The organism is Flavobacterium sp. (assembly GCF_031422135.1).
Lineage (GTDB): Bacteria > Bacteroidota > Bacteroidia > Flavobacteriales > Flavobacteriaceae > Flavobacterium.
Window position 1 is genome coordinate 1 of sequence record NZ_JANOQD010000010.1, and the last position, 57,671, is coordinate 57,671.

Sequence of the window (57,671 nt, forward strand, 5' to 3'; positions counted from 1 at the left end):
ATTACTCGTTTTCCAAAAATAGTAGAGATAAGCAACGACATAATAATTGCCAAAGCAGATCTAAATGTGATATATTGAAAAACTCCAGTTCCAGGGACGTCGAGTGTTTTGTCTAAATATTCGAATAAGTAGTATAACATATTGATTTACGATTTACGATTTATGATTTACGATTTTATTCCTAATTCTTAAATCCTGATTCCTAATTATTTATTTAACTGTTCTAAAATTTCTTTTACCATTTGCATATCGTCAAAATCGTGACGCACACCATTTATTTCTTGATAGGTTTCGTGTCCTTTTCCTGCAATGAGAATAATATCATTTGGTTGAGCCAATTGACAAGCCGTTTTTATGGCTTGCTTTCTATCGGTAATCGATATGTATTTTTTGAAATTTACAGGCGTGATTCCCACTTCCATTTCGGCAATAATCGTTTCTGGATTTTCAGTTCTTGGGTTGTCTGATGTTAAAATGGCTTTGTTGCTCATTTCAGAAGCAATATTGGCCATAATTGGTCTTTTAGTTTTGTCTCGATCGCCACCACAACCAACAATCGTTATTAATTGTTCGTTTTTTGTACGAATGTCATTTATCGTACTCAATACATTTTCTAAAGCATCGGGCGTGTGCGCATAATCGACAATTGCCGTGATATTTTGTTGTGAAACTATAAACTGAAAACGACCTGAAACACTTTCTAATTCAGATAATAATCTTAAAACTTCTAATTTTTCAAGTCCTAATTCGATAGCAACTCCGTAAATTGCTAATAAATTATAGGCGTTGAAAGTGCCTATTAATCGAACCCAAACTTCTTGTTCGTTTATTTTTAATAATAATCCGCTTAATTGATTTTCAATAATTATAGCTTTATAATCGGCATACGTTTTTAAAGCATACGATAATTTTCTAGCTTTCGTATTTTGCATCATCACCGTTCCATTTTTATCATCGATATTGGAAAGTGCAAACGCAGTTTTAGGTAAATTATCGAAAAATAACTTTTTCACATCGCGATATTCTGCAAATGTGGGATGATAATCTAAATGATCGTGAGACAAATTGGTAAAAACACCACCAACGAATTGTAATCCTTCGGTGCGTTTTTGATGAATGCCGTGCGAACTTACTTCCATAAAACAATATTCGCAACCCGCTTCGACCATTTCATTCAAAAAATAATTGATTGTTAGCGAGTCTGGTGTGGTGTGCGTTGCTTTGTGTTCAACTTCATCAACCATAATTTTTACAGTAGAAAGCAATCCTACTTTAAATCCTGCTTTTTTGAAAAGTTGGTATAATAATGAGGCAATTGTTGTTTTCCCGTTGGTACCTGTCACACCAACCAATTGTAGTTTTTGTGACGGATTATCGTAAAAATTAGTTGCTAAATACGCTAACGCGACATTTGTATCTTTTACTTTCACGTAAGTGATTTGCGACAATAAATCAGTTGGTAATTCATCGCAAATAATTACTGATGCACCAAGCGAAATTGCTTTATCGATAAACTCGTGACCGTTTGAAACCGAACCGCGAATAGCCACAAAAGTATCGTTTGATTCTATTTTTCGAGAATCAAAATGAATATTATTCACTTCAACATCGGTTGAACCGTGAACGACTTCGAGTGCTACTTTATATAAAATTTCTTTTAAAATCATTATGACAATTCTAAAATTATAGTGTTATTTTTTAATAAGGGTTGCCCAGGTAAAATAGATTGTTTTTTAACTTTTCCAATTCCGATAGCTTTTACTTTCATTCCTAAATTTTCTAATAAAGCAACGGCATCCATTCCTGACATTCCTTTTAAATTTGGGATTGAGTTGTGTTTTTTATTTACATTATCATTGTAAGTGATATAATTCTTATCTTGTTTTGGATTGGCTTTCTTCAAATTTTTAACTTGATTGGTTGAAGGCACATCGGTAAAAACTTTTTGAGCAATTCGTTTGAAAACTGGTCCAGCTACATCCGCTCCGTAATAATTATTTTTTGATGTATTGGGTTTATGAACCACCACAATACAAGAATATTTAGGATTCTCGGCGGGAAAATATCCTGCAAAAGACGAAGCATAATACATACTACCATCGGTTTTATGATAATCTACTTTAGCCGTTCCTGTTTTGCCAGCCATCGAAAAATCTTTAGAATACAATTTTGACCCTGTTCCTTTTTTAACGACATTTTGAAGCACAGCTTGCACTTTTTTCAGGGTTTCGTCAGAACATATTTTAGGATTTATAACTTGCTTGTCAAATTTTTTAATGGTTTTATTCCATTCTTTTACTTCTTGAACGAATAATGGTTTAACCATTTCGCCATTGTTTGCAATCGCATTATATAATGTTAGTGTTTGCAAAGGCGTTACTGAAACTCCATAGCCAAAAGCCATCCAAGGCAATGAAATAGCACTCCAACTCTTATCTGATGGTTGCGGAATAAATGGCCTTCCTTCTCCTTTGAATGGTAATCCGAGTGGTTTATTTAAACCAAGATTTACAATTCTATCCGTAAACTGTTTTGGATTATTTCTATAATTTTCGCTCACTGCTTGCGCCATAACCGTGTTTGAAGAAACTTCAAAACCTCTTGCCAAAGAGATTTTTCCGTAACCGCCTTCGTGTGAATCGTTTACTTTTCGACCACGATAGATTACTACGCCACCATTAGTATTATAAACTTTGCTAGTATCAATTTTTTTGTCATCAAGAAGTGCAATTAAATCTATCAATTTGAAAGTAGAACCCGGCTCGTGCGACTCTGCAACTGCATAATTTATGGTTTCATAATATGAACCATCTTGGGCTCTACCTAAGTTTGAAATGGCTTTTACATGACCTGTTTTGGTTTCCATAACAACCACACAACCATGATCGGCTTCATACAATTCTAATTGTTTTAGTAAGGCGTGGTGTGCTATATCTTGTACATAAACATCAATAGTAGAAACCACATCATAACCATCGCGAGGCTCTACTTCATTGTTGTCCCGAATGGGTTTCCATTGTCCTTTAGAGATTTTTTGCTTGAGAACTTTGCCGTCTTTTCCGTTTAGATAATCTCCATATGCCCCTTCGATGCCAACTTGAACTGGATTGCCACCCGAATCAAAACGCTCATAGCCAATAGTTCTTTCGGCAATTTTTCCGATAGGATGTTCCCGAACGGTTTTTTGTTCGGTTATCATTCCTCCTTTGTTAGCACCCAGATTGAATAACGGGAAATTTTTTAAGGTCATATATTGGGTAAAACTCAAATCGCGAGCAACTAATAAATATCTATTTTTGTTGGCTCTAGCTTTGCGGAAATCATTTAAAACTGAAAAAGCAGATTTGTTTAACAAAACGGCTATCGAATCCGACAAACCTTGAATGTTTTCGTCAAAATTTTCTTTATTTGGTGCTACAGCATCAAAACGAATGGTATATTCTGGAATTGATGTAGCAAGCAAACTTCCATCGGAAGAATAAACATTGCCTCGATTGGCTGGAATTACGAAATTTTTAACGGAGCGTTCTTTGGCCAACTTACGATAATAATTACCCTCAACCCACTGAATATTAGTAAGTTTTACGCCTATTGCCACTACCATAATAAATATGAATAAGGCAACGAGATAAATTCGTTTTAAAATATTTCTATTTTCTATTGCCATAATTTTTCCCAAGTGTTTTTTTCTCGAGCTACTTTTATTTTCTTTGGTGGAACCGAGGAAGGAAAAATTCCTTTTTCAACCATTTTATTGGCCACAGTCGATTCCATTTTTATTTTCATTAATTCGGAACGCCTGTCCACAAATTCCGATCTCAATTCTTTTACTTCGTTTGTTAATTCAGCTATTTGAAATATTTTTTTTTCATAACTATGCGTATTTGCAATCATCATAATCGCCAAACCAATAAGAAAGACAATAAATCGCCAGTTTTTTACTGCGTCTTCATTGACTAGGAATTTTGCTTTTAATATGTTGTATATTCCGTATTTCATTTGTTTTTTAGGTTCAAAGTTGCAAAGGTTCAAAGTTGCTGAGCTTTTATTTTTTCTCTGCAATTCTAAGTTTTGCGCTTCTTGCCCGGTTGTTTATTTTTATTTCTTCATTGGAAGGAATTATCATTTTCCCGATTAATTTGAAAGGCACTTCAAAATTTCCAAAGAAATCTTTTTCAGGCTCTCCTTCAAACAACCCGTTTTTCATAAACCGTTTTACCAATCTGTCTTCAAGCGAATGATATGAAATAACACTCAATCTTCCTTCTGGGTTCAAAACCTCTAATGATTCAGATAAGAATTCTTTCAAAACTTCCATTTCTTGATTGACTTCAATACGAATGGCTTGGTATATTTGGGCTAAAATTTTATGCGCTTTATTATTCGGTAGAAACCGTGCCAAAACATTTTTTAGTTGTTCTGTATTTCTAATTTCTTCTTTTTCTCTTTCTTCAATAATGGTTCTTGCCAGCGCTGGCGCATTGCTTAATTCTCCGTAATCATAAAAAATACGACGAAGATTAGCATCGTCATATTCGTTGACAATTTTGAAAGCCGTTAGTTCATTTTTTTTACTCATTCGCATATCCAATTCGGCATCAAAACGAGTCGAAAAACCACGTTCTGGCACATCAAATTGATGAGACGAAACACCTAAATCTGCAAGAATTCCATCTACTTTTTTAACCCCATTAAAACGTAAGAACCTTTTTATAAATCTAAAATTTTCTTGAATGAGTGTAAATCTTTCGTCAGGTAATGCGTTATCCCAAGCATCTTCATCTTGATCGAAGGCATATAATTTGCCGTTTTCATTCAAACGAGACAATATTTCTTTAGAATGACCGCCACCGCCAAAAGTTACATCAACATAAATTCCGTCAGGTTTAATATTCAAACCATCGACAGTTTCTTTAAGCAAAACCGGATTATGATATTCCATTTCCATTGTCGTCGTCATTTACATTTCCCATTACTTCTTCTGCCAAATCAGCAAAATCTCCGACAGAATCATCAATTGCTTTTTCGTATAAGTCTTTATCCCAAATCTCAATAATATTTATTGCCGATGACAATACAATGTCTTTTGAAACTGAAGCGAAAATTGCTAAATCTTTTGGCACCAGAATCCTTCCAGTTGCATCAATTTCTATCACACGAACGCCAGCTGTAAAACGACGAATAAAATCGTTGTTCTTTTTAACAAAACGATTGAGCTTGTTTATTTTTTGCATCATCAAATTCCATTCTTGCATTGGATACAACTCTAAACATTGCTGAAAAACAGAACGCTTGAGCACAAAACCTTCTTGCAAAGATTCGCTCAATTGCTTCTTCAAAGGATTAGGCAATAGCAACCTTCCTTTAGAATCAACCTTACATTCGTATGTACCTACAATGGTATTCAATGAGTTATGAATTTAGATGATAAAGAGCAAATATAAAAAAGTTTTTACCACAATTTACCACTTAATACCACTTTGTTGATAAGTTTTCATTTTTTTGATTGAAAAAATTGAAACAATCAACAAACAAGAGGCGGATTTTAGTTTCCTAAGCTTATTAACATTTTTGAAATTTTAATCCTATATTTGCACTATATCTAAGACAAAACGAATACTTGTGAATAATTTAATTAAAGAAGGTAAATACGAATATTTTGAAGCTGGTGAAGGAATTCCAATTATTATTTTGCACGGATTAATGGGCGGATTAAGTAATTTTGATGGTGTTGCCAATTATTTTCCTGCAAAAGGATATAAAATTGTGATTCCACAATTGCCACTTTACACACAAAATATATTAAAAACCAATGTAAAAGCTTTTGCCGTTTATGTGAAGAATTTTATGGATTTCAAAGGATTTGAAAGAGCCATTTTGGTTGGAAATTCTCTAGGAGGACATATCGCATTGTATTTCACAAAAATGTATCCAGAAAGAGTCTCGGGACTTGTAATCACAGGTAGTTCTGGACTTTATGAAAGTGCAATGGGAGACAGTTATCCAAAACGTGGTGACTATGAATACATTAAAAAGAAAGCCGAAGATGTATTTCACAATCCAGCCATTGCTACCAAAGAAATTATTGATGAAGTTTATGCAACTGTAAACGACCGAATCAAATTGATAAAAACCCTGACTATTGCCAAAAGTGCCATTCGCCATAATATGGCAAAAGACTTGCCTAAAATGCACGTTCCTACTGGAATTATTTGGGGAAGAAACGACAAAGTTACACCACCAAATGTTGCAGAAGAATTCCATAAATTGTTACCAAATTCCACTTTATATTGGATAGAAGAATGCGGTCACGCTGCTATGATGGAACATCCTGAGGAGTTTAATAAAATTCTAGAGGAATGGTTGACGAATAAAGCAGAGCATTAACAGTGTTCAGTGTTCAGTGTTCAGTGTTCAGTGTTCAGTGTTCAGTGTTCAGTGTTCAGTGTTCAGTGTTCAGTGTTCAAAATTATAAAAAAGATTTATACCACTATTTTTAGTGTAAAATATATTAAATGAAAATTAATACCGCAGAATTTATTATAAGCAATTCAGATGTGAGTAAATGCCCACTAGAGCGTTTGCCAGAATATGCCTTTATTGGAAGGTCAAACGTTGGGAAATCATCGTTGATTAATATGTTGACTAATCATAAAAGTTTAGCTAAGACTTCTGGACGACCTGGGAAAACACAATTAATTAATCATTTTAAAATTAACAATAACTGGTTTCTAGTAGATTTACCTGGCTATGGTTATGCTAGAGTTTCTAAAAAAACCAAAGAGGTTTTCCAACAATTTATAACCGATTATTTCGAAAAAAGAGAACAACTTGTTTGTGCCTTTGTATTGATAGATATTCGTCATGAAGCACAAGAAATAGACCTTGAATTTATTACGTATTTAGGCGAAATTGAATTGCCATTTTGCATTATCTTTACCAAAGCTGATAAAATTAGCAAAGGAAAAGTAGCACAGCATATTGCAGGGTATCGTACTGCTTTACTAAAAAACAACTGGGAAGAAATGCCTCAACACTTTGTAACTTCAGCCACAGAAGGCACTGGAAAAGATAAAGTTTTAGAATATATTGCTGGAGTGAATGAAGAAATTTTTAAATCCAATGATTCGTTTATTTAAAACACATAAAATCGGTCAATGACCGATTTTTTTATTTAGTAAGTTCTAGTTTTTCAGCAAAATAATCGCAAAAATCTTTCATAGTATCTGTCATTTTTTCATCGTTTGTAGCGCGATAAAAAGTATCTGCCATAGAGACTAATGTTTGATGAAAAAACAATTTCATTTCATCAACAGGCATATCTTTAGTCCAAAGATCGATACGCATGGTTTCTTGAATATTACTGTCCCAAACTGAAAGCATAATGGCTTTTGTTTCTTGGGCTTCTACTCCACCATCTTGGGCTGACCAATTTATTTTTTCTGGCACTCTATTGGCGTCAAGATCTACTATGAATTTTATTTCTGATGTCATTATGTTTTTATTATATCGTTTGTAATTTAGAAAATTCGTAATTTAAAATTATTTTTTAGGCTTGTATTTTGATTTTTGAAATATCTCTTTGGCATCCATCAGCACCATTTTTTGTAATGTAGCTTCAGTATTGTTTTTCATAAATGATTTTACAATTTGCCAACCCATCCAAGATCCCATTCTTCCGGGAGATTCATTGTCTGAAGTTAAACCGAACTTTGTAAATGGTGCTGGTTGTATGAATCGTTGTGCTAATTTCGGATCTGTTTCGTACAGTAGTTTTTCTTCAATGAAAAATCGCCAAACATCAGCCTGGTTTGTAATTGCCCATTGCAATTGTTCTTTTGTATACCCAATTTTGTCTTCGTCTGAATATTCAGGAAGCAAAGCATCTTTCAAATAGAGTTGTTTACCTGCATAAATCATTAACGAAAGTAAATCTTTTTCTGTAGGTGGTTTTATTTTTCGAACAGAAAATTCTTGAACAATATCTGGTAAAATTTGCGAGGATTCGAAAGACAACTTTTGATATTCTGGGAATTCATAAAATTTATGATTTTTTCCTAAATATAATTCCAATGACACTATGATTAAACTGTCTGCGTAAATCGCTTTGTAGTCGGGATCCATATCATATATTAAGGTCACTACTTTTGGCGTTTTCGTTTGTGGGTAATAATATTTGATATGACTAAAAAGGTCTTCGATTTCTGAGGTTTGTTTGTCAAAATTTTTGTATTTTTTTTGAACTTCGGTGTACAATTCTCTCCATAATGGATTACTCATTTTATTTGTCCAAACAGAATCAGGAACATTTTGCGGAAAAAAGCTTGGGTATTGCTGTTTTAAATTTGACAAATCTTGGATCGGTGTTTCAAAAAAAGCTTGGTCGAAACGATCCACTTTGATATCGACAGGAATTTCCTGAATAGCTTCTTTTACTTTGTTTTTTTCAGAACAAGAAATTAAAAGAATTGTTGAAAATAGAATAAAAATATACTGTTTCATAAACTGTTCTTTTTTTTAGCCCTGATGGCAGTGGAAATCCTTTTGTTTTTTTCTTTAAAAAACAAAAGATTGTAACGAACAGCAGGATTAGCTTCAAAATAATTATTAGTTTTGCAAATATACATTTGGTTTTTAAAATAGTAGGAACAATGCAAAAAAATAGTTCAATTAATTGTGAGAAAGTAAACGAGCATATTGTAAACTGGTTAAAAAACTATGCTCAAACCGCTGGGGTTAAAGGTTTTGTAGTTGGTATCTCTGGAGGAATTGATTCTGCATTGACCTCAACTCTTTGTGCTCAAACAGGATTTACGACTTTGTGTGTGGAAATGCCTATTCATCAAGCTGCCAGTCACGTGAGTCGGGCGCAGGAACACATTGAACAACTTAAAACCCGATTTGAAAATGTTAGTGCCACTAGAGTTGACTTGACACCTGTTTTTGAAAGTTTTAAAAGCGAAATTCCATTAACAAATGATGAAGGAAAATATCAAATTTCTCTAGCCAATTCTCGTGCTCGATTGCGAATGACTACCTTGTATTATCTTGCTGGAATTCATGGCCTTTTGGTAGCTGGAACAGGAAATAAAGTAGAGGATTTTGGGGTTGGTTTTTATACTAAATACGGGGATGGTGGTGTGGACTTGAGCCCAATTGCCGACTTGATGAAAAGTGACGTAAAAGCCCTTGCAGAGTATGTAAAAGTTCCCAACTCTATTTTGACAGCAAAACCTACCGATGGGCTTTTTGGTGATGATCGAAGTGATGAAGACCAACTGGGAGCGAGTTATGAAGAGCTCGAATTTGCAATGAAATCAATTGAGAATGGTAAATCAGAAAATGACTTTTCGGGTCGTGAAAAAGAAGTTTTCATACTATACAAAAGATTAAACAAAACAAATCAACATAAAATGAATTCAATACCAGTTTGCTTCATTCCTAAAGAATTTATGTAATAATATTGGCTTTTATAACCTTTATCCGATTTTAATTTGTAAATTTGTAGGTATTTTGTTTAACGTTTAATAATTTGGTTATGGTAAAAATAGGACTAGCAGACAATCATCCAGTGGTACACTATGGGATAAAATCGTATTTTAAAGAACATTCAGATATTTCACTTACTGGAATAGTGGATAATTTTGATATGACTGAGGAAATGTTAAAACGTAAAGATATTGATGTATTGCTTTTAGATCTTGAACTTGAAGGCTTAACAAGTATTAATCTTGTTAAATCATTATTGAAATCATATCCAAAAACAAAAATTATACTTTTTTCTAATTTGAATGAGCAAATTTATGCTCCAAACGCTATAAAAGCTGGTGTTTCATCATTTGTTCACAAATCTGAAAAATTAGAAAATTTAGCTTCTACAATATTAAAAGTAAATCGTGGCGCGATAATATTTAGCGATGCTGTGAAGAAAAATATAGCTTTGATTGCAAGACAACCAAAATCGGAAAGATTGTATAGAAAATTATCTTCTCGTGAAATTGAAGTATTGCGTTACTTGTCTAACGGTAAGAAAAATAAAGAAATTGCTGAGATATTGACCTTAAACGAAAAAACGATTAGTACTTACAAATTAAGACTTCTTGCTAAATTAAATGTCACCAACCTTGTTGATCTAGTAAACAAAGCCAAAACACTGGAAATAGTTTAGCTATAACGCGACATTACTCGCCCTAGTTTACTGGAAAAATTGTTGACTAATTTAGAATAATCAATAGCCATTGCTAAATTTTCGGAATTGTCAGAGTCAATTTCGGAAGAAAGACTAGATTTGATTTCTTCAATAATTTTATTTACTAAAAACCATCTTAAAGTCAATATTGTTTCTGAAACGTATTGAGTTATTGTTTGGTTTTTTTGTTTTACATAGATTTGTTTTGCTTCCCAATTGTGCAAAGCAACTTTTTCATCGTCCATCAAAATTGTGGTTACTTCTTGTGATAGTTCTGGAGACAAACGCATTAAGTATTGTTCAATTTCAAAATTCTCATTTTCGTTGAAATAATTTATCAAGTCTGTATAAATGTTTTTAAATATTGGAGTTGCCAATTCAACCTCATCTTCTTGAAGACTTAAATAGATGCGTTGATACACTTTGTATTTGTTCATCTCTTTCACCTCTTGCAACTCACCATCATCATTAGCTTTAAGTAGAATATCCTCAAAATCTTCTTCTACATTTCCATAAAGCAAGAGAATTTCAATGATTTTAAGTTCTAACTCATACAACACGTCAACTTTCGCCTTGACAGAAATATTTTCGTTTTTATGAACTTCAAAAACTTGATTTTTTTGATCTTGTTTTTGCTTTTTCCCAATTTCTTGGATGTCTTTTTGAACTAATTGTGCTAATGTATTGAATAAAACTTCTTCTGAAATATCCATGATGCGGGAACATTCTTGGATGTAGATTTCTCTTTTAATTCTGTCTGGAATTTTAGAAATACTATTTACCATATCTCGAATTAATTCCGCTTTTTTGATGGGATCATTCTTAGCATCTTTCATCAATAACGAAGCTTTGAACTGAATGAAATCCATAGCGTTTTCATCTAGATACTTTAGCAATTCGTCTAAAGGTGTTTTTTTAGCAAAACTATCTGGATCGTCACCATCTGGGAAAGTACATACTTTAACATTCATTCCTTCTTCTAGTATCAAATCAATTCCTCGAATAGACGCACGAAGTCCAGCGGCATCACCATCAAAGAGTACAGTAATATTTTTAGTCAGCCTGTTTATTAATCGTATTTGATCTGGAGTTAGTGCCGTTCCAGAAGACGAAACTACGTTTTCGATTCCTGCTTGATGCATCTGGATTACATCAGTATATCCTTCGCAAAGGAAACAATTATCAAGCTTTGCTATGGATTGTTTTGCGTGATAAATTCCGTATAAAACTTTGCTCTTATGATAAATTTCGCTTTCGGGCGAATTAAGATATTTAGCAGCTTTTTTATCATTAGTCAAAATACGCCCTCCAAAACCCAAAACACGCCCTGACATACTCTGTATAGGAAACATTACACGCCCTTTGAAGCGATCAAAATGCCTACCGTCTTCCCTAAGAATAGTTAATCCAACTTTTTCTATATACTCTAATTTATAACCTTGACCCAAGGCTTCTTTTGTGTAAGCATCCCAAGTTTCAGGGGAGTATCCTAATCCGAATTTTTTGATGGTGTCGTTTGTAAAACCTCTTTCTTTGAAGTAAGAAAGCCCTATTGACTTCCCTTCGTCAGTATTGTTCATAGTGTTTTGAAAAAACTTTGAAGCAAATTCAGAGACTAGGTACATACTTTCTTTCTCGCCAGCTTGTTCTTTCTCTTCTTGAGATTGTTCTGTTTCTTCAATCTCAATATTATACTTTTTGGCTAAATATCGTATGGCTTCTGGATACGAAAAATGTTCGTGTTCCATAATAAAAGCTATCGCATTGCCTCCTTTCCCTGAACTAAAATCTTTCCAGATTTGTTTTACTGGCGAAACCATAAACGATGGAGAGCGCTCGTCAGAGAACGGACTCAAACCTTTGTAATTGCTTCCTGCTCGCTTGAGTTGTACGAAATCGCCTATTACTTCCTCAACTCGAGCAGTTTCATATACGGTGTCTATGGTGGCTTTTGAAATCAATGTTTTAAAAATTGTAATGGTTCAAATATACAACCTTAATTTTGTATTATTAAAATGAAAAAAAGCGCTTTTAAAAGCGCTTTTGATAAATTTGAATGATTAAATTTATTTCAATCTGAAATCAGGATTTTTTTTGATGTCATTATTAATGAATAAATTCTTGACTCCTATTTGGGTTTGGGTAATTTTGTTTTTTGGTACCATATACCAATCTTTAATAACACTTAACATTTGATTGATTTCAAAATTAATTTTTGATGTTTCCTCAGAAAATAGACTTGGACAATTGTCAATTTTAGAGTTTACAATTTTTATCTTTTTGAAATTATCATCGTGAAAAAAATAATTATTAAGTGATACAAAACTAGAAAATCCAGTTACAACACACTTGTTAATTTCTAACTCCGCTTCTTCATTTAAAAATACAGCTTCTTTTACCAAACCCATATTATTGTCTTCATTATTAACCATTGTGACGTTATTAAGCTTTACTAAAGTTTTTTTCTTTGTTCCGTCAAAATCATCTCTTTTTTCAAATGTTTCTATTTCAAAACATCTGGAGCGCAATACATCTGAAGTATAAGGATAACGAATAGCAATACTGTTGTTGATTGTACATTGAGTACCTGAAGTCAAATCAAAATCATCGTCTTTAGCAAGTACAGAAATTATATTGTTCAACAATAGATTTCCTCCATAAATTTGAAAAGAATCATCAAGAGAATTTGATACAATTATATTTTCTAGAACTGTTTTGCCCCCAACTCCTGCCAAAGAAATACCATTTGAAGAATATCCTGTAATGTCTTTTTTACCTCCGAATTCGACTCTAACAAATTTTAGGGTTCCTGAACTATCGTTATCGTTTTTACCTCCATACATATTGTATTTTGGGTTTATATCAAATTGAAAACAAGCCATACTGCCGGGTGTATTAATTGGAGCGTCACCAAGTATTATTAATCCACCCCAATCACCCGCTTTCCGGTCTGATGGCAATTTGTTTGAGGTAAAAACTATGGGGTCAGAATCTGTTCCTATGGCATTAATTTTTGAGCCTTTGGTTATAATTAAAGCTCCTAAGGTTTCCGAATCTCCTCTAATTACTGTTCCAGGCTCTATTGTTAATATCGCCTTATCAACTATTCGTACTGTACCCGCCAACATATATACATACTTTTTGTATAATGTTGTGTTGATTGAAATATTTCCTGATAAGATTTTAGTTTGTTGATTATATTCTGTGCTTTTTGGCTTAAAATTTGTCCAACCTTCAAACCAATTAGCACTCCCAATAATACCTTGTACTTCCTGAGCAGATATGAAATTACAGATAAAAAACAGCAAAAATAAATTTATATTTTTCATTGAATATTTTTTTACAAAATTGATAAAATATATTCAATAGATAAAAAACAACTAAACAAAAATATTTATAATCGATTATAATCAATTATAATCGATTAAATGCAATTTATCTGTGATTTCTGAGTATATTAAAACAAATCAAAAAATTTACTGTTTTCTATATTTAGAATAAGAAACACGTTGAGTATAGTTCAAATTAAATAGTATTTATTAATATGAAGTTTACTTTGCGGAATAAATAAGTTTATTCCGCAAAGAATTTTAATGATAGTCCAATTATTTTATTCTAAAATCGGGTTTCTTTTTTAAATCTGGATTTTTAAACAAATTAATCATTTCAACATTAGAAACCTTTAATAAATTAGCATTATTTAAAAACCAGTCATTTACTTGGTCATTTTTTTGTAATGTTTCATTTGTAAATGCAACGGCACAATTATTAATCGTTGAATTATAAACTTTAATGTTTTTGAAATTATTGTTTTCTTGGTATTTATTATCCAAAGCTATGAAACTAGAGAATCCACTTACAATACAATTTTCCATTTCTAAGAAAGAATCATATTTTAATGATATAGCCTCTTTTATAAGTCCTAAAGAAGCACTTTCTTCACTATTAAGTAATGTTATGTTTTTTAGTTTTAAAAGTGTTTTCTTTTTAGTAACATCAACATTTTCTATTTTATCATACGAATCAATTTCAAAACATCTGGAACGGGTATTGTCCGAATTAAAAGGATTACGAATGGCTATACTATTGTTTACTATGGCTTGAGTGCCGAATGAGTAGTCAAAATCATCATCAAAAGCACGATAGGATATTACGTTACTCAAATTATTATTACCACCTATTACCTCAAAAGAATCATCACTAGCAAAACTTACTTGTATGTATTCCAGTTTTGTTTGGTTTCCAACACCTGCAAGAGTCAATCCATTCAATGCAATTTTAGAATCAATCTTTTTTCCAGCAAATTCTATTCTTACATATTTTAAAATTCCTGAGTCACTATTTTCATTTTTTCCTCCAAAGCCATTAAACAATGGGTTTTGATCGTAAAAACAAGATGCCATTCCCCCATGCATGTTTATAGGAGCTTCGCCAAGCAAAACAATTCCGCCCCAATCTCCAGGTTTCCGTTCTGATGTAGATCTATTTGAAGTAAATACTATGGGATTCGTTTCAGTTCCTTCAGCAATAATTTTAGAACCTTTTACAACCATTAGCATACTATTTGTCTCAAAATCTCCACGTATTACAGTTCCTGGTTCTATTGTTAATACTGCATTTTTACATACATAAACTGTTCCAACAAGCAAGTAAACGTTGTTTCTATACAGGGTTGTATTGACGTTTATTTCACCATTAATAATTTTGGTAGATTCCTTATATTCAACAGCTTTTGGCCTAAAATTAGTCCAATTATTGAACCAGTTTGAATCACCTATTATTCCTTGATTATTTTGAGCATTCGAAATACAAAATGCAAATAAAATTAAGATTTGGGTTTTCATAATTTACTTTTATAATTTAGGCAAAAGTAGTCTTTCATAATTACTACACAAATATTACGATTAAAATTATTTAGAGAAGATTATTCTAAATAAAAAGGCGATACATCAATGAAGCACTTTCCAAATTTAATAACTCAATAATTAATTAAAATCCCAACGAAGTCCTAGTGAGATATTGTTTTGATTGGTCACATTATTTTCAAACAAGGTGTTTAAATCGTATTTCAAATACAAACTAGTTTCGCTATACCCAATATAGGTACTTAATCCATAAACAAAATCACTGACATTATAATTCCCTTTAGATTTTGTTTCTACTGAATTACCAATTGCATCGTTGTATTTGGTAATTTGTTTCGTTTTAACATTAACTCCTGCAAAACCTCCTAATCCAAGACGAAAGCCTTTGTGAGAATTGAATATTTTTTCGTCATTTGCAATTTTAGTCTTAGAGAAATCAAGTTCAAAATGCACTGGAACTACAATGTTTACATTTCTAAATCGAGAATCTTTGAGATTAATAGCAGAGGTAGTCAAACTAGTAACATTTCCTACTGTTTGAAAATATCTGTTATCAGTCGCTCTTAAATTATTGTACATTACAGAAACTCCATATTTCATATGTGCTACATTATTGTTTTTTGCTAATCTGGTGTTGTAAGTAATTCCCCATTCGTAAAAATGTGAGCCCAAATACCTGAAATCTGAATTTGAAATTTTATCATCTGTAACTAAATTATTAATTCCTGTTGCAAATACAAATTGCGAAGTGGTTCTTTTTTCAGATTTGGTTTTACCTACAGAATCATTTTTATGAGTGTCATCTCCATAATAAATAGAGATATGTTTTCTTCGGTCTTTGTGTTTTTCTTCTGTATTGGCGAGCTTCCCTTCCACTTTCTGTTTGACCAATTCCGTTAGTTTGGCTTCTTCAAGAGCAATTTTGGTTTCAATAGCAATGGCACATTGTGTTGCCAATTCTAATTTTTTAGCATCAGCATCTTGATTAGAAATGGTTTTTTTATCAAGCTGAATATTAACTTCCTCAATTTGTACCTTTAAGGTTTCTTTTTCTTGTCTTGTGATTTTTTCGATAGTATTAGCAATTGTTCTTGCTTTGCTTTCAAATGTGTCTTGTGCGTAAATTTTGCTCACAAAAGAGCATAATACTAGGGCTAAGTAAATAATAAAATTTCTCATAATTTTTGATTTTAAATGTTGATTGATGATTGCTACTCCTGATTTCTACTTGCTAGAGATAGCCTAGCGTTGTCGTAGTTTTTGTTAATTGATTTAATTACTTTTTCTCTAAATGTAAGTTCAATTTCGCCGTCGACTTGCGAAAGTAACGCTTTGGGGTCTATTTTTAGCTTTGGTTTGGCTTGCTTTTCGGAAGTACCTAAAATATTCTCAACTGATACTATTGCGGTAGTCGAATTGATTTTAATTTCTATTTTTTCTTCTATTTTCAGATGACCTTCTTGTGCAATAAGCGGTGTATTTTCATTTTCTATCTTTACAAACTCTTGTATTCTTTCTTTTCTACTTTTTTCAATTCTTGTCTCTTTTGATTGTTGCGCTAGGACATTTACTTCTGTCTTATGGACTAATCCAACAGCTTTCTGGGTGGTTTTTTCCTGTTTTGGAAAAACTTCTGATTTTGATTCTACTTTTTCTACATCAATAGTTGTTTCAACTACTTTATTATTTAAGTTTATATCCGTTGCTGAATTTTCTTGGTTGTAAAAAAACAATCCTACCATAGTAAATCCTATAAAACTTGCGGCTATATAAAGCCATTTAAAATTTCTAGTTGATTTCTTTTCATCAGTAACAGAGAGAATTGCGTCAAGCCTATCCCAAGCTTGAGCAGAAGGCTGAATCTCTCTCAAATTCAGTTTTTCTTTTATCTGTTTTTCTAATTTATTCTGTTCCATTATCGTAATTTTTTAACTTGGCAATCTGGGTTTGCAACATTTTGCGTGCGTGAGACAATTGCGATTTTGATGTTCCTTCATTAATTCCTAACATTTGTGCTATTTCTTGATGTTTGAATCCCTCTATTGCATAAAGATTGAAAACCATTTTGTAGCCATCAGGCAAATTATCTATCAAAAACTGAATGTCTTCTATAGAGAATTGACTTTCGATATTGTTGAAACTTTCTTCAAAATAGGTTTCATCTTCAATAAATCGTACTTTTTTCTGGACTCTGATATAAGATATACATTCGTTTACCATAATCCGTCGTATCCAACCTTCAAAACTGCCTTTGCTTTCAAAATTTTTAAGATGAACAAATACTTTCATAAAAGCGGTAATCATAATATCTTCGGCTATCTGTAAATCTTTTATGTATTGTCGGCAAACACTTAACATTTTCCCAGAAAATTTAGAATATATCTTTTGTTGTGCGTAACGGTTATTATCTACCGCAGGCTGGATAAGTTCTTTTTCTTCTTGATGTAAGTTGATTACTTTCATATTCAGTTTCAATGGCAGAATTCAATTTTTAACATTTTTGAAATTCAATCGGACTTCTATTTACATAGACGAGAATAGTTATGAAATAGTTGCATGGTTATTAAAAGTATTTGATATTTCTAGCAAAAATGGTACTTCGTGAGCAAAAAAAATTATTTTTTTCTTTCAATTACATAGTTAACCATAAGAATTAACGATTCTTTGTAGGCAGAATTGGGGAAATCTTCAATTAACAAAAGTGCTTCTTGCTGAAATTGCAACATTTTGTTTTCGGCGTAAGCCAAGCCATTTTGATTTTTTACAAAAGCGATAACTTCCTTGACACGTTTTTTGTCTTTGTTGTGGTTTTTGACAGAATTAATAATCCAATCTTTGTCTTTTTTGGTGCAATTATTCAAAACGTGAATCAGAGGCAGTGTCATTTTTTGCTCTTTGATGTCTATTCCAGTTGGCTTGCCTATTGCTTCGTCTGAATAGTCAAACAAATCGTCTTTGATTTGGAAAGCCATTCCGATGAGTTCTCCAAATTTTCGCATTTTTTCAATTTGATCCAAATCGTTTGGATTTACAGAACAAGTTCCTAAAGCACAACAAGCGGCAATCAAAGTAGCTGTTTTTTGACGTATTATCTCGTAATAAATTTCTTCAGTAATGTCTAGTCTTCTTGCTTTTTCAATTTGAAGCAATTCCCCTTCGCTCATTTCTCGAACAGCAACAGATATAATTTTCAGTAAATCGAAATCGCCATTATCAATAGAAAGCAACAGTCCTTTTGAGAGTAGATAATCGCCTACTAGCACTGCAATTTTATTTTTCCAAAGCGCATTGATGGAGAAAAAACCGCGACGCCGATTGCTATCATCCACCACATCATCGTGCACTAAAGTTGCGGTATGAATAAGCTCAATTACCAGTGCTCCTCGATACGTTCGTTCCAAGACTTCGCCTTTAGAAACCATTTTTGCAATCAAGAAAACAAACATAGGTCGCATTTGTTTTCCTTTTCTGTTAACTATGTAGTAAGTAATTCTGTTAAGCAAAGCCACTTTGGAAGTCATTGATTGGTAGAACTTTTTTTCAAAAAGTTCCATTTCTTCAAGAATGGGTTTTTTTATTTGAGAAGTAATGTCCATTGGCTATACAAATATAATACTATTGAGTTGAATTAAAAAAAATTCACTTTTTTTAACTTTAGATTAAACCTTTTTGTTTTACTAATGTCTTATATAAAAACCCTTTAAATTTATATTTATGAAAACTAATTTTTTTATGCTAGCATTTGCTTTTTCAGTGGTACTGATTAGCTGTTCGAAAGATGATAATGACAATAATGCTACCGCATTTACATCTGAAGAAACGATTACTAATTCTAAAATTGATATGGAAAATGATGATTTGTCAAAAATTGTCGACGAACAACTAACAGTTCAAGATGGAATTGGTGCAAGAGTTGCCATTCCTAGTACATCTTTTTTACCAGTTGGCTGTGCCACTGTTGTAAGAAATCCTACAAGTGGTTTTCCTTCTGTTGGAGGAATAATTACTAAAACCATAACATTTGATACTGCTGGATGTACTATGCCTAACGGAAATATTTTAAAAGGGAAGATCATCATTTCTATTCCTTATCAACCTAATGCCACATCACATATTATTACATGTACCTTCGAAAATTTTTATCACAATCAAAGAAAAGTCGAAGGAACTAAGATTTTCACAAGAACAATGACTGTAGAAACTCCAAATTCGCCAAGTCATCCAATTTTATCAATGGAAATGAATCTTACAATTACTTTAGCAGACGGAAGAATATTGACTAGAAATGGAACCAGAACTACTGAAATTATTGCAGGTTATGATACTTCTGAATGGAACGATAATGTATATAGTGTAACAGGAAGCTGGCAGACTAGCTACCCAAACCTAAGTATAAAAACGACTACTATAACAAGTCCAATTATTTTAAAATTTAGCTGTATTGCTGATAATAAAAGTATTTTTTCTCAAGGTGTAATTACTTTTTCAAGAAATAACAGAATTGCTTCATTAAATTATGGTGATGGTAGTTGTGATAATTTAGCTACATTTAGCATAAATGGCAACTCTTATGAAATTATTTTGGGTAATTAATTATTAATTTTTTTTAATTTGAAAAGCGTCTTGAATACTCAAGACGCTTTTTTATTTAAAGGAATTTAAACTGCCATAGTATCATACAATTTTTTCCTTTTGCCTTTTAAAGTGGTTGATTTATAAAAAGTAGGCACCCAATCTTTAGAATCTGTAAACAAATGCAATGGATTTTTATTATTTGTTTGGGTCATTTTTTTTGCGATTTGACGTACATAATAATGGTTAAAAACCCTAACGAATTCTGTCAGATACATATCGGCTAGATCTTTATTTCCTTTTATAATTAGAGTGTTTTCGTCATTATTAGAAATACTATTGTCGCTAAAATTTGCTGAACCAATAATAACGATAGGATTTTCACTCATTGGATCAATCAACATAATTTTGTTATGAATAAAATTAGTACCGCTTTTAAACAGACTTCCCGCACTTGTTTCTTTTAACCAATCGAATAATGGTTCTTTAAAATAACCTCCATATACGATAACATTATCAAAATCTGTATTTAAAAGTGTGGTGTTTTTATCTTGTTTATCAATCAGTATATATTTCAATTGATCTGTTTGTCTTACAACTGCTTCTTTTATTAATTTATTGAATGAAAAGGGAAACATACCACAAATTAATGAATTGGAGTTATTTAGAAAATCTGAATACGTTTTAAGAATGTCTTTGCTTTTTCTAGGACTAAAAAAAACGGATGTTCCATTTGGTATTTCTTCCGATTTTAATTCTTTTTGAATTTCAGAAGTTTTATTTTTAATAATAGCCTGCTCAGGATCAGAATGAAGGCATTTCCAGTATTCAAAATATTTTTGAGCAATGTTTTCGTTTTTTATAATATGACCCGTATTGCATTGTCCAAAAATTCCTTTTTCGGTAATGTTAGTAGAACCTGTCCAAACCGCAATAGGTTTACTGTTTTTCAATAAAACAATAAATTTATTATGCGAAATGTTTACACCTTTACTTCTAGGAGTAATGATTGATGATGGAAGATTTGCTGTTAAAATAGCATGTTCATTTTTTTCTTTGTGACCTATTGAATCATAAACAATTTGAACATCAACATTTCTCTGCTCAAATGCTTTTTTGAAAGCTTCAAGTACTGGCGGATATTCAAATTCGTAAAGTGCTGCACGCAATTGATAGTTACTGTCTGTTGCAGATTCCACAAACCCAATTAAAGCTTCAAAAAGACCTCTGGACAACCATTGAAGTGCTTTCTGTTGTTCGTCAGGATTCATTTCACTTGGTTTTTTGTTTTTAAATTTGCTAGCATACGCATTGCTTCCAGCTACACCTCTATTAAAGTAGACTTCGTGTTCAACCAACTTGTTAGTTGGAGTATTTACTGTAATAGCACAACTTTTTCCATATTTAAGAAGTTTCGGTTTGCCAAAAACGGGGATAATTGTATAGATGTATTGATGTTTTTCTTTTACAGTAAAATCTTCCCATAAAAAAGATTGTATCGGTTGCTCGAATGTGGTGAACAATTGCCCATTCCCAATGTTAGATCCAGTTTCTTCAAAATACTTAAATCCTTTAAGAAAATATTTTTCACGCTCTGTTTTGTCTTCTCTTTCGATAGCAAAACCAAGTAATCCTTTTGTTTTATTAACATCCATATCAAACGACAACAGGCAGCAAGTTGTGCCGCATATTGCCGTTACCGTTAGGTCGTTTTGTGTGTTTCTAAATCTCATAACTATAGTTTTAAGATTAAAAATTAACTCTAGTTGATAATCTTGATGCTCCAGCGGAATTAGGATGAATCTCATCTCTCCAATATTGTGAACCATTTAGCAATCCTCGAAAATCGATAATTTGAGTTTGAAATTGATATCTTCTTTGAATAAATATTGCTTTTATACAGTTTAATAAATAATGAAATTTATCTAGAAGTCTGATTATAATATAGCATCTTAAAATTTCATCGTTTATATGTAATCGATCAAATACTGGTTTTATCCAAGGTCCGAGTGGCAAACTTACATTGACCAACGATGGTCTTACACCTAATTTATACAACGGATAATCGTAGGTATGCATATAAAATTTAGTATTTGGCGTTGAGTTTGAATTGACAATACTTCCAAATCCTAAATAATTTGTTGCTATTGTATTGAAAATTCGGTTTAAATTGGTTGTGTTGAAAAGTGCACTTTCAAATGCGCTAGTATTTAAATATCTTTTATATAAAATGCATTTTCTAAACAATTCATCTCCAGAAGCTGTGTTTCGCAAATCGTTTAGTTTAGATTGATCTGTGAAAAAGCTAGTACTAAAGCTAGTAATTCCAGGATTTAGTATTGCTCCAAGTTGTGGAAAAACATCATTACCTCCACCACTAAAATATATTCTATCGATTCTATAGTTACTGATGTATTGAACAAAGTTTGCTTTATCATTAAACATATCGCTAGTGGTTTCTCCAAATTTTGCCAAGTGCAAACTATTTAGATTCAAGCTTTGGTTTCTATCCGAAATGGTGTCGTACAAGTCTAGCACTCGAGGAATTGGATAATCAAGCCAAGAATCACCTTCAAAAATCACATTTAAAGTATTTGGGTTGTTTGCATTTCTTCTAAAAAGAAAAGCATTTGTAAAAAAAGGTTGGTGGAGCGATTCGTCTTCGCCTTCAGTAATTGATTCTGTTGTTCTTGGAGCGCAACCTGAACCTAATTTAATAATTCCAAAACAACTACCTGGGTTTCTTACGGTAGCTGGATTTAATATGGTATTGTTGTTATTTAAACGAATTCGCACTGAAGTAACGGTTCCTGCTCCTTTATTACCTCCTACAACAATTGCAAATTTTCGATTATTTTCGGTTACAATTTCTTTTACAACATCACAATGTGAAACACCGCGAACATCTTCTAAATTTCTTATGTTGTTGTTTGCATCTAGATAAAGCCTCGCCAATCCATTTAGAGTATGATTGCTCATTACTCCATTACCATTTTTTCTATTAAAACATAAAATATCGCCTACTTCTACTGCATTTGTATTATCAACCAACCAAACAGGTCTTGAAGTATCATTTTTTCTGGCATTGCTCAAAGCTTGAACCACATAAGTAATATGTCGCATACTAAATACAAAGCCGTCAGATTCCTCAACTCCAGCCGTTCTCATAGCCCAAGAAACAAAAGCCGCACTCCAAATTCCAATTGTAGGATGGCTTTGAGCTGAATGTAAAGCAGTACTTATTGGGTTAACATTTTGATATTCAGGCGGATTTGTTGTTATACCTCTTACACCTTTCCAATATTCTTCTAGATAATCTAGCATTCTAAAAGTTCTATCAGGGTTTCTATCACCTTCTAGTAGTTGTCTTCCTGTTTGTGCATCAATCCAATCTAATTCAGCTTGCCCTAAAATATAGGCAATTTGATTTCTAATTGCACACCAATCTTTAGTATTTGCTGGTCTGGGCGCGACTACTTGTTCATTTTGATTAAAATAATTTAAAGATTCGTATAAATTATTATTGGGTCTGTTTCTTCTATAATTTATAATATAATTTTCCATGATATTATTTTTTAGTTGATTATTTTGTTTGGATTTATATAACCATTTCCTGCTCTAAAAATTTCCAAATTATTATTAGGAAAAACTGCTGGATCACACGCCTTAAATAGTTTTTCTCGAATTTGTTTTATATTTAAATTTGGTTCTTTTTCAAGAATTTTAATAACTAATGAAGCTACAAAAGGTGCTGCCATACTACTTCCACTTTTTGAACACAACTTATTTGAAGCTCGAGTTTCTCTACTCGAGGAGGAACAAGATGATTTTATTTTAAATCCTGGAGCCAAAATTTCTGGTTTCATTCTGCCATCAACAGTGGGTCCAGAGCTACTGAATGGTAATATAGTTTTGTTATTATCTGTTTGATCATAAGCACCAACTACTATACTATATTTAGAATTGCAAATAGAGTTGGTGGTGTGCGTTTGATTTACTATTTGTGGTAAAAAAATCGATTGCCCGCTATCGTCTCTTTCTATATAACAATGGTATCTGCCTTTACTTACTTTTTTCCCAATGAGTTCAATGGTCCAATATTTTGAATTTAGTTTACCATTTACCAAAATATCTATTTGGTTTTTGTGCGTATTGGGTTCATTGCTTCTGTGCAAGCAAATGCCAACTTCTTGATTGTCTTTAACTATTATTTCATCTTGAAATGGAGTAGAAGACAATAATAATTTCTTATTATCATCATAAATATCCACACTCAAAATATCATCTCCTTCATACCATATTTCCATTTCGTTTGGTGTTCTGTCTTTTTTTTTGAACATCCACGGAATTTTAATTTTTCCATTGGTTTTAATGTCGCCATAAGTGTGTGCTTTTGCCTGATGGTAATTGCCTGTACTTTGTACTATTGCGGTACTATTTCTTGAAGTTAAGAGATTGTCAATAGCTTGTTCTACAAGGGTTTGTCCAGTATGTGCATCGCCGTGACCACCAAGACTCATATTAATTACCACTGGGCGATTTCCAGCTTCGTTTAAAATAAAATCTAGACCTTCGATTAGTTTTACGGAGTCTCCAAGTGATAAATTTGAACCATTAACCAGATTTGAACCCATATCAACAGCTATTATTGAGCAGTTTGGCGCGAAACTTTTGTTAGCTACACTTCCGTTTCCGCATGCAATGCCTAATACGTGGGTTCCGTGAGATCCTGTACCAAATAGATCAGATTTTCCGGGATGGTAGCCTATTTTTTTGAAAGGAAAATCATCGTCCAGTGCATCATTTAATTGATTTTGATTGATGAATTTTCCGTATCCAAACTTGTTGCCATCACTTTTTTCTGATTGAATCCAAATTTTTTCAAATCGGGTTTTTCCATTGTTTATAAAATCAGGATGTGTGAAATCGAATCCAAAATCGACTATTCCAAAAACCACTTTTGATGTTTGATTTTCGTTGATTACTGTTTTTGACTTGTATTTGTATCTTCTAACTTTTTCGTGCAAAAAATCGTCTGACGGAATAACTCTTGGCGCTTTTAAACTTTTCACTTCTGGACTGTCATAAACTTGGTTTAAAAATTTTCTTTTTATCCTACAACTTATTATATCTCCAAATTGCGAAATCACTTTGCAGTTTTTAGGATACAGTTTTGAATTTGACAACCGCATTAATAGTGAAAGTTCTTCTTCTTGGTTTCCGTAAAGTATTATTTTTAGTCGCGGATCCATTGTTTATGGTATTACAGGTTCTGGCTGTATTACTAAATTTGATAGTTTTCGTTCTAAATCAAAAATTGAACTTCTTAAAAACGAAATAGATAGTAAATTGAAAAAAGAAAAATCACCGTCATTACTTATTGCTTTAAAAAATTTATCTAAAATTCCACCGTCACTAGACATTTCAACCAGTTTTGATAAAATCTCTTGATCAACGATAGAAAGTTTATCCCTGTTTTTATCTAAATGTAACTTTTCGATTTCTTTTTTACGATCGGCTAAACTTGAAATTTCATTTTGTAATTGAAAATGTTTGATTTGCAAATCCAATTCTTTTGAAAGTTTTTGAGTTTCAACACTTCCAACTTTTAGAAAATTTTTCTGAAATTTATCATCTATAAGTTTTGATAAATTTTCAATACTATTTGCTTCTAATTGATCTGTTTTTTGATCTATTTTTTTGAGTGTTTTTAATATCTCATCCGCTTTAGTTGTGGTTATAGTTTCCATTGTGCTTTATTTTTTTGTTAATGGTTTTACCTCAGTAACAGTTGCAGGTTGTACATTACTTATTGCCTCTACTTTTCTCTCAAGTGCACCTAGTCTATCTATAACTTTTGGCAATTCAGCAATTATGGTATTAATACTATCTATTCCGGCTTTATTATCCTGAGAAGATTTCTTAATGGTTTCGATTTTTTCGGTAAGATCACCAATCGCTTTTTGACTGTCTCCTAGTTTTTTATTGAGCTTATCCAATTTTTCCAAAATAGGATCTGGTGCAGTTGTTGTTGGAGTTCCAGTCGTTGTTGGAATCGTTGGAGTTGTTGGAGTTGTTGAACCTCCTGTAGCTGTTCCAGTTGGAGCAGAATTTCTAGCAGGAATTACTTCCAATTCTTTTGCTTTATTTTCAATAAGTAAATAACTTATTATTGGATTTGCCGATATCATTCCTGCAATAAGTCCCGTTTTTTGAATTTCTTGAGGGTCTTTTATTCCATAATGTTCAGCTCTGCTGTTTGCTATAAAGTAACTCATAATTAGATTAAGTGGATTCATAGTTTCTTATATTTAATTGTTAAAAAATGAAATAATTGGGCAGCAATATTTCACTGCCCAAGTATTTTTTTATTTGTTCATCATAGTCATCATTAACACTAATGGCAGCATTTTACTACTATCATTATTGCTACCACCTTGACCCATTATTAAGACCAAAGGCAACATCATATTCATACTGTCTGATGATTTTCCTGAACCTGAATCCCCCATTGTAGTTAACATTGGCAATAATAATGACATCGTCATATCAACTTCTATTGGGTTTTTACCTTGAACAACACCAATAGTCGCTGGAACTGCGGGATTTCCACCTTCTGCAGCTTTTGCAGGATTAATTTGAAGATTTTCAACTTTCAATTTTGGCTGATTTAATAACGAACCCATCATGTTCATCATTTGCATATTTTTCAACACTTTAGTTTGATTGTCGTTCTTTTGAAGATCAATTTTTGCTAATTGTGTGTGTTTTGCATCTAATGAAACCAATGCTTTATTGGTAGCAATAGTGGTGGTTTTAAGTTCGTTTACATCTTTAGAAATGGTATCTAATGATTTTTTTAAGTCGCTTTTTGTAGCATAATCTGCTGAATTTCCACTCAAATTACCTCCAAAATTAGAACGCTGTCTAACCCCTGGACTCACAGAAGGGTTTATTCTTCTAGCAAATGGTCTTCTGTTTGATCTTGATTCATCAAAACTTTCCCCATAACTTTCTAGTAAATCTTCGTTTAATAAATCTTCATTTAATAAATCTTCGTCTAAATAACTTTCGTAATAGCTCATAACTTTAATTTTTAATTGTTAATATGTATTTAATTTTTATTGAAATAATGTTTATTGTATTTTAGTATAGCTGGTTGTACATACTTGTTGAACAGAATAAAATCGGGCACATTGTTTCCTGGTTTTCCAGTTCCAAAACATTCTGTACAATCTTTATTTTCTCCAAAACATTCAGTGCAAGCACCAATGGCTTTTGCGATGTCGTCGTTTTGTGATAATTCAAAATTTAGTTGCGCTTTTAATTCTTCTACGATGGCGAATAACTTTTGATTTATCCTTTTCATTTTTTTGATTTTCTCTTCCAATTCTAAATCAATAAAAGGAGTTTCTTCTATAGTCTCTTTTTTTTCCATCATAGGTTGCATCATCTCAAAATATTTTGCCATTTCTGGATTTTGCTCTTTCAACATTTGTATATACGCTTCCATAACTATTCGTTTTTATATTATAAACTTGCAATCGATGTTTGTACTCGATTGATTCTGCTTGGTGCATTGCTACCAACAAACTGACCATAATCGTTTACAAAATAATCTTCACTTGGTATAAAACCACCATTGTAGTATTCATACAAAATGTTTTCAGTCAAATAATTCACGTTTTCAATCAATTCAGCAAACGAGTGGCTTTCAATTGGTGCGTTTGGACTTGCAGTTCCTAAACTTTGTTGTGCTTGTCCTGCTTGAAATTGTGGATTATTGATGATACCACCCAATTGACCATACAGATTTTGAACTCTACCAATATCTTGTCTTGCTTGTGGATTCAATTGTACTGGATTGTCCTGAATGTATTGATTGATTGCTGGTAAAGCAGCTCTTCCTGCATTAGCTAAATAGCGACCTGTATTGTTAAACGTTTGTCTAAATTGCGATGGTGGATTCTGATATTGACGCTGTGGTTGTTGTGGCGGATATCTTCTTTGTGGAGCTTGTTGTTGTTGCTGTCTTTGCTGATTTTGTTGGTTATAATTTGACAAAGCGGTTGCTCCTGAGCCAGCCAAATTACTAACTAAACCTCCCAATGCACCGCCTATTTGTGGTGCTCCAAAATAGGTTCCTATTGCCGTTCCAGCAATTGGCGCTATGGCAGAAACGCCACGCAACACTCCAGAACCTATACTACTGGCAACATTTCCTAAGCTTGACCAAAATCCTTCTGCTTCGCTTTCAGACATTTGGTCTACTCTTGATAAAAGCACATTTTCTAATTCGCTTTCGCCTAAATTTGAATATTCAGGCCCTAAAACATATCTAACTGCTTCAAAGTAATCTTGTTCACTGAACGATTCCCCCTGAAAAATTTCGTGATATAAACTCATAATTTCTAGTATTAATAATTGTTTCTTACTCTGTTAAAGGTTTTTCAGATTTCACCTATCAATTTGTGCACTAATTTGATTTGGTAAAATTGAATTTTTATATAATGCTATAAAAGAGCGATTTAACCCTTTTTTTTAATGGTTTATATCCCTAAAAAAAACGTAAATTAGGGGAGAAAAAAAGGGTGTATTTCCCCTTGCAACACAAAACCATAAAAAATAAATTTGTATTAATAATAACTAAAAAGAAAAAAATGAAACGCACTTACATTATTATGACAACTACTATGTCTCTTTTTTTATTGAATTCATGTTCCGATAAAAAAAATTATGAAGCTCCAACACAATTAATTTCTACTGTACTCGCTAGCGATTTGAACGATCGATACATTAATGAAAGATCTGGGATAATTGAAGAAAGCATTCAGAGACAAGACGCTAATGCGGTTTGGTATTCCATTGAAGAATTGGAAAACTATATTTATTATGCTAAATGTGAAGCAAAAAAAACGGATAAAGAGATCAATGGAATTCGGTTTTATTTTGGAGTATATCCAAATGACACAATTAGGTATAAGGAGAAAGCTGGATTGACAACACTATTTTTATCTCCAACAATGAAACGAATTAATGTAGATAAAGTAGATAAAAGCCAAAACAAAACGAAAAGATTACAGTCACCAACACCTGAAGAGAATGTTGATGTAACTGAAGTACAACCATTAAATTATGGAGGAATTGGTCATCCACCAATAGTTGAATATCCAATAAGTCAATAAATGTTACAAAATCTAAGCCAATATATTATATACATAGCCTTATTATCAAGTATTCCTGGTGTGTTTTTTTATCATAAACTCCCTAACAATAAGGCTAAGTCTTTATTGGTTTTTATTTGGCTTGCTTTTATTATTGACTACATTGGTTTAAATTTTACGGAATGGACAGGGTTAAAAAACTATCCTATATACAATTTATACATTCTTATTAGCTTCTCCTATTATATTATTTTATTAAAGTTATTATTAACTAAGATAAAAAATCAACGAATTGGTTCTATTTCCTTACTACTATTTATTGTTTTTTACTTTATCAATTTTTTATTTGTACAAAGTGATATTATAAGTCCATTTACTAATGTCTTCGGTGTGGGTGTTATAATCATAGTAGTATTATCATGTTTATATTTATTAGAAATATTAAATTCTGAAAAAGTATTAAATTTAAGAAAGTCAATATATTTTTGGTTTACACTTGGGATTTTAGTGTTTCACGTCCCGTTTTTACCATATATGTTAGCAATTCGATTTCTTTTAATTGAAAATAATGATATAATATTTGCATTTGTATTATTTGTACTAAATTTGTTAATGCACTCTTGTTTTTTAATTGGTTTTATATGGAGCGAGAAGAGATACAATTATTAATAATTTCATTTAGTATAGTATTGTTTACACTATTACTAACAGTATTTATTTTGTTCTTTTTTTTTCTGAAAAAAAAATCCAAATTCTTAATCGATAAAATGGAAGCTGAGTTGTTTTTCCAATCGGAACTCACTAAATCAAAAATCGAAATAAAAGAACAAACCTTAACCAATGTTAGTCGAGAGTTGCATGATAATATTGGTCAAATACTTTCTGTAGCCTTAATGCAAATGAATATTATTATTGAAAGCGATGAAGAATATTCTAAAAAAAACTTAAAAAACATAAAAGAATTAGTAACGAAATCGCTAAACGAAATTAGACTGCTTTCAAAAGTAATGAACGGTGATATATTTCTAAACACTAGTTTCATATCAGCAATATCGGAAGATTTAGAAAGAATTAAAGAGCTTAAAAAAATTAAATGCAAATTAAACATAGATGGTGAAATTCAAATCATAAATAAAGAACACGAAACCATTATTTATAGAATTTTACAAGAATCCATTTCAAATATATTAAAACATTCCCATAGTGACTCCATTATAATAAACATTTTATTTACTGAAGACAATTGTAAAATAGATGTAATTGATACAGGAAAAGGATTTGATTTACTAAAAAGCATTAAAGGCTCCGGATTATCTAATATTGAAACAAGAGCCAATTTGATCGGAGCTCATTTTACCATTTATTCAGAAGAAAATAAAGGAACTGTACTAATGATAGACTATCCTATAAAAACAGAAGATTATAATCAGGATTATGGAAAAGATTAAAATAATAATTGTAGACGACCATCTGTTATTCTCACAATCCCTATCCTACCTAATAGGAACATTTAAGGAATTTGCAGTAATTGGTAGTTATAGCAATGGAAAAGAGTTTGTAAATTCATTCACATCTGCTGAATTTGAAAAACCAAATATTGTTTTGCTTGATGTAAATATGCCCATTATGGACGGAATTGAAACTATGAAATGGATTAAAGAAAACAGTCCCGAATTAAAAGTTGTGGCACTTTCTGTAAATGATGATGAAGATACCATAATGAAAATGATTACTAACGGAGCCAAAGGCTACTTACTCAAAGACACTAGTCCTACGGCTTTTAAAGATGCTCTTCTAGATGTTTATTACAAAGGAGTATACTATTCTGAAATGGTTTCAGGATTTATAATAAACAAGCTAGGAAACAATGAAAACAAAGTAATTTTAAAAGAAAGAGAAGTCGAATTTATAAAACTGGCTTGCACCGAAAAAACATACAAAGAAATCGCTGATGGTATGTGTTTAAGCCCAAAAACAATTGACGGCTATCGAGAAAATTTATTTCAAAAACTAGAATTAAAAACTAGAATAGGATTAGTTTTATATGCTATAAAACACAAAATTGTTTGTATCTAATTACATTTCCTTATTGGCCAATTGCCCACAAGCAGCATCGATATCTTTACCACGACTTCTACGTACTTTAGCCACTATATTATTTTGCCCTAGCGTTTTGATATAACTGTCAATAGCATCAGATGAGGCCTGTTGAAACTCCCCATCGTCAATAGGGTTGTATTCAATAAGATTTACTTTGCACGGTACATATTTACAAAACTTAACCAAGGCATCAATAGAAGCTTTATCGTCATTAATTCCTTTCCAAACGACATATTCGTAGGTGATTTTGCTCTTAGTTTTTGAGTACCAATATTCTAAAGCTTCACGCAATTCAGGAAGTGAAAAATTCTTCGTAAATGGCATAATTTTGTTTCGAGTTTCTTCGATTGCGGAATGCAAGGAAACGGCTAGTTTAAATTTAACTTCATCATCAGCCATTTTTTTAATCATTTTTGAAACTCCCGATGTGGAAACGGTAATTCGTTTGGGTGACATTCCTAATCCTTCCTCAGAAGTAATCATATCAATCGCTTTGATGACGTTGTTATAATTCATAAGCGGTTCGCCCATTCCCATAAAAACAATATTGGACAGCGGTCGATTGTAATACAGTTTACTTTCCCTATCAATTGCAATTACTTGGTCGTAGATTTCCCCTGGTTCTAAATTTCGCATTCGTTTTAGTCTAGCGGTGGCGCAAAAATTACAATCCAAACTACACCCTACTTGGCTAGAAACACAAGCGGTTGTTCTGGTTTCGGTTGGAATAAGTACTGATTCGACAATTAATCCGTCGTGCAATCGAACAGCATTCTTGACTGTTCCATCAGAACTACGTTGCATAGTATCGACTTTGATATGATTGATGACAAAATTTTCTTCGAGCATTGCACGAGTCGTTTTTGCAAGATTTGTCATATCATCAAAACTATGTGCTCCTTTACTCCAAAGCCATTCATACACTTGATTACCACGAAATGCTTGGTCATTATTTGAAATAAAAAAATCTCGAAGTTGCTCTTTTGATAAGGAACGTATGTCTTTTTTGTCGGTTTGCATAATGCAAATTTAAGTACATTTTTTCCAACTTATAAAAAATAAATTACTTTTACACCCACATATAATAATGAAATGAAAAACGTAATTTTAATTCTTGCTTTAATTATTACTAAAACAACTACTTATTCTCAAATTAAATTCAGTAAAGAAGTCAAATATGATAGCGTAAAAAATATCACAATTGTAAAAAAAGAAATACCAAGTTCTTGGATTAAATTCAACATTAAAAACAAATGGCTGCCAATATTCAATCTAGCTGGAGGTGATGAATCTAATCAACACTATCAAAATTTAAAAAATGAAGTCGGAACTGAATTAGAAATAGGAATCTATAATAAATATTTTAGTAGAAAATCTGAAATTTTAAATGAAGATAATTTTATTGATAATTTTGAAATACATATAAAATGGTTGAAAAATAAAAAATATGAGTTTTACAATAACAAATCTAATAACATAGATTATTTTATTTCAAACATTAAAAAAAGTGGGATTGAAAAATCGGTTTTATTTGGTTTCAAAGGAAATAAAAAATATGTAATAATTCTGTATGACAAAAATGCAGATTTTATAGAACGTGAAAAAATGATATTAGATTTATTTAACTCCATTCAATCCTAATTATGCACTTCCTATCCCAAGATTTAGAAGACTACATCGAGCAACATTCAGAAAACGAACCCGAATTATTAGCGCAATTAAACAAGGAAACATATCAGAAAATCTTGTTGCCTAGAATGTTGAGCGGTCAATTTCAAGGGCGCGTTTTGAGTATGCTTTCTAAACTAATTCGCCCTGTAAACATTCTAGAAATAGGCACATATACTGGTTATTCCGCATTGTGTTTGTGCGAAGGAATGCAGGAAGGCGGACAATTACACACCATTGACATTAAAGAAGAATTGGTAGATTTTCAACGAAAATATTTCAATAAATCACCTTGGGGAAATCAAATTACACAACATTTAGGAGAGGCAATTTCGATTATTCCTACATTAGATTTAAAATTTGATTTGGTTTTTATTGATGCCGACAAAGAAAATTACATCCGTTATTTTGATTTGATTGTACCAAGAATGAATCAAGGTGGCATTATTCTTTCTGATAATGTTTTGTGGTCCGGAAAAGTCGTTTTGCCTTTAGATAAAAACGATTTAAGTACAAAAATACTTTTAGAATATAATTTATTATTGAAAAACGACCCCAGAATTGAAACGGTTTTGTTGCCAATAAGAGATGGATTGACGGTAAGTCGGGTTTTGTAATGAAAACCTAGAATAACTACTAAAAATTTACTTTAAAATATCTAATTTGAAGTATTTGATACAATTTATAAGTTAAAAAACCCATAATAATACCACAAGTAAAACCGCATAAAATGTCTGTCGGGAAGTGTAAACCTAAATAGATTCGACTGTAAGCAAACACGAACGGCCAAAGAATTAGTAGCCCAAAATAGTTGTACTGTTTTCTGAAAATAAAATATAAGAACACAAAAACCGCCATAGTATTTGACGAGTGCCCTGAGAAAAAACTAAACGTTGCACTTGGTTTTATATTTCTAATAATATCCTTAATTTCTGGATCATTACAAGGACGAAGTCTTAGGAAATATTGTTTGAACTCTTCGGTAATTTGATTGTTCAAAGTCAATAAAGCAGCAACAAACAGGATTATTACTAATGTTTGTTTTACACCTAATTTCTGATAAACCAAATACAAAAGCAATAAAAAAAAAGGTATCCAATTTTTTTGTTCTGTAATAAACATCCAAAATGGGTCAAACCTTTCCGAACCTAAACCATTCAAAAAAACAAGTAATTGTTTGTCTAAATCTATAATTTTTTCAAGCATTACAATTGACGTTTTATAGGTCCTGATAAATCGTCGATATTTTCTTTTACTTTAGAAATTTCTGTTGTAATATCAATTGGGTTTTCCGATGCTATTTTGTTTAAACTTTGTTTTACCTCATCAATTTCCGCATTGAATCCTGATGTCAATGATTTTATATTTATGTCATTAGCATCTGCACTTTTAGTGATTTCGTGTTTAATATCGTTTGTGGCATTTTTAACTTGGTGCATTATTTTGCCCATAGTTCTAGCTATATCGGGTATTTTATCAGCACCAAAAAGCATTAGTGCAATAAAAATAATAAAAACTAATTCGCCACCGCCTATTCCAAACATTTGTTTTGATTTTTAATGTCGCAAAGATACAAATTTGAACTGTTTTTTATAAACCTAAATTTCACTAATTTTCAAAAATTCATTAGTAGTAACGAATTTGTTTTAAAAAAAATTAGTGAAATTTAGGTTTAAAATTATTTTTAATCAAATTTAGATTTCACTTCCTCTTTTGGCCAAGTATTATTTGTTAGGTCAATATCAGCAGTTTCTAATTTTGGATCAACTACGATTTTTTTGATTGTTTTTTGTGTGGCGAATGTTCTTGAAACTTCGGCATCATTCATTCTCCAGATTTGCACTGGAAAAGTATGATTTTGGGTTGTTCCGTCTTCAAAAGTTAATTCTACAATAATTGGCATAACCAATCCACCTGGTTTATTGAATGTTACTTCGTAAAAAAACTTCGGTGTTTCTAGTTTAGCTCTTTCGTCCTCCGTAAATTTAGTTGCGATGTATTCCTCTAATGTTTTAATCTCTTTTACGTTCAGTGCTTTTTTCATTTCTGGTGACACTCCATCGCTTCCATCGGCAATCATATATACTTTTGGCCCTGTAGCTGCAAATCGATTTCTTCTAGTCACTTCTGGAGCTTTGTACCCTTTTGGCTCCTCGTTGCTTACATAAAATTGTTTTACTTCTTTGATTCCAATATCGTTAAAGTCTGTACTATAAAACCAACCTCTCCAAAACCAATCTAAATCCACAGCTGAAGCATCTTCCATAGTTCTGAAAAAATCTTCTGGTGTTGGGTGTTTGAATTTCCAACGGTTGGCATAGGTTTTAAAAGCATAATCAAACAATTCACGCCCCATAATAGTTTCTCGCAATATGTTCAATGCCGTTGCTGGTTTTCCGTAAGCATTATTCCCAAATTGTTTCAAAACTTCAGAATTTGACATAATAGGTTCCAACCCATTTTGTCCGCCACTCATATAAGGTACAATATTTTTGGCTGGACCACGACGGGATGGGAATTTAGATTCTGTCCACTCGCATTCAGCCATATATTGCATAAAAGTGTTTAAACCTTCATCCATCCAAGTCCATTGACGTTCGTCAGAATTCACAATCATAGGGAAATAATTGTGTCCTACTTCGTGAATAATTACGCCTAACATTCCGTATTTCACATCGTCTGAATATTTTCCATCAGCATCTGGACGACCAAAATTCCAACAAATCATTGGGTATTCCATACCTTGGTCTTGTGCATTTACCGAAACCGCTTTCGGATACGGATAATCAAAAGTATGACTTGAATAAGATTTTAAAGTATGTGCCACAGCTCTAGTAGAGAATTGTTCCCAAAGTGGATTTCCTTCTTTTGGATAAACTGAAGTTGCCATAACAGTTTTTGTTCCCAACTTAACTGCCATTGCATCAAAAATATATTTACGCGATGTTGAAATTCCAAAATCACGTACATTTTCGGCTTTGAATTTCCAGGTTTTCTTTTTATCAGAAAACGAAGTCTCTTTAGCAACAGCTTCTGCTTGTGTTACAATAATCACTGGATTATCATACGAGGTTTGCGCCTTCGCATATCTTGAAACTTGTTCTGGAGTGAATACTTCGGCTCTGTTCATTAAATTCCCCGTAGCTTCCATAATGTGATCGGCTGGAACAGTAATATTAACTTCATAATTCCCAAAAGGTAAAGCAAACTCACCACTTCCCCAGAATTGCATATTTTGCCATCCTTCTACATCATTATAAACCGCCATTCTTGGAAAAAACTGCGCTAAAACATACAATCTGTTACCGTCTTTGAATTGTTCAAAACCAGAACGTCCACCATCAATCATATAGTTATTGATATTGTAATTCCATTTAATATTCAATACCATTTTTTGACCTTTTGCCAATGGCTTTTCAAGATTAATTCGCATCATTGTTTCATTGACAGTATAAGAAACTGGTTTCCCAGAAGCATCTTTTACATATTCGATTTTGAAACCGCCATCAAATTTTTCCTCAAGAAAGGTTCTTGAAAAACCTGCAGCACTTAACGCTGGATCTATTTTTGTATCTTTAACCAATGGCGTTTTTGAAGTTTTTGCCATTATATTTTGATCTAGCTGCAACCACAAATATTCTAGTGATTCTTTGGCATTATTGGTATAGGTAATTGTTTCTGTACCATATAATTTTGCGTTTTTATCGTCAAGTTCAATATCCATTTTATAATCGGCTTGTTGCTGATAATATTCTGGACCAGGCGCACCAGATGCTGTTCTGTACATATTTGGCGTTGCAAATTCCTCATACATTTGTCGGAACTTGTTCGTGTCATTATGACCTTGTTCTTTTGCTTTGGGGGCTTCTTTCGTTTCTTGCGCAATTACTGAGGTTGAAATTGCAAATAAAAAGAAAAAGGAAGTAAAAATAGTTTTCATAGTTTGATTGTAATTGTCAAGCTATAAAATTAATTATTTTTATAAGAATATAACTTTTTGTTAGGGTTTTAACAAAGCTTTCACATTATCAACAGTGAATAAAAGATTCTGTTTTTTGCCAAAAATATTCAGTTGCATTATATTTTGCTGCTCATTATTATGTTCTAATAGAGCTGTATTTTGAATTTCAATTGTTTTTATTTTTGAAACATTTTTGATATTGTAATAACAAATAACCACATTTCCTTCCAACTCTTTAGTTAAATAATTAATGATTTGTGGTTTACCGTTTACTTTGATTGATAAATTTTCTGAAATGTATCTTTTCATCAATACAACTTCTTCCTCCGACTCTGAAGTTTCTCCAATATGGGTTGTTACATTAAATTTTTTCTTCAAAACCGCATTCAAATCATCCGTAAAAATGCGAGAAGTAATCTGAAGCATTTTCTTTTCAGGAACATAATTGATTTGATAAATGGATACATAGAATTTATGAACTGCAAACGATGACAAACTCATAATGGATAAAAAAAGTAAACAAAAAAGGATTGATTTCTTCATTTTACGAAAGTAATTATTCTTTTATTGAAAAACTATTGATTTGTATTTTTCAGCAAGTTCCATTAATTTAAAACGTATTAAAAATTCATTTTTAGATTTTAAAATTCCTATGAATTCATTGTCTTCCACAACAAAATATTGAAAGCCATTGATATATTCTAATGGTATTTTTAATTTGACTGTATAAAAATCTTCCTCAAACCTATTTGTTAAACTTTCCTGTCTTCTTTCCTTATTTTCAACTAAAAGCTCTTTTTTAAGCATTTTAGTTCTACCAGAAATAACATTCAAAATTGGATCTAATCCTACTGCTCCACCCATACTAGTTCCTGAAGATAACTCTGCAAAAGGGGCTGTTGCAGTTCTCAATCTTCTTTGCGCTGGTGTATAAGACTTTGGTTTTTTGGAAATTATTCCAAGTGACAAGGCATTAATTGTATTGTGTTTTTTGATTACAACTTCATTAAGCTGAATTATTTCACGCTTTAATCGAACTAAAAACAGGTTTTCAGCAAAATCTTCTTTCTTTAGAATTATTTTCAATCCAGTTGTTTGATTTCCAGAAAAAAGCAAGGTGTCAGTTGGTTTAGCTAAAATAGAAAAATAACCTTCTTTTTGAGTTCCTGTAGTTTTATTAGAACTGGCATTAATAACAATAATTCCTTCGAGATTAGAAATATCAGAAATAACTTGACCTTTCAAAATCGACTGACAAAAAACCGTGCTTTGGATTAAACCGACAAAAAAAAACAAAAGCAACTTTAAATTCATAGAAAAATAGTATTGGGTAAAAGTAAAATTGATGCTTCACAATTTATTATTAATGACTTGATAAATATTTGTTAATATAATTTATCTTTGAGAAACTATTTGAATTTATAATGAAAAAAATTATTCTTGCCAGCACTTCTACCTTATATAATGGTGACTATTTAGAGTATTTATTTCCAACTCTCAAAAATCATTTTGCAAATTGTAAAACATTACTTTTTATACCTTACGCTAAGCCAGGCGGAATTTCCCACAATGATTACACTAAAAAAGTAAGTGAAACGTTTCTCAAAATCAACATTAGCGTAAAAGGCATTCACGAATTTGAAAATACTATAGAAGCCATACAAAATGCAGAGGCTATTTTTACTGGTGGCGGCAATACTTTTTTATTAGTTTCACAATTGTACAAAAATGATTTAATGTCTGTTTTGAAACAAACCATTGAATCTGGAACACCCTATTTAGGAACAAGTGCTGGCAGCAACATAGGTGGAATGACTATGAATACTACTAATGATATGCCTATTGTGTTACCAGAAAGTTTCAACACTTTGGAATTGATACCTTTTAATTTAAACCCTCATTATTTAGACCCTATTGAAGGTTCCGCGCATATGGGAGAAACTCGAGAAACCCGAATCAAAGAGTTCCACAACGTAAGTTCTATTCCAGTTTTAGGTTTGAGAGAAGGGAGTTGGTTGGAAATATTAGATTCAAAAATTACTCTAAAAGGAAATTTAACCGCTCGATGGTTTGAGCAAAGCAAAATTCCTGTTGAAATTAATCCCGAAAGTGATATGAGTTTTTGAAATAAAAAAAATCCCCAAACCTAAGTTTGAGGATTAAGAGCGAAAGACGAGGCTCGAACTCGCGACAACCAGCTTGGAAGGCTGGAGCTCTACCAACTGAGCTACTTTCGCATTAATGAGGTGCAAATATAAAGAATAACTTTAGTTAGTTGCAAGTTTTTTAAAAAAAATTTTACAATTAATTTACTTTCTTTTGAAACTAAACATTCCTATTTGTTGTAATCAATTTAAGATTAGATTTTTATCCAACAATTTTAAAATTTAAAATTTATGATTGAAGTTAAAGAAATTCATTCAAAAGAGACTTATTTGGTTAGACAATCTGTATTGAGAATAGGAAAACCGATAGCATCTTGTGTTTTTGATGGCGACAATTTACCTACAACAAAACACTTTGGTACATTTGTTGATAAAGAATTAGTTGGAATAGTATCTGTATTTGAAAATAAAAATAGTATTTTTACAGGCGGTATTCAATTACAAATGCGAGGTATGGCAGTATTAGAAAACTATCAAAAAAGAGGCCTAGGAAATGTATTGATACACGAAGTTGAAGTGTATGCAAAATCAAAAAAATCCCCAACTCTTTGGTTTAACGCACGAGAAAATGCCATTGGTTTTTATAAAAAACTAGGCTATTCCATCATTGACACTCCATTTGAAGTTGGAGATATTGGCCCTCATTATATTATGTACAAAAAGTTTTAGATTGCTTATGAAATCATTTTTACCTATTCTATTTTGTTTTTTTATTTATTTTGGCTGCGGAAATATTACTAATTCTGAAATTGCACTTGCAGAGAAGTCAATTAAAAAACTGGAAGTTGTTATTGGTGACTGGAAGACTAAAAAAAACAGAAAACAACTTATTGAGGCCATTAAAGAGTCTATTTTAGAAGGTCTAACACCATCTGATTATTCTTATTCAAAATTAATAGCATTTGAAGAAAAGTACAACGATTTGTCAGAGTTAGAAATAGAAACATATGAAAAACAATTGTCTGCCTCGTTTATAAAATACATTTCGCATCTATCAAACGGAAAGATTAAACCTAGAGAAATTTACACTGATTGGGATATTAAAAAAAATAAAATTGACGCTGATTCTCTTCTAACTTATGCTATAGAAAAGAAAGAGGTAGAAGATGTTATAAAAAACTGCAAACCAAAACATACTATCTATAGCCAATTAAAAACCGCTCTTATTGCTATAAGCTCAATGCCTAAAGAAGATTTTAAACCTATTATTACTTCTGAAAAATTTAATTTAGGAAGCAAAAGCAAAACGGTGATATTAATCAAAAAAAGATTGCAATATTGGAATGATTTAAGTAAAAAGGACACTTTAAGTGAGTTTTATGATGAATCATTTGGCAATGCCATTAAACAATTCCAACAAAGACATGGACTTGAAGCAGATGGTGTAATTGGAAAAGGAACCATACAAGCACTAAATGTAACACAAGAACAGCGTAGACGTCAAATTATTGCAAACCTTGAACGTTGGCGATGGTTTCCAAGAGATTTAGGAATAAATCATATAGTAGTAAATATTCCAAATTTTAATTTACACGCAGTACAAGGAAAAGACACCACAAAAATTTTCAAAGTGGTTGTAGGTACTGAAAAACGAAGAACACCCGTTTTATCCTCAAAAATTGATAATATTGTTTTCAACCCAACTTGGACCGTTCCTCCAACCATATTAAAAGAAGATCTGATTCCTGGAACTATCAAAAACAGAAAATACATAACCAATCGTAACATAACAATATACGACAAAAAAGGAAAAGAAATCCCTATTGGAAATTGGCGCTCAAGTTTAGCTGATGATTATAAGTATGTACAAAGTCCTGGCGAAAATAATGCGCTAGGGTATGTGAAAATAAACTTCCCAAACAACCATTCTGTTTACCTTCACGACACCAATCATAGAGAGTTATTTGTAAAAAATATGCGCTCTTTAAGTTCTGGATGTGTACGTGTTGAAAACCCATTAAAACTTGCTGAGTATTTACTGTACAACAAGGAAGGTTATGATGCTACAAAAATAGATTCTATCGTGTTTTTTAAGAAAACAAAAACCGTAAAAATGGAAGAGGAAATTGATGTCCACATCCTTTATTTTACGGCTTGGTATGAAGATGGTACTATGCAATTTAGAAATGACATCTACAATTACGACCCTGAATTATTTTTAAGACTGACGAACCAGTTTAGAAGCAATCTCGTAACTCCTGTTCGGGTGGTAAATAAATAAACACGTTTTACCTTTTATAGTTTGAATTATCTTAGCTTTTAAATTTTCTGGAATAGCTGGACAACCTTGACTTCTTCCTAAATATCCTTGTGATTTTAATATGGCTGGATTTGCATAATCTGCACCGTGCATTACAACAGCTCTTGTTCTTGCATTATGATTAATCCCTCTTTCTTGTCCATCTAATTTCAACGACAAACCATGTTTTCCGTTGTAAGTTTCCCCAGTAGTATAAAAACCCAAACTACTTTTATTTGAACTTGGTAAATTTGAAAAACTATTGGCATATTCTCCTCCAGAATTCATTCCGTGAGAAACTAGAGAGTTAAATAAAATCGTATTGCTTGACAAATCAATTACCCAAAGTCGCTTTTTTGTGGAAGACAAACTAAAATCTATAACCGTCAAAATATCTTTTTGAACAAATCCATTTTCTTTCAATGTAAAGTAACCTTCCATCGCTTTGGCAAAACAAGCCATCTCTGGCAATTCAAAACTATTTGCATTCAAAGAATTATATATAATTTCAATTTTTGAATTATAATCATTATTCTTCGTAACGGAAGTTAATGCAGTAATGTCAGCTTTTGGAGCAAAAGACATAAAAACCAATAACAGAAGGGGCAAAATTCTATAAATCATTGATATTCTTTTAATTAAACAACTAATTCTACTTTACAAATAAAAAACAAAAAAATAAGCTATCCAAATTTTTTTTGCTTTTTAACGTATTTATTTTGCATTTCGTCGATTTAATGCTTTTTTGATTTGTTAAAAAAACCTTAAAAATCAACCCGTGGCAACATATTTACTATATTTGAAAATCAAATCAAAAATATGTCAAATCGTCTTCTTTTACTTACGTTTGTATTTTCAAGTTGTATTTCATTTGCTCAAATAAACGCAGAATCCGAAAAAAAAGTATCTGAAAATCAAACTTTAACAATAAAAAAACAGTTAAACTCCGTTTTTACTACAGAAAATATAACGATTGACGGTAAAATCGACGAAAGTATATGGAAATCCGCTGAAATTGCAACTGACTTTATTTCGTTCGAACCTGACAATGGAAACCCTATTCCTCAAAACAAGAAAACAGAAGTCCGAATAGTCTATAACAACGATGCCATATATATTGCAGCAACAATGTATGATGACGAACCCAATAAAATTTTAAAAGAATTCGCACAAAGAGACAATTTTGGAGCTGCTGATTTCTTTGGGATTTTTATAAATGGTTTTAACGATGGACAACAAGATTTTCGATTCATAGTTACTGCTGCAAATACCCAAAATGATTGTCAAGCATCTGAAAGCGAGGGAGAAGATTATTCTTGGGATGCAATTTGGAATAGCAAAACTACTGTAACAGATTTTGGGTGGGTTGCTGAAATAAAAATTCCGTATGCAGCCTTGCGTTTTTCGCCAGAAAAAAAACAAATATGGGGAATTAACTTTATGCGAGAAGTACGTCGTGATCGTCAAAAATACACTTGGAATTTTGTTGATGCAAAATTGGGAACCTTCATTCAACAAGCAGGAACATTACAAGGAATCGAAAATATAAAAACACCTACTCGTTTGTTTTTCTTACCATATTCCTCTTACTATTTGAATGCAAACAAAGAAAACAAAACCAAAGGAACTCTGAAAGGAGGTTTGGATATCAAATACGGCATCAACGATGCTTTCACGCTCGATATGGCTCTGATTCCAGATTTTGGTCAAACTGCTGTAGACCAAAAAATATTAAATCTAGGTCCATTCGAGCAACAATTTAACGAAAATAGGTCTTTTTTTACAGAGGGAACTGATTTATTCAACAAAGGTGGCTTAGTATATTCAAGGCGAATTGGCGGAAGACCAACTGGAGAAATAGTAACAAATGCTAACGAAGAAATTATTAAACAACCTTCATCTGTAGGACTACTCAATGCACTAAAAATTTCTGGACGTACAAAAAATGGTTTAGGAATTGGAGTCTTAAATGCAGTTACCGAAGTTACAGTAGCCAGAATACGGAATAATACTAATGGAATAGTAAGAGGTCAAGTTGTAGAACCATTAACAAACTACAATGTGTTGGTTTTCGATCAACGCTTTAACAAAAATTCATCTGTTTCTTTAATTAATACCAATGTGACACGCAACGGTGGTTTTCGTGACGGAAACGTTACAGGATTAATTTGGGATTTAAATACCAAAGCCAATACTTTTAACCTTCAAGGGAATTATAAGTTAAGTGTTGTTAATGAGGTCGATATTGAAAAAACCAAATATGGCTCTAATGGTTATTTAGAATTTAATAAAACTAGTGGAAAATATCGATTTGGTTTGGGTGCTGATCTTTTTACAAAAAAATACGACAACAACGATCTAGGAATCAACTTTCAAACCAATTTCTTCAGTACTTATGGTAATGCAAGTTACAGAATTTTAAACCCAAATAAACATTTTAATCGATTCAATATCAATATAAATTCATATAATGAATTTCAAATCGAAACAGGAAAACCACAATTCAGCAACATTAATATAAACTTAAATATAGGCAGTAAAAAAAACAATGCTTATGGTATGAATATCAATTCAAATTCAATAGAAACCTACGATTATTATGAGCCTAGAGTCGATGGTAGGTATTTCATTCAACCCCAAAGAATTGGATTTGGCGGTTATTATTCCTCAAATTACAATAATAAATTTGCATACGATATAGAATCAAATTTCAGTTGGGCAGATCAAAAAGGTAGAAATGCCATCAATTTAACTTTAAGTCCACGATATAGAAAAAATGATAAAATCTCATTTGTTTTTAGATACAATTACTCAAGAAACAGAAACAACAAAGGCTTCGCAACCAAAATAAATACCGACAATAATGATTTAACACCCGACGATATTATTATAGCAAATCGTAATATAATTTCCTTTACCAATACCCTTACAGCAAAATATTCAGTAAACAGTGATATGAATTTTAATTTATCGGCCATTCATTATTGGTCCTATTCTGAAAACAAAGATTTTTTATTATTAGAAGAAAACGGCAGATTTAGTCCCTATCTCGGAACAGTTGATAATTTAAACCAAGATTTTAGCACTTGGAATTTAGATATCAGTTACACTTGGTGGTTTGTTCCTGGCAGTCAATTGTCAATTTTATATCGAAATAATTCATTCAACGAACTTTCAAATATCAATAAAAATTATACTGAAAATTATACCAACCTAATCCGAAATGAAGTACTAAATCAAACATTTTCGATAAGTCTCAAGTATTTCATTGATTACAACCAAGCCAAAAACTGGTTTTAATTTTTTATCTTTGAAGCTATTCCTGGTTTACACTTCAATCTTTTTGAATTTAAAGAAAAAACAAAAAGGATTTCCTTTGCAAACAAAGTTCACTGAACTCAAATGAAAATAAAAAATAAGTGAAGTAATCAGGACTAAAAAACAGACATTCAATATCCAACTTTGTGAACTTTGTAGCCTGAGCCTATATTAAAAAATAGGCAAAGAAATTCTTAGTAAACCTTGTAGTTAAATTTCAAACAATGAACAAAAAAGTAATCCTAATGATACTCGATGGCTGGGGAAAATCACCAGATCCAAAAGTATCCGCCATAGACAATGCCAATATCCCATTTATAAACGCATTGTATAAAAATTACCCAAACGCACAATTGCGAACCGATGGTTTAAACGTAGGACTTCCCGAAGGTCAAATGGGAAATTCAGAAGTAGGACATATGAATCTTGGCGCAGGACGCATTGTATACCAAGATTTAGCCAAAATAAACCTAGCCGTCGAACACAAAACCTTGTCTAAAGAACAAGTGCTAATCGATGCCTTTCAATACGCCAAAGATCAAAATGTAGCTGTGCACTTCTTGGGACTAGTTTCTGATGGTGGTGTGCATTCGCATACATCCCACCTAAAGGGATTGATTGATGCCACACAAGATTTCCAGCTTCAAAAAGTATTCATTCACGCCTTTACTGACGGCCGTGATGTAGATCCAAAATCGGGATACCAATACATTTCTGATTTGCAAAATTACATTTCGAATTCCACTGTAAAAATAGCTTCAGTCATTGGTCGTTATTATGCAATGGACAGAGACAAACGCTGGGAAAGAGTCAAACTTGCCTACGATTTGTTGGTTAATGGTATAGGAACAAAAACGCAAAACATTCTAGAAAGCATCACCAAAAGTTATGAAAACAATATTACCGATGAGTTTTTAGAGCCTATGTTTGTCGTTGATAGCAACAACAATTCGATAGCAACCATACAAGAAAATGATGTGGTTGTATTTTTTAATTTCCGTACCGATCGTGGTCGAGAACTAACCGAAGCCTTATCACAGCAGGATTTTCACGAACAAAATATGCACAAGTTAAACTTGTATTATGTAACATTGACTAATTATGATGAAACCTACCAGAATGTAAAAGTCGTTTACAACAAAGACAACATCACCGAAACTTTAGGGGAAGTTCTTGAAAAAGCAGGCAAAAAGCAAATTCGTATTGCCGAAACCGAAAAATACCCACACGTTACTTTTTTCTTTTCGGGTGGACGAGAAACTCCATTTATTGGCGAAAGCCGGATTTTAAAAAACTCACCAAAAGTAGCCACTTACGATTTGCAACCTGAAATGAGTGCGTTTGAACTCACTGAAGCCTTAATTCCAGAACTCGAAAAGCAAGAAGTAGATTTTGTCTGTCTTAATTTTGCCAATGGTGATATGGTGGGACACACCGGAATTATGGAAGCTGCCATTAAAGCCTGTGAAGCAGTTGACAAATGTGTCGAGAGAGTAATTACAGCTGCATTAGCAAACAATTACACCACCATTGTAATCGCCGATCATGGCAATTGCGAAACTATGATAAATCCTGACGGAAGCCCAAACACGGCACATACAACAAATCCAGTTCCAATAATTTTGGTAGACAAAAACTTAAAAACAATACGCGACGGTGTTCTTGGAGACATTGCACCCACTATTCTCGATTTAATGGGAATTGATAAACCAAAAGTAATGACAAGACAATCATTACTTTAATATTGTTTTAAAAAAAAATATTAAAAGAGATTCAAAAATATGAATCTCTTTTTTTTTGTAATGAAAAGTTAAATATTCGCAATATTAATAGCAATACTATTATATTTGCGATATTATTATTTAATAAAATTTTAATTTAAAACAATTATGAAAACAACACACAGAATTCTAGTATTTATTAGTTTGCTTTCGAGTCAGTTATTCATCGCTCAAACTCTTATAGATTCAACACAAATAAAGAAAGAGTACACAAATATTAAAGATGCATTAAATGAACCTGAAAAAGTGTACCGATTAAATTTGAGCAATCAAGATGTTAAGATCAAGTCTGAAGAATGGCTAAAATTTACCAATTTGGAATATCTCAATTTAAGTAACGACCATTTGAAGAGTATTCCAAATGAAATTACTTTGTTAAAGAATTTAAAAACATTAGATTTGAGCGGAAACGATTTCACGATGCTTCCAACTGATTTATGGAAGTTATCCAACTTGCAAGAGTTATATCTTAACAACGATAAAAATTTAGATCTTAAAACGAATATTTACATTCTAGGACAATTACCAAAACTAAAGGAGTTGCATTTGGAAGATGATAATTTGAAATCATTGCCTGACAACATCAAAAAATTGAAACATTTAGAAAGCTTGTACTTGAATCACAATCGTTTTAAAGAAATTCCAAAACAAGTTCGAGGATTAGATCACTTGCAATATTTAGATTTAAATGACAACCAAATTAAACCGTTAAGTCCTGTGGATGTTTTAAATTTCGGATTTAAAATACATTTATAATTCATTAAAAAAATTGATGAAACTCAAAAAAACTATTGCTTCACATTTAATGACCTTCTTAATTACCTGTTCTTTATATAGTCAGGAAAACCTGGGTAGTTGGAATATTCTAAATGCTACACTAAAAATAAACTCTAAATGGAGTGCATTTGGCGAAACACAATTACGAAGTTTGTCGTTTTACGATGACTTTCATTATTACGAAGTAAAAGCAGGTGGAACCTATAAAATAAGTAAAAATTTTTCTGCCACAACAGGCTTCGGATCCTACAATACCTACAGCGAAGGAGGGAATTTTGAAAATCCAATTCAAAACAAAGAAATAAGAACTTGGATACAAATCAATATGAAAAATCCACTCGAATTTTTGACTTTTGAACACCGATATCGCGCAGAACAACGTTTTACTAATAATGGATATAAAAACAGATTCAGGTACAGATTGGGAGCGCAAATTCCAATAAATAATAAAACAATAGAAGCAAAAACATTTTATGTTTCTCTCTGGAATGAATTGTTTTTTACTAACAAAGAACCTTACTTCGAAAGAACGAGACTCTTTGTTGGTTGCGGATATGAGTTTAATAACAATGTAGCAGTTCAAACGGGTTATATTTATCAATTTGATTATAAAATAAACGACGAAATTGGTCGAGATTTTATGAACATTGCTTTACTTTATAATTTTGATTTAACCAAAGAAGAAAAAGAATACATTCCAAAAACATCAGACTAAAAATAAAGTTAATATGCAAACTATTTTATCCAATATAAAAATCCAAATCAATCCAAAAATCTATGTCAAAGATCCTGAGACTTCAACACTTGGCAAAAAAATTATTCAAGAAAGTATTCAATTAATTGATGAATTAGGTTTCGATAATTTTACATTTAAAAAATTAGGAGAACGCATTGGCTCTAACGAAAGTTCCATATATAGGTATTTTGAAAACAAACACAAGCTCCTAGTTTACTTGTCATCTTGGTATTGGAGTTGGATTGAATACCGATTGGTGTTTGGCACATCAAACCTAGATGATAATTTTGAAAAACTCAAAAAAGCCATTACAATTGTTACCGAAAAAATTATTGATGACGAACATACAGAACATATTAATGAAGCTGTTCTCAATAAAATAATCATTGCCGAATTCACCAAAACATTACACACTAAAGAAGTCGATGACGAAAACAAAGAAGGTTTTTTCTTGATTTACAAACGAGTTATCAATCGCATTATCGCTATTATAAACGAAATAAATCCAGAATATGCCTTTGCAAAATGTCTAGTTTCTACGATTGTTGAAGGGAGTTTGCACCAACATTTTTTGAGCGACCATTTAAAAACGATTACCGATTGCAATGAAACTGTAAATCCATCTGATTTTTATATTGACCTTGTTTTAAAAGTTTTGAAAAAATAAAATTATGACGCCATTAAAAAGATTTTACGACCTGCTTAAATTAGACAAAAAAGATGTCTACCAAATTTTCTTTTACGCCATATTTGCAGGTTTGATAAGTTTGTCTTTGCCGCTTGGAATTCAAGCCATAATCAATTTTATTCAATCAGGTAGAATAAGCGCTTCTTGGATTGTATTAATTGTATTGGTGGTTTTTGGAGTTGCCTTGGTCGGTATTTTATCGTTGATGCAATTGCGAATCACAGAAAACTTACAACAAAAAATATTTGTACGTTCGTCGTTTGAATTTGCTGCAAGATTACCCAAAATAAAATTTGAAGAATTGTATAATAAATATCCACCCGAATTGGCCAATCGTTTTTTTGACACAATGAGTATTCAAAAAGGAACATCAAAATTATTAATCGATTTTTCAGCAGCGATTTTGCAAATTACTTTCGGATTAATTTTGCTTTCGTTGTACCATCCTTATTTTATTGTTTTTGGGATATTGTTGTTTCTGTTGTTGTATTTTATATTTAGATTTTCATATAATTCTAGTTTAGAAACGAGTTTGAAAGAATCAAAATTCAAATACAAAGTCGCCAGTTGGTTACAAGAAATTGCGCGAAACAACATCAGTTTTAGGAATGAATTGAACTTTGATTATGCTTTACAAAAAAACGATAATTTGGTTACTGATTATTTGAATTATCGAGAAAAACATTTTAATATTATTAAAAGACAATTTAGCCAACTCATTATTTTTAAAATGATTATTACGATGAGTTTACTGTCCATTGGTGGCTTTTTAGTCATCAATCAGCAAATGAATATTGGGCAATTTGTGGCTGCAGAAATCATTATTTTATTGGTAATTAATTCGGTTGAAAAAATAATCTTAGGATTAGAATCATTTTACGATGTACTCACTTCTGTTGAAAAAATAGGACAAGTTACCGATATGAATTTAGAATTAGAAAGTCCTTCAGAATACGACAGTTGTTATACAAATATTTTGCTTGAAACAGAAAACTTAGAGTTTAAATTTCCTGATTCAAAAAATAATATTTTAGACGGCATTTCTTTAAAAATAAATCAAGGAGAAAAAATTGTAATCAATGGCGAAAACGGCTCTGGAAAAACCACTTTAATTAGAGTTTTGTCTGGATTATTGCATCAAACATCGGGTTCATTTTATATCAACGATGACAGTTTTAGAAAAATAAATCTGAACCAATACCGTTCACAAATTGGTTCAATTGTTCACAATGAAACTCCGTTTGAAGGCACAATTCTAGAAAATATTACTTTCAATGATCCGAGTGTTACAGATGAACATATAAAATGGGCAATCAATGCTATGCAATTGTCCTCATTATTAAAAACATTACCTGAAGGTTTAAGCACCAAAATTTTCCCTGAGGGAAGACAACTTTCTTCGTCCAACGCACAGAAAATTCTTTTGGCAAGAAGCATCATTCACAAACCAAAAATATTGTTTTACGAAGATCCAACTGATACAATGGACGAAGCGGTTGCCAATGAAATCATAGATTTTATAACTTCGGATAAAAACAATTGGACGATAATTGTTTCATCAAAAAATCAGTATTGGAAAACCAAATGCAATCGTGAGATTATAATGGAAAACGGCGCAATTATTCAAGATTCTAAAATATAAAAGCAATGCTAAACATTTCAAAAAACAATATATTTCCGATTAAAACTCTTGAAAAATATAAAAACATCAAGGGTTTGAACCATAGACCGCATTACAAAATATTGAACCGAATTATTGGTTTGGTTTCTATAATAGGAATACTGTTTTTATTTTTACCTTGGACACAAAACATTTCGGGCTCAGGTTCCGTAACTACTTTGAAACCGAATCAAAGACCACAAACCATTCAAACCGTAATTGCTGGAAAAATCGAAAAATGGTATGTTCAAGAAGGCGATTTTGTCAAAAAAGGCGATACTATTTTATTTATTTCAGAAATCAAAGAAGATTATTTTGATCCAAATTTGGTTGAAAATACTAAAAATCAAGTGGATGCTAAAAAAATGTCGGTACAATCCTATGAATCAAAAGTAAAAACACTTTCATCACAAATTGGCGCTATTGAAAATGAGAGAGTATTAAAATTGCAGCAAGCCAAAAACAAAATAAAGCAAGCTATTTTTAAAGTAAAAAGCGACAGTATGGATTTGGTAGCGGTGCGAACGCAGCTCAAAATTGCCAATACACAATTTGATCGCGCAGTACAACTCAACAAAGAAGGTTTAAAACCCTTGACAGATGTAGAAGAAAAACGCCTAAAGCTACAAGAAGTTGATGCTAAAATAATCACACAAGAAAATAAATTATTGACTTCAAAAAATGAATTCATCAATGCGAAAGTAGAAATAAATAGAATTTCCGCAGAATATTCAGAGAAATCATCAAAGGCAGAAAGCGACCAATTTACGGCAAGAAGCAATCAATATGATACAAAAGCGCAAGTTAATAAATTAGAAAATCAATATGCTAATTACAGCATTCGAAACGGAATGTACTATATTAAAGCACCTCAAGATGGTTATGTAAATCGTGCTTTGCAATCTGGACTTGGCGAAAACATTAAGGAAGGAACTGCTATCGTGAGCATTATGCCATCTGAATATGATATTGCTGTGGAGAGTTTTGTGGATCCAATAGATTTACCACTGATTTCAAAAGGCGAAAAAGTGAGGGTTTGGTTTGATGGTTGGCCGACAATTATTTTTTCGGGTTGGCCAGATATGTCTTACGGTACTTTTGGTGGGGAAATTGTAGCTATAGAAAATTTTATTAGCGAAAACGGAAAGTTCAGAATATTAATTGCCCCTGATAAAAATGAAGCAAAGTGGCCTAAACAAGTAAGCATCGGTTCTGGAGCACAAACCATTGCTTTGTTGGATAATGTGCCAATTTGGTTTGAGATTTGGAGAACATTAAATGGTTTTCCACCCAATTATTACAAACCGAATACTGTAAAAGAAAAAAAATAATTATTCACCACTAAATCAAAGATTTTTGAAATAATTCTTGAATTAGCGGTAAAAAATAACAAAATGAAAAACCTTTTTATACTAGTATTTATTTTTACTTTAAAATCGTTTGCCCAAGACATACCTAAAGAATTCAATTACAATGAATACTTAGGTTATGTGAAAAAGTATCATCCATTGGTAAAAACTGCCAATTTGAATCTCAACCAAGCCCAAGCTAATTTGATGATGGCGCGTGGTGGTTTTGATCCAAAAATTGAAGTGGATTTTGATAAAAAGCAATTTAAAGACAGCGAATATTATTCGATTTTGAATAGCAGTTTCAAAATTCCAACTTGGTATGGCATTGAATTAAAAGCGGGTTTTGACAACAATGATGGTGTTTATTTGAATCCAGAGAATACACTTCCAAACCAAGGATTGACTTCTTTTGGAATTAACATCCCGCTTGGACAAGGTTTGTTTATTAACCAACGAATGGCAGATTTACGCAAGGCTAAAATTCAAATTCAATTGAGTGATGCGGAAAGAAAACTACAGGCGATACAGGTTTTGTATGATGCTTCGGTAGCCTATTTTAATTGGAAAAAGAATTTTAACGAAGTAAAATTATATCAAAACTATGCTTCGAATTCAGAAATTCGTTTTAAAGGTACAAAATCGTTGATCGAACAAGGCGATAAACCAGCAATTGACAGCACTGAAGCAGGAATAATTGTTAAAAGCAGATTGTTAAGTTTAGAAGATTCAAATTTGAAACTAACCAAATCCAAGCTGGAATTATCTAATTTTTTGTGGTTGGAAAACAATATTCCACTAGAACTTTCTGAAGCTTTGTTTCCTGAAGAAAAATTAGAAATCTCGATTCAAGAAACGCTAAAAACTAATGATTTAATGAATCCAGACTTTTCTATTGTCAATCACCCAAAAATAAATGCATTACAAAGTAAAATTGATGTTCTAACTGTAGATCAAAGGCTGAAAGCAAATTTACTTTTACCAAAAATAGATATGGGTTACTCCTATTTATCGGAACCCAGTTACATTGATAATTATCAATTCAAGGATTATAAAGTGGGGTTGAATTTTTATTTTCCGTTATTTTTAAGAAAAGAGCGTGGCAATTTGAAACTGGCAAAACTGAAAATTCAGGAAACCGCTTTTGCACTTGATCTAGAAAAAATACAATTGACGAATAAAATAAATGCACAAAAAATAGAAATTCAATCTTTAATAAGACAAAAAAAACTGATTGATGCTTTGGTAAAAGACAATTTAACGATGCTAACTTCTGAAGAACGATTATTTTCATTTGGCGAAAGCTCAATGTTTTTGATAAATACTAGAGAAAATAATTTGGTTTCTGTTCAGCTTACCCAAATTGCTTTGGAGAACCGATTTTATATTTCCAATTCTGAATTGTTTAGAATAATGGCAAATCCCGATTAACAATTTAAATTGATTTTTGAAATTGAAATTAACATTGCTATTGAATTCGTATATTTGCACCTTTGAAATTGAAAACGCATAAAATGATTATCCCAAAAACTCGTAAAGAAATAGAATTAATGCGTGAAAGCGCCTTAATCGTATCCAAAACATTAGGAATGGTTGCCTCCGAAATAAAAGAAGGAGTTACTACTTTATACCTAGACAAACTAGCCGAAGAATTCATTCGAGATCATGGTGCTGTACCAAGTTTCTTAGGATTGTACGGTTTCCCAAACTCGCTTTGTATGAGTCCGAACTCACAGGTTGTTCACGGAATTCCCAACAATATTCCTTTGCAAAGTGGAGATGTTATTTCGGTAGACTGTGGTGCTTTCAAAAATGGTTATCATGGTGATCACGCCTATTCTTTCGAGATTGGAGAAGTTGCACCAGAAACTAAAAAATTACTACAAGTTACTAAAGAATCTTTATATATAGGAATCCGAGAATTGAAAACCGGAAACAGAGTTGAAGATGTAGGAAATGCTATTCAAAAACATACTGAGTCTCACGGTTATGGCGTAGTTCGTGAATTAGTGGGCCACGGTTTAGGTCAAAAAATGCATGAAGATCCTGAAATGCCTAACTACGGAAAACGTGGTCGAGGAAAATTATTTATAGAAGGAATGGTAGTTGCGATCGAACCGATGATCAATATGGGAACTCGAAACATAAAACAACACAAAGATGGCTGGACAATTACCACTGCCGACGGGAAACCATCTGCTCACTTCGAACATGATGTGGCTATTATAGATGGAAAACCAGAATTGCTATCTACTTTTGCTTATGTTTATAAAGCTTTAGGAATTGTGAGTAATGAAGAAGATGAATTTAGAAAAGTGCCGTTTGTGATTTAAATATTGACTATCTCAAAATAAAATTTCACAAAGATGCACAAAGTAGACACAGAGATTCACAAAGATTTAGATTCACTTTCTTACAAAATAATTGGTCTTGCAATAGAAGTTCACAGACAACTTGGACCTGGACTTTTAGAATCCGCTTATCAAGAATGTCTTTTTTATGAAATAAAAAATGCAGGATTAGTAGTTGAAAAAGAAAAAATATTACCAATCTCATATAAAGATATCAAATTAGATTATGGTTATCGAATTGATTTACTAGTTGAAAACAAATTAGTTATCGAACTAAAAACAGTCGAAACATACACATCAGTTCATTTTGCTCAAATACTAACTTATTTGAAACTAGGAAATTATCCGTTAGGATTACTGGTGAATTACAATAGTAAAATTTTAAAAAACAATATCAAACGATTTATAAATACTCCCGAAAATTTGTAAAAATTTTGCGAATCTCTGTGTATCCTTTGCGCATCTCTGTGAAATAAAACCATGAAAAAACTCTTCAAACTAATCCTCAATACCATCCCACGACCAATCTTAATCAGATTGAGTTATGTAGCACGTCCTATTTTAGCAGTATTACTAAAAGGCGATAAATTTACCGATCCAATCGATGGAAAAAGCTTCCGAATGTTCTTACCTTATGGTTACGGAACACAGAGAAATAATGTATTGTCACCAAGTACACTTTCGTTAGAAAGACATCGATTATTATGGTTATATCTTCAAAATGAAACCGATTTTTTTACTTCAAACGCAAAAAAGAAAGTATTGCATTTTGCACCAGAACAAGCTTTTTACAAACTTTTTAGAAATCAAAAAAACATAGAGTACACCACAACCGATTTGCTTTCGCCATTGGCAGATGTAAAAGCAGATATTTGTAATCTTCCATTTGAAGATAATGAATACGATATTATTTTTTGTAATCACGTTTTGGAACATATCCCAGATGATACAAAAGCAATGCAAGAGCTATTCAGGGTTTTAAAACCAGGAGGAATGGCTATTCTTCAAATCCCACAAGATTTATCAAGAACCACAACTTATTCTGACAATTCCATTTTAGATCAAAAAGAACGAGCCAAAATTTTTGGACAATACGACCATGTTCGCATTTATGGTATCGATTATTTTGAAAAGCTACGAAGCATAGGTTTTACAGTAATTGAAGAAGATTATACGGCAAAAATAACACCAGAATTAGTCAAAAAATATTGTTTGGCAAATGGCGAAATAATTCCTGTTTGCTTCAAAAAAAAATAAATTGGCATACTATTCGTTATAAAAATTTATATTTACAGTCGTAGCAATTTTAATTATGATTAAGAAACAATTTCTTGTTATTTCGCTTTTTCTTATTCAAAATTTGGTTTTGGGTCAAGCCATTACTGAAACAGCACCACCATATCATATAAAAACAGTCACCTTTATTCAAGGTCAGCAAAACACTATTCCTTTTTTCAGACTAGGTGATTCTTTCGAGTTTAATTTTGATGATTTGTATGGCAACGAAGCCGATTATTACTACGAAATAACCCACCATAATTACAATTGGGCACCCTCACAACTTTCTAAAAACGAATACATTGACGGACTTGACAATCAACGAATTCAAGATTATGAAAACTCATTTAATACACTACAACTTTATTCACATTATAGATTAAATTTTCCTAATAAATTTACACGTCTTACTAAAAGTGGTAATTATCTCATTTCGATATTCGACAACAACAGAGAACTCGTTTTTTCAAAAAAATTCATACTTTATGAAGACCTAGCCGAAGTACCAATCCAAGTAAAAAGAGCGCGTAATATTATCGATCTAAAAACAAAACACAATTTAGACTTTAGCATCCAATCCAAAATAATTTTGTTCCAAAACCCAATCCAAAACATAAAAATAGTATTGTTTCAGAACGGAAAATGGGACAATTCCATTGTGAACATTAAGCCGCAATACACCATTGGCAATGATTTAATTTTTAAATACGACAAAGAAACCCAGTTTTATGCCAGCAACGAATACTTATTTTTTGACACCAAAGAAATTCGAGCAGTAACTAATGCCGTAGCTCGTGTGGAGACAAACGGAGGATTGTACAACTCATATTTGTACACCGACACCAGTCGAAAAAATAAAGTTTACACCTTTTTTCCTGACTTAAACGGAAATTTTCAGGTCAGAAACTTAAATGCGCAAAACAATGATGTAGAAGCTGATTATACTTGGGTTTATTTCACATTATTTGCAACAGAAGTGTCAGCAACAACAGCAATTTACGTCACTGGAATGTTCAATAACAATACGCTAAACCCCGAAAACAAAATGGAATACAACACCAAAAAAGGTGTTTTCGAAAAAGCAATACTCATAAAACAAGGGTTCAATAACTACAAATACACCATTCTAGACTCAAACAACACCATTTTAGACAAAGAATCTATAGACGGTAATTTTTTTGAAACCGAAAATGTATACACCGCAATGGTATATTATAGAGCAAACGGAGAACGCTACGATCGAGTAATTGGAAAAGGAGAAGCCAATTCAATTAACATAACGAATTAAAAATTAACATATTGTTAATGTTTTTTGTCTTTATAAATTTTCTAAATTTGTATAAGCAAAAAAAATTATGGTAACACAAATCACAAGAGGTATAAAAATCTCGGTTTTAACATCTTTTGAAGGTACCTACTTCAAAAACCATAAAATGCACTTTGCATTCAGCTATCATATTACCATCGAAAATCACAGCAAAGACTCCGTACAACTCGTTGCAAGACACTGGGATATTTACGATGCACTTAATTATGTTGAATATGTCGACGGAGAAGGCGTAATAGGAAAAAAACCTGTTCTTAAACCAGGTGAATCCCACACATACAGTTCTGGATGCTTACTTTGTTCCCCTTTTGGAACTATGCTTGGACACTTTAACATGATTAATTTTACCACCACAAGAAACTTCAAAGTTCAAGTTCCAGCCTTTAGACTTAGTGCGCCATTTGCTTTGAATTAATAGACCAAACTTTGTTTACTCCATAAATCATAATATTTCCCTTTTAATCTTAATAAGCTTTGATGATTTCCTTGTTCTATTATAGCCCCATTTTCCATCACTAAAATTGTATTAGCATTTGCAATCGTACTCAATCTATGCGCTATAACAATGATAGTTTTACCTTCTGATTTAAAATTATCAATCACTTCCTTTACTATTCGTTCGGAATTACTATCTAAAGCCGAAGTTGCTTCATCCATTAGTAAAATTTCAGGATTTTTATATAAAGCTCTTGCAATCGCAATACGTTGTTTTTGGCCTCCAGAAAGCATCGCTCCGTTTTCACCTATTTGCGTTTCGAAACCATTGGGTAGTTTCTCTACAAATTCGGTTATTCCTAGTTGTTTCGACAATTCTAATATTCTTTGTATGTTAGGAAAAGAATCTCCCAAAGCGATGTTTTCGATAATATTCCCAGAAAATAAGTTTAATTGCTGCGGAATAACACCTATGCAGTTTCTTAAACTTTTGTAGTGAATATAATTGGAATCGTAATCCCCAATATAAATTTTCCCCTCCTTTATTGGATATAAATTTTGCAACAAGGATATCAAGGTTGTTTTTCCACTACCACTTTCACCAACAATTGCTGTGGTTTCATTTTTTTTAAAAATAGCATTAAAACTTTTGAAAACTTCCGTTCTTGAACCATATCTAAAAGTTACATTTTCAAATTTAATATCTCCAATATTTTCTCTTTCTAATTCAATCTTGTTTTCTGTTTCTTCACGCTCTAAATCCATAATTTCAAATAATCTATCGGCTGCAATCATAGCGTTTTGAGCAGTTTTGTTCATCCCAATCAAAGATGCAACTGGCGAAGTAAAATAACTTATCAAAGCATAAAAAGAAAATAATTCTCCAGGAGAAATCTCCCTATCAATTACATAGCCTGAACCAATCCACATTAAGATAACAGTAAATATAGAAGCTAAAAACTGAGTCGATGTTCCCGCAAAAACACCATTTAAACCCGATTTATAAGTTGTAAATAATAGTTTTACAAATTTATTTTCTGTTTTGAGA

At 32.0% G+C, this 57,671-nt stretch carries 56 protein-coding genes, 1 tRNA gene and 1 pseudogene (1 of these 58 running past the window's edge); 26 read left to right on the top strand and 32 right to left on the bottom strand.

Annotation, left to right across the window (positions count from 1 at the left end):
* The 6 genes and pseudogenes from RMO70_RS01885 to mraZ all read right to left on the bottom strand — a co-directional run.
* A pseudogene (locus RMO70_RS01885) lies at positions 1 to 140 on the bottom strand (phospho-N-acetylmuramoyl-pentapeptide-transferase); the annotation flags it as partial.
* 66 nt (positions 141 to 206) lie between these two features.
* On the bottom strand, positions 207 to 1,667 hold the full coding sequence (locus RMO70_RS01890) for a UDP-N-acetylmuramoyl-L-alanyl-D-glutamate--2,6-diaminopimelate ligase (RefSeq protein WP_310554729.1): 1,461 nt from the start codon (positions 1,665 to 1,667) through the stop codon (positions 207 to 209).
* Positions 1,667 to 3,667: a penicillin-binding protein gene (locus RMO70_RS01895; protein WP_310554730.1), complete on the bottom strand. Its 2,001-nt coding sequence runs from the start codon at positions 3,665 to 3,667 to the stop codon at positions 1,667 to 1,669. Before RMO70_RS01895 ends, RMO70_RS01890 begins: the two co-directional genes overlap by 1 nt.
* A complete protein-coding gene (locus RMO70_RS01900) occupies positions 3,658 to 3,999 on the bottom strand; it encodes an FtsL-like putative cell division protein (RefSeq protein ID WP_310554731.1) in 342 nt (113 codons plus the stop codon). Before RMO70_RS01900 ends, RMO70_RS01895 begins: the two co-directional genes overlap by 10 nt.
* Before the next feature lie 46 nt (positions 4,000 to 4,045).
* A complete protein-coding gene (gene rsmH / locus RMO70_RS01905) occupies positions 4,046 to 4,960 on the bottom strand; it encodes a 16S rRNA (cytosine(1402)-N(4))-methyltransferase RsmH (RefSeq protein ID WP_310554732.1) in 915 nt (304 codons plus the stop codon).
* Positions 4,929 to 5,408 (bottom strand): division/cell wall cluster transcriptional repressor MraZ, encoded by a 480-nt coding sequence (gene mraZ, locus RMO70_RS01910; protein WP_310554733.1) that lies wholly within the window; start codon positions 5,406 to 5,408, stop codon positions 4,929 to 4,931. Before mraZ ends, rsmH begins: the two co-directional genes overlap by 32 nt.
* A 214-nt stretch (positions 5,409 to 5,622) precedes the next feature.
* On the opposite strand from mraZ, the gene RMO70_RS01915 reads away from it, so the two are divergent.
* A complete protein-coding gene (locus RMO70_RS01915) occupies positions 5,623 to 6,387 on the top strand; it encodes an alpha/beta hydrolase (protein ID WP_310554734.1) in 765 nt (254 codons plus the stop codon).
* Positions 6,388 to 6,515: 128 nt separating this feature from the next.
* Positions 6,516 to 7,139, top strand: a complete 624-nt coding sequence (gene yihA, locus RMO70_RS01920; RefSeq protein WP_310554735.1) for a ribosome biogenesis GTP-binding protein YihA/YsxC — start codon at positions 6,516 to 6,518, stop codon at positions 7,137 to 7,139.
* A 31-nt stretch (positions 7,140 to 7,170) separates the two neighbouring features.
* On the opposite strand, the gene gldC is transcribed toward yihA, so the two are convergent.
* Together gldC and gldB are read right to left on the bottom strand one after the other, a co-directional pair.
* Positions 7,171 to 7,494 (bottom strand): gliding motility protein GldC, encoded by a 324-nt coding sequence (gldC, locus tag RMO70_RS01925; protein WP_310554736.1) that lies wholly within the window; start codon positions 7,492 to 7,494, stop codon positions 7,171 to 7,173.
* A 48-nt stretch (positions 7,495 to 7,542) separates the two neighbouring features.
* Positions 7,543 to 8,502, bottom strand: coding sequence for a gliding motility lipoprotein GldB (gene gldB / locus RMO70_RS01930; RefSeq protein ID WP_310554737.1), 960 nt, complete (start codon positions 8,500 to 8,502; stop codon positions 7,543 to 7,545).
* 149 nt (positions 8,503 to 8,651) lie between these two features.
* Between gldB and nadE the strand changes: the two genes are divergently transcribed.
* Together nadE and RMO70_RS01940 are read left to right on the top strand one after the other, a co-directional pair.
* A complete protein-coding gene (gene nadE, locus RMO70_RS01935; RefSeq protein WP_310554738.1) occupies positions 8,652 to 9,458 on the top strand; it encodes an NAD(+) synthase in 807 nt (268 codons plus the stop codon).
* 80 nt (positions 9,459 to 9,538) lie between these two features.
* On the top strand, positions 9,539 to 10,168 hold the full coding sequence (locus RMO70_RS01940; protein ID WP_310554739.1) for a response regulator transcription factor: 630 nt from the start codon (positions 9,539 to 9,541) through the stop codon (positions 10,166 to 10,168).
* On the opposite strand, the gene dnaG is transcribed toward RMO70_RS01940, so the two are convergent.
* The 7 genes from dnaG to RMO70_RS01975 all read right to left on the bottom strand — a co-directional run bounded on the left by dnaG (position 10,165) and on the right by RMO70_RS01975 (position 18,650).
* Positions 10,165 to 12,150 (bottom strand): DNA primase, encoded by a 1,986-nt coding sequence (dnaG, locus tag RMO70_RS01945; RefSeq protein ID WP_310554740.1) that lies wholly within the window; start codon positions 12,148 to 12,150, stop codon positions 10,165 to 10,167. The two genes, RMO70_RS01940 and dnaG, sit on opposite strands and share 4 nt — an antisense overlap.
* Positions 12,151 to 12,255: 105 nt before the next feature.
* Positions 12,256 to 13,518, bottom strand: coding sequence for a hypothetical protein (locus tag RMO70_RS01950; RefSeq protein ID WP_310554741.1), 1,263 nt, complete (start codon positions 13,516 to 13,518; stop codon positions 12,256 to 12,258).
* A 276-nt stretch (positions 13,519 to 13,794) separates the two neighbouring features.
* A complete protein-coding gene (locus tag RMO70_RS01955) occupies positions 13,795 to 15,033 on the bottom strand; it encodes a hypothetical protein (RefSeq protein WP_310554742.1) in 1,239 nt (412 codons plus the stop codon).
* Positions 15,034 to 15,174: 141 nt separating this feature from the next.
* Positions 15,175 to 16,233, bottom strand: a complete 1,059-nt coding sequence (locus RMO70_RS01960) for a hypothetical protein (RefSeq protein WP_310554743.1) — start codon at positions 16,231 to 16,233, stop codon at positions 15,175 to 15,177.
* A 32-nt stretch (positions 16,234 to 16,265) separates the two neighbouring features.
* On the bottom strand, positions 16,266 to 16,970 hold the full coding sequence (locus RMO70_RS01965) for a hypothetical protein (protein WP_310554744.1): 705 nt from the start codon (positions 16,968 to 16,970) through the stop codon (positions 16,266 to 16,268).
* Positions 16,957 to 17,517, bottom strand: coding sequence for an RNA polymerase sigma factor (locus RMO70_RS01970; RefSeq protein ID WP_310554745.1), 561 nt, complete (start codon positions 17,515 to 17,517; stop codon positions 16,957 to 16,959). The genes RMO70_RS01965 and RMO70_RS01970 overlap by 14 nt, the downstream gene beginning before the upstream one ends.
* 152 nt (positions 17,518 to 17,669) lie before the next feature.
* Complete coding sequence (locus RMO70_RS01975) at positions 17,670 to 18,650, bottom strand: polyprenyl synthetase family protein (protein ID WP_310554746.1); 981 nt, start codon at positions 18,648 to 18,650, stop codon at positions 17,670 to 17,672.
* 118 nt (positions 18,651 to 18,768) lie between these two features.
* On the opposite strand from RMO70_RS01975, the gene RMO70_RS01980 reads away from it, so the two are divergent.
* On the top strand, positions 18,769 to 19,647 hold the full coding sequence (locus tag RMO70_RS01980; RefSeq protein ID WP_310554747.1) for a hypothetical protein: 879 nt from the start codon (positions 18,769 to 18,771) through the stop codon (positions 19,645 to 19,647).
* A 65-nt stretch (positions 19,648 to 19,712) separates the two neighbouring features.
* Here the strand turns inward: RMO70_RS01980 and RMO70_RS01985 are convergent, their stop codons facing one another.
* The 8 genes from RMO70_RS01985 to RMO70_RS02020 form a co-directional block, all read right to left on the bottom strand.
* The gene (locus RMO70_RS01985) at positions 19,713 to 21,434 is read right to left on the bottom strand and encodes a phospholipase D-like domain-containing protein (RefSeq protein ID WP_310554748.1); all 1,722 of its coding nucleotides are present in this window, start codon (positions 21,432 to 21,434) and stop codon (positions 19,713 to 19,715) included.
* Positions 21,376 to 23,190, bottom strand: coding sequence for a DUF2272 domain-containing protein (locus tag RMO70_RS01990; RefSeq protein ID WP_310554749.1), 1,815 nt, complete (start codon positions 23,188 to 23,190; stop codon positions 21,376 to 21,378). The genes RMO70_RS01985 and RMO70_RS01990 overlap by 59 nt, the downstream gene beginning before the upstream one ends.
* An 11-nt stretch (positions 23,191 to 23,201) precedes the next feature.
* Positions 23,202 to 24,878 (bottom strand): S8 family serine peptidase, encoded by a 1,677-nt coding sequence (locus RMO70_RS01995; protein ID WP_310554750.1) that lies wholly within the window; start codon positions 24,876 to 24,878, stop codon positions 23,202 to 23,204.
* 3 nt (positions 24,879 to 24,881) lie between these two features.
* A complete protein-coding gene (locus RMO70_RS02000) occupies positions 24,882 to 25,376 on the bottom strand; it encodes a hypothetical protein (RefSeq protein WP_310554751.1) in 495 nt (164 codons plus the stop codon).
* A 6-nt stretch (positions 25,377 to 25,382) separates the two neighbouring features.
* Positions 25,383 to 25,925 carry a hypothetical protein gene (locus RMO70_RS02005; RefSeq protein ID WP_310554752.1) on the bottom strand — a complete coding sequence of 181 codons (543 nt, stop codon included), beginning with the start codon at positions 25,923 to 25,925 and terminating at the stop codon, positions 25,383 to 25,385.
* Positions 25,926 to 25,994: 69 nt separating this feature from the next.
* Entirely contained in the window at positions 25,995 to 26,711 is a 717-nt protein-coding gene (locus RMO70_RS02010) for a hypothetical protein (protein WP_310554753.1), read from the bottom strand.
* A gap of 29 nt (positions 26,712 to 26,740) precedes the next feature.
* Positions 26,741 to 27,139 carry a hypothetical protein gene (locus tag RMO70_RS02015; protein WP_310554754.1) on the bottom strand — a complete coding sequence of 133 codons (399 nt, stop codon included), beginning with the start codon at positions 27,137 to 27,139 and terminating at the stop codon, positions 26,741 to 26,743.
* Positions 27,140 to 27,156: 17 nt separating this feature from the next.
* Entirely contained in the window at positions 27,157 to 28,032 is an 876-nt protein-coding gene (locus RMO70_RS02020) for a hypothetical protein (RefSeq protein ID WP_310554755.1), read from the bottom strand.
* A gap of 254 nt (positions 28,033 to 28,286) precedes the next feature.
* Here RMO70_RS02020 and RMO70_RS02025 point away from each other — a divergent pair, with 254 nt between their 5' ends.
* From RMO70_RS02025 to RMO70_RS02035, 3 genes are all read left to right on the top strand, one after another.
* Positions 28,287 to 28,811, top strand: a complete 525-nt coding sequence (locus RMO70_RS02025; RefSeq protein WP_310554756.1) for a hypothetical protein — start codon at positions 28,287 to 28,289, stop codon at positions 28,809 to 28,811.
* A 620-nt stretch (positions 28,812 to 29,431) separates the two neighbouring features.
* Complete coding sequence (locus RMO70_RS02030) at positions 29,432 to 30,238, top strand: histidine kinase (RefSeq protein ID WP_310554757.1); 807 nt, start codon at positions 29,432 to 29,434, stop codon at positions 30,236 to 30,238.
* Complete coding sequence (locus RMO70_RS02035) at positions 30,225 to 30,866, top strand: response regulator transcription factor (RefSeq protein WP_310554758.1); 642 nt, start codon at positions 30,225 to 30,227, stop codon at positions 30,864 to 30,866. The genes RMO70_RS02030 and RMO70_RS02035 overlap by 14 nt, the downstream gene beginning before the upstream one ends.
* Here RMO70_RS02035 and rlmN read toward each other — a convergent pair whose 3' ends face one another.
* Positions 30,867 to 31,910: a 23S rRNA (adenine(2503)-C(2))-methyltransferase RlmN gene (gene rlmN / locus RMO70_RS02040; protein ID WP_310554759.1), complete on the bottom strand. Its 1,044-nt coding sequence runs from the start codon at positions 31,908 to 31,910 to the stop codon at positions 30,867 to 30,869. It abuts the gene before it with no gap.
* Positions 31,911 to 31,982: 72 nt separating this feature from the next.
* Here rlmN and RMO70_RS02045 point away from each other — a divergent pair, with 72 nt between their 5' ends.
* Complete coding sequence (locus RMO70_RS02045; RefSeq protein ID WP_310554760.1) at positions 31,983 to 32,531, top strand: hypothetical protein; 549 nt, start codon at positions 31,983 to 31,985, stop codon at positions 32,529 to 32,531.
* Between the two features lie 2 nt (positions 32,532 to 32,533).
* Positions 32,534 to 33,175 carry an O-methyltransferase gene (locus tag RMO70_RS02050; RefSeq protein WP_310554761.1) on the top strand — a complete coding sequence of 214 codons (642 nt, stop codon included), beginning with the start codon at positions 32,534 to 32,536 and terminating at the stop codon, positions 33,173 to 33,175.
* Between the two features lie 19 nt (positions 33,176 to 33,194).
* Here the strand turns inward: RMO70_RS02050 and RMO70_RS02055 are convergent, their stop codons facing one another.
* The 5 genes from RMO70_RS02055 to RMO70_RS02075 all read right to left on the bottom strand — a co-directional run bounded on the left by RMO70_RS02055 (position 33,195) and on the right by RMO70_RS02075 (position 37,833).
* Complete coding sequence (locus RMO70_RS02055; protein ID WP_310554762.1) at positions 33,195 to 33,764, bottom strand: phosphatase PAP2 family protein; 570 nt, start codon at positions 33,762 to 33,764, stop codon at positions 33,195 to 33,197.
* A complete protein-coding gene (locus RMO70_RS02060; RefSeq protein WP_310554763.1) occupies positions 33,764 to 34,102 on the bottom strand; it encodes a twin-arginine translocase TatA/TatE family subunit in 339 nt (112 codons plus the stop codon). Before RMO70_RS02060 ends, RMO70_RS02055 begins: the two co-directional genes overlap by 1 nt.
* A 140-nt stretch (positions 34,103 to 34,242) precedes the next feature.
* Positions 34,243 to 36,498, bottom strand: a complete 2,256-nt coding sequence (locus tag RMO70_RS02065) for a M1 family metallopeptidase (protein WP_310554764.1) — start codon at positions 36,496 to 36,498, stop codon at positions 34,243 to 34,245.
* Positions 36,499 to 36,558: 60 nt separating this feature from the next.
* On the bottom strand, positions 36,559 to 37,062 hold the full coding sequence (locus tag RMO70_RS02070; RefSeq protein ID WP_310554765.1) for a DUF6702 family protein: 504 nt from the start codon (positions 37,060 to 37,062) through the stop codon (positions 36,559 to 36,561).
* A 21-nt stretch (positions 37,063 to 37,083) separates the two neighbouring features.
* Positions 37,084 to 37,833, bottom strand: a complete 750-nt coding sequence (locus tag RMO70_RS02075) for a hypothetical protein (RefSeq protein ID WP_310554766.1) — start codon at positions 37,831 to 37,833, stop codon at positions 37,084 to 37,086.
* Between the two features lie 110 nt (positions 37,834 to 37,943).
* On the opposite strand from RMO70_RS02075, the gene pepE reads away from it, so the two are divergent.
* The gene (gene pepE / locus RMO70_RS02080; protein WP_310554767.1) at positions 37,944 to 38,645 is read left to right on the top strand and encodes a dipeptidase PepE; all 702 of its coding nucleotides are present in this window, start codon (positions 37,944 to 37,946) and stop codon (positions 38,643 to 38,645) included.
* Between the two features lie 38 nt (positions 38,646 to 38,683).
* On the opposite strand, the gene RMO70_RS02085 is transcribed toward pepE, so the two are convergent.
* A tRNA-Gly gene (locus tag RMO70_RS02085) sits at positions 38,684 to 38,756 on the bottom strand.
* Positions 38,757 to 38,915: 159 nt separating this feature from the next.
* On the opposite strand from RMO70_RS02085, the gene RMO70_RS02090 reads away from it, so the two are divergent.
* Complete coding sequence (locus RMO70_RS02090) at positions 38,916 to 39,353, top strand: GNAT family N-acetyltransferase (RefSeq protein ID WP_310554768.1); 438 nt, start codon at positions 38,916 to 38,918, stop codon at positions 39,351 to 39,353.
* Positions 39,354 to 39,360: 7 nt separating this feature from the next.
* On the top strand, positions 39,361 to 40,905 hold the full coding sequence (locus tag RMO70_RS02095; RefSeq protein WP_310554769.1) for a L,D-transpeptidase family protein: 1,545 nt from the start codon (positions 39,361 to 39,363) through the stop codon (positions 40,903 to 40,905).
* On the opposite strand, the gene RMO70_RS02100 is transcribed toward RMO70_RS02095, so the two are convergent.
* Entirely contained in the window at positions 40,843 to 41,547 is a 705-nt protein-coding gene (locus RMO70_RS02100; RefSeq protein WP_310554770.1) for a murein L,D-transpeptidase catalytic domain family protein, read from the bottom strand. The genes RMO70_RS02095 and RMO70_RS02100 overlap by 63 nt on opposite strands.
* Positions 41,548 to 41,742: 195 nt before the next feature.
* Between RMO70_RS02100 and RMO70_RS02105 the strand changes: the two genes are divergently transcribed.
* From RMO70_RS02105 to apaG, 13 genes are all read left to right on the top strand, one after another.
* Entirely contained in the window at positions 41,743 to 44,223 is a 2,481-nt protein-coding gene (locus RMO70_RS02105) for a DUF5916 domain-containing protein (protein WP_310554771.1), read from the top strand.
* Positions 44,224 to 44,465: 242 nt separating this feature from the next.
* Positions 44,466 to 45,983: a 2,3-bisphosphoglycerate-independent phosphoglycerate mutase gene (gene gpmI / locus RMO70_RS02110; protein WP_310554772.1), complete on the top strand. Its 1,518-nt coding sequence runs from the start codon at positions 44,466 to 44,468 to the stop codon at positions 45,981 to 45,983.
* Positions 45,984 to 46,130: 147 nt separating this feature from the next.
* Positions 46,131 to 46,778 carry a leucine-rich repeat domain-containing protein gene (locus RMO70_RS02115; RefSeq protein ID WP_310554773.1) on the top strand — a complete coding sequence of 216 codons (648 nt, stop codon included), beginning with the start codon at positions 46,131 to 46,133 and terminating at the stop codon, positions 46,776 to 46,778.
* A gap of 16 nt (positions 46,779 to 46,794) precedes the next feature.
* Complete coding sequence (locus RMO70_RS02120) at positions 46,795 to 47,514, top strand: DUF2490 domain-containing protein (protein WP_310554774.1); 720 nt, start codon at positions 46,795 to 46,797, stop codon at positions 47,512 to 47,514.
* Positions 47,515 to 47,527: 13 nt separating this feature from the next.
* Positions 47,528 to 48,202, top strand: a complete 675-nt coding sequence (locus tag RMO70_RS02125; protein ID WP_310554775.1) for a TetR/AcrR family transcriptional regulator — start codon at positions 47,528 to 47,530, stop codon at positions 48,200 to 48,202.
* A 4-nt stretch (positions 48,203 to 48,206) separates the two neighbouring features.
* Positions 48,207 to 49,865, top strand: coding sequence for an ATP-binding cassette domain-containing protein (locus tag RMO70_RS02130; RefSeq protein WP_310554776.1), 1,659 nt, complete (start codon positions 48,207 to 48,209; stop codon positions 49,863 to 49,865).
* 5 nt (positions 49,866 to 49,870) lie between these two features.
* Entirely contained in the window at positions 49,871 to 51,214 is a 1,344-nt protein-coding gene (locus RMO70_RS02135; protein ID WP_310554777.1) for a biotin/lipoyl-binding protein, read from the top strand.
* Positions 51,215 to 51,277: 63 nt separating this feature from the next.
* Complete coding sequence (locus RMO70_RS02140) at positions 51,278 to 52,663, top strand: TolC family protein (RefSeq protein ID WP_310554778.1); 1,386 nt, start codon at positions 51,278 to 51,280, stop codon at positions 52,661 to 52,663.
* Positions 52,664 to 52,746: 83 nt separating this feature from the next.
* Entirely contained in the window at positions 52,747 to 53,565 is an 819-nt protein-coding gene (map, locus tag RMO70_RS02145; protein WP_310554779.1) for a type I methionyl aminopeptidase, read from the top strand.
* A 33-nt stretch (positions 53,566 to 53,598) separates the two neighbouring features.
* Complete coding sequence (locus RMO70_RS02150; RefSeq protein WP_310554780.1) at positions 53,599 to 54,012, top strand: GxxExxY protein; 414 nt, start codon at positions 53,599 to 53,601, stop codon at positions 54,010 to 54,012.
* Between the two features lie 51 nt (positions 54,013 to 54,063).
* Positions 54,064 to 54,840 (top strand): methyltransferase domain-containing protein, encoded by a 777-nt coding sequence (locus RMO70_RS02155; RefSeq protein WP_310554781.1) that lies wholly within the window; start codon positions 54,064 to 54,066, stop codon positions 54,838 to 54,840.
* Positions 54,841 to 54,895: 55 nt separating this feature from the next.
* Positions 54,896 to 56,149 carry a DUF5103 domain-containing protein gene (locus RMO70_RS02160; RefSeq protein WP_310554782.1) on the top strand — a complete coding sequence of 418 codons (1,254 nt, stop codon included), beginning with the start codon at positions 54,896 to 54,898 and terminating at the stop codon, positions 56,147 to 56,149.
* 67 nt (positions 56,150 to 56,216) lie between these two features.
* Entirely contained in the window at positions 56,217 to 56,603 is a 387-nt protein-coding gene (apaG, locus tag RMO70_RS02165; RefSeq protein WP_310554783.1) for a Co2+/Mg2+ efflux protein ApaG, read from the top strand.
* Here the strand turns inward: apaG and RMO70_RS02170 are convergent.
* Positions 56,600 to 57,671, bottom strand: the 3' portion of a protein-coding gene (locus RMO70_RS02170) for a peptidase domain-containing ABC transporter (RefSeq protein WP_310554784.1). Its footprint extends 1,082 nt past the window's final position; only the last 1,072 of its 2,154 coding nucleotides appear in the window; its start codon lies beyond the right edge, outside the window; the stop codon is at positions 56,600 to 56,602. The genes apaG and RMO70_RS02170 overlap by 4 nt on opposite strands.

Bases quoted from the DNA above. Each gene is read 5' to 3' on its own strand.
- apaG (WP_310554783.1), top strand. From the start codon at position 56,217: ATGGTAACACAAATCACAAGAGGTATAAAAATCTCGGTTTTAACATCT.
- RMO70_RS02055 (WP_310554762.1), bottom strand. From the start codon at position 33,764: ATGCTTGAAAAAATTATAGATTTAGACAAACAATTACTTGTTTTTTTG.
- RMO70_RS02005 (WP_310554752.1), bottom strand. From the start codon at position 25,925: ATGAATCCACTTAATCTAATTATGAGTTACTTTATAGCAAACAGCAGA.
- RMO70_RS02060 (WP_310554763.1), bottom strand. From the start codon at position 34,102: ATGTTTGGAATAGGCGGTGGCGAATTAGTTTTTATTATTTTTATTGCA.
- gpmI (WP_310554772.1), top strand. From the start codon at position 44,466: ATGAACAAAAAAGTAATCCTAATGATACTCGATGGCTGGGGAAAATCA.
- nadE (WP_310554738.1), top strand. From the start codon at position 8,652: ATGCAAAAAAATAGTTCAATTAATTGTGAGAAAGTAAACGAGCATATT.
- RMO70_RS02135 (WP_310554777.1), top strand. From the start codon at position 49,871: ATGCTAAACATTTCAAAAAACAATATATTTCCGATTAAAACTCTTGAA.
- RMO70_RS01965 (WP_310554744.1), bottom strand. From the start codon at position 16,970: ATGGAACAGAATAAATTAGAAAAACAGATAAAAGAAAAACTGAATTTG.
- RMO70_RS02000 (WP_310554751.1), bottom strand. From the start codon at position 25,376: ATGGAAACTATAACCACAACTAAAGCGGATGAGATATTAAAAACACTC.
- RMO70_RS01950 (WP_310554741.1), bottom strand. From the start codon at position 13,518: ATGAAAAATATAAATTTATTTTTGCTGTTTTTTATCTGTAATTTCATA.
- RMO70_RS01955 (WP_310554742.1), bottom strand. From the start codon at position 15,033: ATGAAAACCCAAATCTTAATTTTATTTGCATTTTGTATTTCGAATGCT.
- RMO70_RS02045 (WP_310554760.1), top strand. From the start codon at position 31,983: ATGAAAAACGTAATTTTAATTCTTGCTTTAATTATTACTAAAACAACT.
- pepE (WP_310554767.1), top strand. From the start codon at position 37,944: ATGAAAAAAATTATTCTTGCCAGCACTTCTACCTTATATAATGGTGAC.
- RMO70_RS01995 (WP_310554750.1), bottom strand. From the start codon at position 24,878: ATGGATCCGCGACTAAAAATAATACTTTACGGAAACCAAGAAGAAGAA.
- RMO70_RS02070 (WP_310554765.1), bottom strand. From the start codon at position 37,062: ATGAAGAAATCAATCCTTTTTTGTTTACTTTTTTTATCCATTATGAGT.
- RMO70_RS02150 (WP_310554780.1), top strand. From the start codon at position 53,599: ATGCACAAAGTAGACACAGAGATTCACAAAGATTTAGATTCACTTTCT.
- RMO70_RS01985 (WP_310554748.1), bottom strand. From the start codon at position 21,434: ATGAGATTCATCCTAATTCCGCTGGAGCATCAAGATTATCAACTAGAG.
- RMO70_RS01900 (WP_310554731.1), bottom strand. From the start codon at position 3,999: ATGAAATACGGAATATACAACATATTAAAAGCAAAATTCCTAGTCAAT.
- RMO70_RS02065 (WP_310554764.1), bottom strand. From the start codon at position 36,498: ATGAAAACTATTTTTACTTCCTTTTTCTTTTTATTTGCAATTTCAACC.
- RMO70_RS02025 (WP_310554756.1), top strand. From the start codon at position 28,287: ATGAAACGCACTTACATTATTATGACAACTACTATGTCTCTTTTTTTA.
- RMO70_RS01975 (WP_310554746.1), bottom strand. From the start codon at position 18,650: ATGGACATTACTTCTCAAATAAAAAAACCCATTCTTGAAGAAATGGAA.
- RMO70_RS02115 (WP_310554773.1), top strand. From the start codon at position 46,131: ATGAAAACAACACACAGAATTCTAGTATTTATTAGTTTGCTTTCGAGT.
- RMO70_RS01960 (WP_310554743.1), bottom strand. From the start codon at position 16,233: ATGAGAAATTTTATTATTTACTTAGCCCTAGTATTATGCTCTTTTGTG.
- map (WP_310554779.1), top strand. From the start codon at position 52,747: ATGATTATCCCAAAAACTCGTAAAGAAATAGAATTAATGCGTGAAAGC.
- RMO70_RS02095 (WP_310554769.1), top strand. From the start codon at position 39,361: ATGAAATCATTTTTACCTATTCTATTTTGTTTTTTTATTTATTTTGGC.
- rsmH (WP_310554732.1), bottom strand. From the start codon at position 4,960: ATGACGACGACAATGGAAATGGAATATCATAATCCGGTTTTGCTTAAA.
- RMO70_RS02125 (WP_310554775.1), top strand. From the start codon at position 47,528: ATGCAAACTATTTTATCCAATATAAAAATCCAAATCAATCCAAAAATC.
- RMO70_RS02160 (WP_310554782.1), top strand. From the start codon at position 54,896: ATGATTAAGAAACAATTTCTTGTTATTTCGCTTTTTCTTATTCAAAAT.
- gldB (WP_310554737.1), bottom strand. From the start codon at position 8,502: ATGAAACAGTATATTTTTATTCTATTTTCAACAATTCTTTTAATTTCT.
- RMO70_RS02140 (WP_310554778.1), top strand. From the start codon at position 51,278: ATGAAAAACCTTTTTATACTAGTATTTATTTTTACTTTAAAATCGTTT.
- RMO70_RS02105 (WP_310554771.1), top strand. From the start codon at position 41,743: ATGTCAAATCGTCTTCTTTTACTTACGTTTGTATTTTCAAGTTGTATT.
- RMO70_RS02015 (WP_310554754.1), bottom strand. From the start codon at position 27,139: ATGGAAGCGTATATACAAATGTTGAAAGAGCAAAATCCAGAAATGGCA.
- RMO70_RS02155 (WP_310554781.1), top strand. From the start codon at position 54,064: ATGAAAAAACTCTTCAAACTAATCCTCAATACCATCCCACGACCAATC.
- RMO70_RS02020 (WP_310554755.1), bottom strand. From the start codon at position 28,032: ATGAGTTTATATCACGAAATTTTTCAGGGGGAATCGTTCAGTGAACAA.
- gldC (WP_310554736.1), bottom strand. From the start codon at position 7,494: ATGACATCAGAAATAAAATTCATAGTAGATCTTGACGCCAATAGAGTG.
- RMO70_RS02100 (WP_310554770.1), bottom strand. From the start codon at position 41,547: ATGATTTATAGAATTTTGCCCCTTCTGTTATTGGTTTTTATGTCTTTT.
- rlmN (WP_310554759.1), bottom strand. From the start codon at position 31,910: ATGCAAACCGACAAAAAAGACATACGTTCCTTATCAAAAGAGCAACTT.
- RMO70_RS01890 (WP_310554729.1), bottom strand. From the start codon at position 1,667: ATGATTTTAAAAGAAATTTTATATAAAGTAGCACTCGAAGTCGTTCAC.
- RMO70_RS02090 (WP_310554768.1), top strand. From the start codon at position 38,916: ATGATTGAAGTTAAAGAAATTCATTCAAAAGAGACTTATTTGGTTAGA.
- RMO70_RS01940 (WP_310554739.1), top strand. From the start codon at position 9,539: ATGGTAAAAATAGGACTAGCAGACAATCATCCAGTGGTACACTATGGG.
- RMO70_RS02130 (WP_310554776.1), top strand. From the start codon at position 48,207: ATGACGCCATTAAAAAGATTTTACGACCTGCTTAAATTAGACAAAAAA.
- RMO70_RS02010 (WP_310554753.1), bottom strand. From the start codon at position 26,711: ATGAGCTATTACGAAAGTTATTTAGACGAAGATTTATTAAATGAAGAT.
- RMO70_RS01990 (WP_310554749.1), bottom strand. From the start codon at position 23,190: ATGGAAAATTATATTATAAATTATAGAAGAAACAGACCCAATAATAAT.
- RMO70_RS02120 (WP_310554774.1), top strand. From the start codon at position 46,795: ATGAAACTCAAAAAAACTATTGCTTCACATTTAATGACCTTCTTAATT.
- RMO70_RS01980 (WP_310554747.1), top strand. From the start codon at position 18,769: ATGAAAACTAATTTTTTTATGCTAGCATTTGCTTTTTCAGTGGTACTG.
- RMO70_RS02035 (WP_310554758.1), top strand. From the start codon at position 30,225: ATGGAAAAGATTAAAATAATAATTGTAGACGACCATCTGTTATTCTCA.
- RMO70_RS02075 (WP_310554766.1), bottom strand. From the start codon at position 37,833: ATGAATTTAAAGTTGCTTTTGTTTTTTTTTGTCGGTTTAATCCAAAGC.
- RMO70_RS01970 (WP_310554745.1), bottom strand. From the start codon at position 17,517: ATGAAAGTAATCAACTTACATCAAGAAGAAAAAGAACTTATCCAGCCT.
- RMO70_RS02030 (WP_310554757.1), top strand. From the start codon at position 29,432: ATGGAGCGAGAAGAGATACAATTATTAATAATTTCATTTAGTATAGTA.
- yihA (WP_310554735.1), top strand. From the start codon at position 6,516: ATGAAAATTAATACCGCAGAATTTATTATAAGCAATTCAGATGTGAGT.
- RMO70_RS01895 (WP_310554730.1), bottom strand. From the start codon at position 3,667: ATGGCAATAGAAAATAGAAATATTTTAAAACGAATTTATCTCGTTGCC.
- RMO70_RS02050 (WP_310554761.1), top strand. From the start codon at position 32,534: ATGCACTTCCTATCCCAAGATTTAGAAGACTACATCGAGCAACATTCA.